The sequence below is a fragment of the Stenotrophomonas sp. STEN056 genome (assembly GCF_056759635.1).
In genome coordinates this window covers 1-56615 of sequence record NZ_JBRRDL010000003.1, presented here as the reverse complement: position 1 = coordinate 56615, position 56615 = coordinate 1, and the positions used below count along the sequence as shown (strand labels likewise).

Below are 56615 nucleotides of genomic sequence, written 5' to 3'. Positions count from 1 at the left end.
GCTGGATTCCTGGCCGGCCTTGTTCGGCGAGCCAAAACCAATGGTGGTCTTGCAGCAGATCAGGGTCGGCTTGTCGAACTGCGACAGCGCCTGCTCGATGCCGGCCTTGATGCTTTCCGGATCGTGGCCGTCGACGCCGCGCACCACGTTCCAGCCGTAGGACTCAAAGCGTGCCGGCGTGTCGTCGGTGAACCAGCCTTCCACTTCACCGTCGATGGAGATGTTGTTGTCGTCCCAGAAGCAGACCAGCTTGCCCAGGCCCCAGGTGCCGGCCAGCGACGCGGCTTCGTGCGAGATGCCTTCCATCAGGCAGCCATCGCCCATGAACACCCAGGTGCGGTGATCGACGACTTCAAATTCCGGGCGGTTGTAGCGCTGTGCCAGCAGCTTCTCGGCCAGCGCGAAGCCCACGGCATTGGCAAAACCCTGACCCAACGGGCCGGTGGTGGTTTCCACGCCCGGGGTTTCGTGACGCTCCGGGTGGCCGGCGGTGTGGCTGCCCAGCTGACGGAAGGCCTTGAGCTGCTCCATCGGCAGGTCGTAGCCACTCAGGTGCAGCAGCGCGTAGTGCAACATCGAGCCGTGGCCGTTGGACAGCACGAAACGGTCGCGGTTGAACCAGTTCGGGTTGTTCGGGTTGTGGCGGTAGTAGTCGTTCCAGAGCACTTCGGCAATGTCGGCCATGCCCATCGGCATGCCGGGATGACCGGATTTGGCGGCTTCGACCGCATCAGCGGCAAGAAAACGGATGGCGTTCGCCAACTGGCGGCGGGTGGGCTGCGTCATGGTTTCGTCGGAATCAGGAGGCTCCCGCGGAACTGCGGGCGGCCTATTGTCCCACAAGCCACCGCGCGGTTCAGGCCGGAAAAACCTGACGATAGCTGGCATTGGTTTCCGTCGGCAGCAAGGTCCGGCGCCGGAATTTGCTTCCTGCACTTCCCCCTCTCCCCACCCCCTCTCCCGCAAGGGGAGAGGGGCTTTGAAGCTGCAATTGCGGGAAATGCATCAACTCGACGTAGACCGAGCCCCTCTCCCCATGCCGGGTGAAGCGGGCCAGCTTGCGAACCACTGGTTCGCGGCCCCTTTAGCGCCCATGCGTAAACGCAAGGGCCGGGGCGCGGGGCGGGGGTTGGGGAGAGGGGGCGCTCTCACGCGCAACACCAAGCCCCAATCGCCCCGCCGGCAACCCGCACCCCGCCCACGGAAACAAAACGGCCACCCTGTTCAGGATGGCCGTCGAAAGGGCGCCGGGGTCGTACGGCAACTCATCCTTGCGGGAGCTTGTGCCCGGCTTCCTCATCGCTTTCGCCACGCGCCACCAGGGTGGTCAAGGCCAGATCGCCGGTGACATTGAGCGCGGTACGGCACATGTCCAGGAAGTGGTTCACGCCCAAAATCAGGCCGATACCGACCGGATTCACCCCGACCATCGCGCAGATCAGGGCCACCACCGGCAACGAACCGGACGGCACACCCGCCGTGCCAATGCCGCCGAGGATGCAGACCACCATCACCATGAACTGCTGGCCGATGCTCAGGTCCACGCCAAAGAACTGCGCCAGAAAGATCACCGTCACGCCCTCGAACAGCGCCGTGCCGTTCTGGTTGGCAGTGGCGCCCACGGTCAATACGAAGCGCGACACCTTGTGCGGGAAGCCCATCTGGTCGGCCACGCGCAGCGCGGTCGGCAAGGTGGCGTTGGACGAGGCGGTGGAGAACGCCATCAACGTGGCCTCCTGCGTCTGCCGGAAAAACGCCAGCGGCGAACGCCCCGCCAGCTTCACCGCGATGCCGTAGCTGACAAACATGTGCAGCGCCAGCGCCAATACCACCACGCCCACGTAGGCGCCCAGCTTCATCAACAGGCTGAAACCGAAAATGGCCGCCAGGTTGAACATGAAGCAGGCCACCGCATACGGCGCCAGGCGGATGACCAGGTTGATCAGGGTCATCGAAATCTCGAACAGGCCCTCGATGGCCTTGCGCAGCGTGGCCACCTTGTCGGCCGGCGACAGCACCATGCCAATGCCCAGCATCAGCGCGAAGAACATCAGCGACAGGATCTTGCCGTTGTCAGACGCCGCTTCAAGCACGTTGTTGGGCACGATGGACAGCAGCATCTCCATGCCCTTGGGCTGGGAGCCAACACCGGCCACGATCTCCTTGCTGCGCTCGGCGTTCTCGGCAAGCAGTTGCGCGGCCACGGCCGGGTCCACACCCGCGCCCGGCTTGAACAGGTTGACCAGCACCAGACCGATCAGCACGGCCACGCCGGACAGCACAATGGTGTAAGCCAGCGACTTCCAGCCAATGCGACCCAATGCGCGGATGTCGCCCATTTCCGATACGCCCATCACCAGCGCCGAGAAGATCAACGGCACGATGAGCATGAAGATCAGGCTCAGGAACAGCCCCGACACCGGAGTCGTCAGGTAGGTGGTAACCGCATGCACCCAGGCCGCGCCCGGGCTGAACATGTGCACGATCAGGCCAAGCAGCAGGCCAATGCCGAAGCCAATCGCGATCTTCCAGTGGAACGGCATTTTGGCCGTGGACGGTGCGGCATTGGCCATCATTGGTTTCCCTCCGGAGAATCGTTCAGCTTAACAGACGATATACAGCGGCCCTTTTGCCGTGTTCAACCGGGGTAGAGAGGGTCAAGCACGGGCTTTTCCGCCACCACCTGGCCTCGCCAGCGCGGCCCCTGGCGGAAAACCTCACGCAGGCGCGCCCTGGCCGCAGCCACATCGCCCTCGCCCGCCCAGCGGGCACGCTGCATGCGCTCCAGTGCCTGCCGCTGTGATTCGTCGTCCAGCCTGGCCATCACCGCATCCAGGTCATCAACGCCAGCCATCGCCGCGAGGATATGCACAACCTCGTCCAGCCCCCCCGCATCCAAGGCCCGGCGCAGGTCAGCCTGGCTGTAGCGCGAGCGGTGCGGTTGGCTGTTGCCTGGTGCGTCGTGCTTGCCGGCGGCAGGCGCGCTTCGCCGTGACAAGCCCCAGATCAGCGTGACCAGCCACAACAGGGCGAAACCCGCCGCCAGCGCCGGCCACAACCACGGACGCGCCGTTGCACCCGCCACCGCCAGTGCTTCGCTCGGCACTCCCGCAGCGGCCTGCGTCGGCTGTATCAGCGGTGGTGCTGCGACACCGCCTGCGCCCTGCTCCACGTTCAACTGCAGATCCGGCAGGGTTGCGGTGCGTGCCTGCCCTGCCTGCACATCCCACCAGGCCATGCCAATGCCCGGCACGGTAAGCGTACCGGCCTGCTGCGGCACGATGGAATAGCGCCGGGTCAGCTTCAACTGCGGGCTGCCGCCGTTGAAGGTCTCGTCATACTGCGGCGGCTCGGCAAACACCTGCGCACTGTCACCCAGCGACGGCACCGGCAATTCCGGGAACTGTGCCTTGGTCACGCCATTGGCGGTGGCTTCAACCACGATGGTCGTCGCCTCGCCGGTGCGGCCCTGCGTTGGTGCGGCGGTGTAACGCAGTTGCAGGCCCTTGAGCGGCAACCACGGCTGCGGCGCGTCGGCGGGCGTGGCCCGTACCTGCAATGTCTGGTCCGGCCCGCGTGCGCTGAGCTGGCCGTTGTCGCGGCCAAAGAAATCATCGAAGAAACCGCCCACGCCCTGGCCGCTGAAACGCGCCCCCTTCACCTGCAACGCACCACTGCGCTCAGGCACCAGCAGGAAACGGCGTTCCACCACGTTGTACCGCCGGCCACCGATCTCGCGCGATGAAGTGCGGTCATCACCCACACGCTGCAACGAAGCACCGGCCGGCGTATCCAGCACCAATTCCCCGGAGGCGAGCTGCGTGGCGAAGAACAAGCGCACCACCACGCCCACGCTCTGCTGCACATAGGGCTGGCTGTCGTCCACCTCGGTTTCGATGAAGGCCAGCGCGTTGCTGTCACGGCCAGCGACAACGGCCTCCCCAACTACCAACGACAATGGCGTGGTCTGTGCATTGCCCACACGCAAGGCAGGAATCACCAGCGTGCCAGTCCGTTGCGGGGACAACGCAACGGCAAACAGTGCGCTGTTGCTGACCGAGCCATTGCGCAGTTGCACCTGTCGGCTGCTGCTCTGGTTGCTCAAGGTGAAATCGGCACGCAAGGGCGTGTAGTCCGGTGCAGCGCCCTGGTCGGTCTCGATGTTGAGGGTGACGGTTTCGCCCTGGCTGACACTGTCGCGGTCCAGCCAGGCGCGGGTCTGCGCCTGCGCTGCGCCCACACCGAGGCCCGCGAGCAGGAACAGCAGCGCCCACGCCTTGAACTGACTGAATCTGTTGCCTGCCTTCATCGCCGTTCCCGCAACCGTCGCTCGTATTCGAGCAGGAATTTCGCCTTCAACAGATCACCCGGTTCATCGGGTACCCGCTGCATCCAGGCGTCAATCGCCTGCTGCTGTTCGCGCTGCTGTGGTGTCATCGCCGCGCGTGCTGTGGCGGCGGCATCCGTCTGGTCATTGGACTGCCCCTGGCGCTGCTGCATGGCCTGCTCCATGCGCTGACGCTGGGCCTGATCCGCCTGCTGCTGCTTGCCTGCATCCTCGCCTTGCGGATCGTTCGGTTCCTGGGGCGGCCCACCTTGATCGCCGGGGCGCGATTGTTGCCCCTGCTGGCCTTCTTGATCCTTGCTGCTGGACGATGGTGGCTGGCCCTGCTGCGATGGTTGCTGTTGCTGCTGGCCCTGCTGCTGGCCTTGCTGCGGATCCTGCTTCTGCGGATTGCTGGAATCCTGACCCTGCTGCGGCTTCTGCTTGCCGCTGCCGCCCTGCTGTCCCTGTTGCGACTTTCGCTTGCGTGCCGCATCCACCGCGGCGCGGTTGGCCACGGCATCTTCCATGCCCGGATGCAGCTGCAGCGCACGGTCGTAGGCCTTGACCGCATCATCCAGCCGCCCCTGCCGCGCCAGCGCATTGCCGAGGTTGTACCAGCCCTGATCAGAATCGATGCCCTCGAAGCGCTTCTGCGCGGTGGCGAAATCACCCTGCCGGTAGGCGTCCACGCCTTCGCTGAGTTGTTGGTGCTGGCGCTGGTCCGCACGCTGCCACCAGCCGCCCTGCTCGGCGGCAACAGCCGGCTGCATCATCGGCAGCAACGCACACAGCGCCAGCAACGGCAACACGCGGCGCGGGCGACGGAATGCAAACAACGCCAGCAGCAGCAAGGGCAGCAGCAACCAATACCCTTCGTCCTGCCAGGACTTACCTTGCTCGCCCTGCTGGCGGCCAGCGGACTGCAGTTCCGGCTGCAACACGTCCAGCGCCTGAAGGTCGGCATCGGTGCTGGCGAGGCGCTGATAGCGTCCACCACCGGCAAGCGCCAACGCACGCAGCGATGCTTCATCCAGATGCGCATGCTCAATGCCGCCACGCGAATCGCGATATGAGGCGCCCTGCACGGTACCCAGGCCCAGCACCGACACGGCGTGCCCGGCCGCGCGCAACCGTGCAGCAGCGGCGACAGCGGCAGCGTCGGCATGGTCGGTCAGCAACAGCACATCGCCATGGCGTGCACCCGACTGCTTCAGCAGATCCGCCGCCCAGGCCAGCGCATGGTCGGTCTTCTGCCCGTCCAACGGCATTACCGCCGGAGACAACGCGTCCAGAAACAGCGCGACATTGGCCGCGTCATCGGTCAGCGGCGCGACGGTGAAAGGTTCCCAGGCGTAGGCAATCAATGCGACTTCGCCGCCTTTGCGCTCACGCAGCAACGTCGCCAGTTTTGCCCGTGCCTGCAGCAGCCGCGAAGGTGGAAGATCCGTAGCGCGGATGCTGCTTGAGAGGTCCAGCACCACTACCAACGGTGTCCTGGATTCCCACAGCGGTTGTTCCACCTGCCGCCAGCTCGGCCCGGCCAATGCCAGCACCGCCAACAGCAGCCCCAACGCCAGGCCCGCGCGCCCCCACCAGCGCTGCCGGCCTGCGCCAGTCAGCAGATGCGGCAACAGGTGCGCATCCACCGCGTCCTGCCAACGCGTACGCCGCCGCTGCAGGTAATGGCTGCCCAGCAGCGCTGCAGGCACCAGCAGCAGCGCCCACAACCATTCCGGGCGCAGAAAGTGCAGTTGCTGCCAAAGATTCATGCGCGCAGCCCCCGCCAGGCCAACGCGAGCACGCCCAGCATCAACGCCACCGCCAGCGGCCATTCATAGCGCTCGATGCGCGGACGTACCGCCGGGCCAGTGCTCTTTATCGGCTCCAGCCGGTCCAGCTCGGCGTAGATTCCAGCCAGCTCGTCGGTGTCGCGCGCGCGGAAGAAACGACCGCCGGTTTCGTTGGCGATCCTGGTCAGGGTTTCTTCGTCCACCGGATCTTCATTGCTGGGCAACTGCACACCGAACAACGACGCCTGGCCGCTGCCCCCGAATGCAATCGTGTACACGCGCACGCCCTCGGCCTTTGCCAGCTCCGCCGCTTTCAGCGGTTCCAGCGCACCGGCCGTGTTGACGCCATCGGTCAACATGATGACCACGCGCTGCCCCTGCGGCTGCTCACGCAGACGTTTGACCGACAGCGCGATGGCATCGCCCAGCGCTGTTTCACGCCCGGCCAGCCCGACCACGCTGTCGCGCAATTGTTCACGCACGGTGGCGCGGTCGGCGGTGAGCGGCGTCAGGGCATAGGCGCGTTGGCCAAACACCACCAGACCAATGCGATCCCCCTCACGGCGGTCCAGGAAGTCAGCCAGCACCGCCTTTGCTGCGGTCAGGCGGTCCACGACCCGGCCACCGAGTCGCATGTCCGGCTCCTCCATGCTGCCGGACAAATCCACAGCCAGCATCATCTGCCGGCCTTCGCGCGGCGGTTCAACCGGCTCACCCAGTTGTTGCGGCCGTGCCGCCGCCGCGCACAGGAACCCCCATGCCAGCCACAGCAACAATGCCGGCAGCCAGCCTGCAGCGCGCCCGCGTACCGCCTGCAGCTGCAACTGGGCCGGGTTGTAAGGCACGCGCAATGCTGGCGCGCTGTCATCACGCAGCGGCCACCACCGCATCACCACCGGCACCGGCAACAACACCCACAACCAGGGCCATGCAAATACTGGCCACCATGCGGGCACCATATCGAGCAAGGCCTGCATCAGCGCTTCCCTGCCATCAACTCAAGAAACCGCGTGCGCGCCAATCGACAGGCACGCTCAACCGCCTCGGTATCCACCTGCGGGCGGAAGCCGCCTTCCAGCAGCACGCGTCCTTCGCCATTGCTGAAGGCATCGCCTTTGCGCCCGTCGAGAAAGCGCAGCCACGGCTCGCCGTGCAACAACGCCGCCTGCGCATCCACCCGACGCGACGCACGGCGCAACAACTCCGACGCGGCAGCCAAGCGGCGCGGCCCGCTTTCGCTCGCAGCCAATTGCTGGTCAAACAGCTGCTTCCAACGCTGAAGTCGTCGTTGCCGGCGCAGATACAACGCGGCAGCAACCGCCGCCGTCAGCACGATTACGGCAATCACCAGCCACCACCCCGGCGCCAGCGGCCACCAGCCCGGGGCCGAGGGCAGGTGCACGTCCCGCAGTGGCAATTGCGCCGCGATCATGCCGGGCTCCGAAGGCCGGCGGTACTCAACCAGGCATCGCTGGCATCGTCGCTGGACAAGGTGCTGACCCGGATACGGCGGCCAGGCAGCTGCCGCAACAGCGCTTCCACCGGCCCAACCAAGGCTTCATGCCAGGCGCTGCGCACCGGCTCGGAAGCCAGGTCAAACCGCATCCGCCCTGCTGCCGTCGCCACCGGCAGCACGCATTCCGGCGGTGATACTTCCAAAGGATCCACCAGCAGCAGCAACTGCACCTCCACATGCATGGACAGCGCCGACCACACGGCAGCCGGCACCGCACTGGCGCTGGCCGGATCAGCCAACACCACCGCCCGCGCGCCCGGATGCAGCACGCGTGCGGCACGCTCCAAAGCGAACTGCAGGCCCGCATCGTCGGAGGGCGGTTCGGCATACCAACGCGTCAGCGCATCCAGCACACGCAAGGCACCGCGCGTTCCGCCAGCAGGTGGCACCAATGATTGCTGGTGACATCCACGCAAGGCGGCCAGGCGATCACCGTCACGCAATGCCGTCCATGCCGCTACCGCGCCAGCGCGGGCGGCCTGCACCGATTTGAATCGCACGCGCGTGCCGAAGTACAGCGCAGCGGCGGTATCGACCACCAGCAAGGTCACCCGCTCGCGCTCGGTCTGGAATGTCTTGGTATGCGTGGCGTCGGTACGCGCGGTGAGCTTCCAGTCAATGTGACGTGCATCGTCACCGGCCACGTATTCCCGTGATTCGGCGTATTCCATGCCACGCCCACGCATCGTCGAGGCCGCACGCCCGCTCACCGCATAGTGGCCGCGTCGCGCCGGCCGGCCCTGCATTGCAACCTGACGCAGGGCAATCAACTCGGCCAGCTGCGGCCGCAAGCCCACCTGCACCGCATCACCTCGCGCGTGTTCGCCGGAGGCGCGTACATTCATCGCAGCCACCGCAGCCGGCACTCAGGAAAAAACAAAGGAAGAACGCCGCGCATCGGCCATGCCTCAGGGCAGCGGCACGCAATCGAGCAAGGTCGCAACCAGACGTTCGCCGTCCCAGCCTTCCGCCGCTGCTTCATAGCTGGGCAACACACGGTGGCGCAGTACGTCCGGCGCCACCGCACGGATGTCGTCCGGGGTTACATAGTCGCGGCCAGCCAGCCAGGCACGCGCACGCGCGCAGCGCTCCAGTGCGATGGAACCACGCGGGCTTGCGCCCCAGGCAATGCGCCTGGCGAGGCTGGCGTCATAGCCACTGGCATCGCGCGACGCCAGCACCAGGGCCACCAGGTAGCGCTCCAACTGCGGCGCCATGTGCAGCTCCAGCACGGCACGGCGGGCCTGCTCGATCTTCTCCAGCGACAACTTCTGCAGTGTTGCCGGTTTGTGCTGCATGGCCTGCAAGGCCCGCTCGCGGGCCAGGCGCAGGATTTCCGTCTCGGCATCGGCATCGGGGTAACCGATGCGGACATGCATCAGGAACCTGTCCAACTGCGCTTCCGGCAAGGGGAAGGTACCTTCCTGCTCGATCGGGTTCTGCGTGGCCATCACCAGGAAGACCTCCGGCAACGGATAGGTGCTGCGGCCCACGGTCACCTGCCGCTCGCCCATCGCCTCCAGCAGTGCCGACTGCACCTTGGCCGGCGCACGGTTGATTTCGTCAGCCAACAGGATGGGGTGGAAGATCGGACCGGCCTGGAACTCGAAGCGGCCTTCCTGCGCGCGCCAGATATCGGTGCCGGTCAGGTCGGCCGGCAGCAGGTCGGGGGTGAACTGGATGCGCGCGAAGCTTGCTTCCACCCGCGAGGCCAGCGCACGGATCGCCGTGGTCTTGGCCAGCCCGGGCGCGCCCTCCACCAACAGGTGGCCATCGGCCAGCAGGGCGATCAGCAGGCGCTCGACCAGCAGCGACTGGCCGACGATTTCGCTGGACAGCGCATCGCGCAACGCAATGAAATCCTGATGCAGGCCCAGGTTCTGGGCGGGCATCTCGGTCTGGTTCGGGATCTGGGGAGGCAGGTTCATAGGCGCAGTTTGACCGATCCACCGTGAAATGGTTCAAACGGCGGCTGACAACGAAAAAGGGCCGCATCAAGCGGCCCTTCCCCGAACACTCTGAAGATGAATTACTCGGCGGCCTTCGCCACGCGCAGGATCTTCGGCGTCACGAACACCAGCAGTTCGGCCTTGTCCTTCTGACGACCACGCTTCTTGAACAGGTTGCCAAGGAACGGGATATCGCCCAGGAACGGCACCTTGGCCACGCTGCTGCGGTCGGTGAACTCATACACGCCACCAATGACCACGGTCTGGCCGTCTTCCACCAGCACGGCCGTATTCACTTCGCGGCGGTTGATGATCGGCACGTTGCCGAAGTTCTCAACGTCCATGAAGCGGTCAACCTCATCCTTCTTGACGTTCATGTTCAGGAAGACGCGATTGTCCTGGGTGATGGTCGGGGTGACCTTCAACTCCAGCAACACTTCCTTGAACTGCACGTTCGGCGTGGCGACACCACTGGCACCGCTGGCTGTGATGGTGACGTAACCGATTTCCTTACCCTGCTTGATCACGCCTTCGCGCTGGTTGGCAGTGACGATGCGCGGGTTGGACACCACCTCACCCCGGCCCTCTTCCTGCATCGCCGACAGTTCGACGTCCAGCGAGAAGTTGCGACCCAGCAAGGTATAGGCAATGGCACCGGCCGGGCTTTCGGTGAAGGTCTTGGCGGGCAGATTGACGTTCAAACCCTTGTTGGTCACCAGACCATTGTTGATGATGTCGGTGTTGGCGCCCAGCGATCCGCTGATGGCCTGCGTACGGTCACCAATCCGCCGGCCCTGGATACCAAACCGCGCGCCCAGATCGCGTGCGAAGGTATCCGAAGCGATGACGATGCGGCCTTCGATCAGCACCTGGTCCACCGGGCGGTCGATTACCTTGATCAGCTCGCGCATCTGCGCGACCTTCTTCGGGATATCGCTGATCATCAGCGTATTGGTGCGCTCGTCGGCCACCAGCATGCCGCGCGGCGACAGGAAGCCATTCTCCTGCTGGCCATTACCGCTACCGCCGCTACCGCCGCTGCCACCGCTGTTGTTGTTGCCGATGCCCTTGGCTTCGGTCAGCGCTTTGAAGATCACGCTGGCGTTGTGGTAGTTGATCTGCACGTAATCGGTGATCAGATCCTGGCGGTTCTCGATCGCGATGCGCGCGTCTTCCTTGTCCTGCTCGAACTTGGCCAGCTCCGGCTGCGGTGCGACCCAGATCACGCCGCCTTCGCGGCGCTTGTCCAGGCCCTTGGCGCGCAGCACGATGTCCATGGCCTGGTCCCACGGCACGTTGACCAAGCGCAGCGTCACGTTGCCCTGAACCGTATCGGAAGCCACCACGTTGAGGTTGGACTCTTCGGCGATCAGCTGCAGGACGGTACGCACCGGCACATCCTGGAAGTTGAAGGTCACCGGACGCCCGCTGTAACCGCGTGCAGCCACCGTTGCCGCCGCCTGCGCCACGGTCTTCGCGGTCACCGCACCTGTGGCGACTTCCGCCTGACGCGGCGAGATCTCAACGACGTATTCGTTGCCGGTCTGGTAGGCCAGCGAGTCGAACAGGCCAGCCGTACTCAGCACCAGCTGCGCGCCGTGACCCGACGGTTTGGCATCGATGCGCTGCACCGGCGTGGCGAAATCCACCACGTTGAGCGGGCGCTGCAGCTCGGCCGGCAACGTGGCGTTACCCACGTCCACCACCACGCTGTTGCCCTGGTTGCGCAGATCCGGGCTTGCGCCCTGACCATCAAACTGCAGGATCAGACGGCCACTGCCGTCCTCGCCCCGCTTGAAGTCGATCTTGGTTACTGAAATCGCAGAAGCCGCCTGCTGGGTGCCCGCGGCAGGCGCGCCACCAGCAGCCAACGGCTGTGCCGCGTACGAAGAGCCGCACGCCACTGCCAACGCCACTCCCAAGGCGCAGACGCGGACCAGTGCGTGGCGCCGGATGGGGCGCTGGCTCAGGGCTTTGGTAAAAGTCATCGTGCTATCCCCTAATCAATCAACGATCGTCCAGCGCCAACGACGCAGGACGTTCCAGCCAGCCGCCAGCGCCATCGGGCACCAGTTCGATCAGTTCAATGCCGTCTTCACGGACGCCGGTGACACGGCCATCGCTCTGGCCCATGTACACCCCGGGGCGCACGCGATAGGTGACCTTGTCCGGCCCCATCACCAGCGCAACGGCGCCCGCGCCACGGCCAATCGTGCCCACCATGTCCAGGCTGTCCAGCGGGAAGGCTTCCAGCGGCTCCTTGCGACGGTCCGGGTCCGGACGCAGCTGGTTGCCGCCATCAGCCGATACCCAGGCATCACTGAACGGATCGCGCATGCCCTGCGCGGCGTATTCGAACGTCTCGAACTGCTGCATCACCGGCAATGCCGGCAGTGCCTCGGCCGGGCGCGCACGCACATCGGCGACGTACTTTTCGAGATTGGGCGCGTCACCCGGGGCACTGGTGACCCCTCGCGTGCAACCGGCAAGTGCTGCCAAGCACACCGCGCCCAGTACCAGAGAAGAAGTTCTGCTCATCACTTGCCCCCCTTCTTCTCGGCCTTCTTCGCCTCTTCAGCCAGCTTTTCCTGCTCCTCCAGCTCGGTGTCATCCAGGTAGCGGTAAGTCTTGACCGTACCGGAAAGCTCCAGCGCACCACCACGGGCGATGACGCCCTTGGGGTCCTTCGGCTTGAGGTTGATGTCGTGCATGGTGAGGATCACCACGCGCGGCAGCGAGGCCACGCCACTGACGAACGCACCAAACTGGTGGTAGCTGCCCACCAGGCGCAATGCGATCGGCTTCTCGGCATAGAACTCCTTGAGCGACTCGGCGCCTGGCTGGAACAACTCGTTGTTCAGGCCACTGGACAGCGCGGTCTGCGACACGTCGATGATCAGGTCAGGCATTTCGGTCTTGCTGGGCAGCTGGCGCAGCATCTGCTGCAGCACCTGCTCCATCTGCGCGAGCTGCTGCTTCAGCGGTTCCAGGTTGGCAGCGCGCTGCTGCTCCCGATCGAAGTCCGAGCGCAGGCTGGTCTCCTTGCTTTCCAGCGACTCCAGGTCATTCATCTGACCGCGAACCACCAGCAGGAACGACAGCACCACGATCAACACAGTCAGGAACGCGCAGAACACCATCTTGGCCTTCTGCGGCCAACTGCCGATATTGTTGAAATCCAGTTCTTTGGCGTTGAATTTCTTGCTCACGAACGAGCCTCCTTCGGCGCGGCTGCCGCTGTTTCCGTTGCGGCCTTTGGCGCTTCAGGCGTTGCCGGAGCACCGACAGCCGGTGCGGTGTCGGCAGCCGGTTCATCAACAACCGCCTGCTGGGCAGCGTTTTCACCCGGTGCCGGCAGCTTCACCCGCAGCGTGAACACGTACGGCAGCGACTTGATGTCCATCGCCGCGCCGCCCGGCTCCTGCGCCTTGGCTTCGATGATGGAAAGCTCCGGGTTGCTCATCCAGCCCGACCCTTCCAGGTTGCGCATGTAGGTACTGACGCGCGCGTTGGACTGGGTGCGCCCTTCCAGTGTCAGGATTTCGCCTTCCTGCTTGAGTGCGGTGAGCACCACGCCATCGGGGATGGTCCGCACCAGCGAATCGAACAGATGCACCATCTGCGAACGCTTGCCCTGGAGTTCCTCGATCACCGCCTTGCGGGCGAGCAGACGTGCCTTCTGCTTGTCCAGGCGCTCGATTTCCTTGTTCTGCTCCTTGACCTTGGCGATTTCCGCCTCAAGGAACGCATTGCGGTCGTTCTGGCCGCTGATCTGCTGGCTGTAGTAGAACCACAGCAGGCCCGACAGGATCACGCCCGCCAGTGCCGCAAACCCCAACATGCCGTAGAACTCGCGCTGCCGTTGTTTGCGGCGTTCTTCGCGCCACGGCAGAAGATTGATCCGTGCCATCAGTCAAACCCCCTCATGGCCAGACCCGTTGCGATCATCAGTGCCGGGGCATCCTGGGCAAGCGCGTGCGCCTGCACCTTCGGGCCCAGCGTCATCTGCGCCAACGGATTGGCCACCGATGTCGCCACACCCAGTTGCTCTTCGACCATCGTCGGCAGCCCTGCCAAAGCGGCACAACCGCCGGCCAGGACAATGTGATCAACGCGGTTGAACTCGCTGCCGGCATAGAAGAACTGCAACAGGCGGCTGATCTGCTGCACTGTCGCCTCCTTGAACGGCTCCAGCACCTCGACCTCGTAGCTCTCCGGCAGGCCACCCTGGCGCTTGGCCAGGCCGGCTTCCTCGTAGCTCAGCCCGTAACGGCGCATCACCTCATCGGTGAGCTGCTTGCCGCCGAACACCTGCTCGCGGCTGTAGAGGCTGCGCCCGCTGCGCAGGACGTTGAGCGTGGTCATGGTCGCGCCGATATCCACCAGCGCCACCACCGAATCACTGGCCACCGGCAACTCGCTGGCCACCAGCGCGAAGGCGTTCTCGACTGCGAACGCTTCCACATCCATGACCTTGGCGGTCAGGCCGCCCAGTTCCAGCGCCGATTGGCGCAGCTCCACGTTCTCAGAACGTGAGGCAGCCAACAGCACCTGCACCATTTCCGGGTTGTTGGGCACCAGGCCGAGGACTTCAAAATCGAGGTTCACTTCCTCGATCGGATACGGAATGTAGTTCACCGCCTCCAGCTCGACCTGTGCCTCCATGTCGTTCTCATCCAGGTCCGCCGGCATCGGGATCACCTTGGTGATCACCGCCGAACCGGCCACGGCAGCCGCAGCGTTCTTGGCCTTGGTACCCGAACGGGCCACGGCGCGGCGGATGGCCTCGCCCACGGCTTCAACCTCAACGATGTTCTTTTCCACTACCGCATTGGGCGGAAGCGGTTCCACAGCGTAATGTTCCACGCGGAACCGATTCCCCGTGCGGGAAAGCTGAAGCAGCTTGACCGCAGTCGAGCTGATGTCGACGCCGATGATTGGCGTCTGACTTTTTGGGATAAGCCCCACGGTTTCTCCCCTGCCGACGGGCACTTGGACGCACTTTTTGCGCCCGCGCATTAATAACTGAATTTCAGCAGTTGGCAACCGTTCAGAGCACGAGACGCGATACGCATCACGCCCTTTGGCGGTCCCCATCCACTCTCCCCAGGACACGGCCCCAGCCGTTCCCCTGCGTAATCTATACTCTGCGGCCACAAAATCCGCAATTGGGAACTTCTGGATGCCACGTTTCCGCCGCTGGCTTCGCTGGCTGTTGGCCATCTTCATCGCCCTGTCCCTGGTGGGCGCGATTGCCGCAGGCTCTCTCTATTACGTTGTCTCCTCCAAGCTTCCTGACGTACAGGCCCTGCGCGATGTCGAGCTGCAGGAGCCCATGTATGTCTATGACAGCGAAGGGAAATTGATGGCGGTGTTCGGCGAGACCCGGCGCTACCCCATCCAGATGAAGGACGTCCCCGAGCGCCTGAAGCAGGCGTTCCTGGCCACCGAGGATGCCCGCTTCTATCAACACGACGGCGTCGACTACAAGGGCGTGGGCCGCGCGATCTGGCTGCTGGCCACCACCGATGCCAAACGCGTGCCGGGCGGCTCGACCATCACCCAGCAGGTCGCGCGCCAGTTCTTCCTCAGCTCGGAGTACAGCTATACCCGCAAGCTGGCCGAGATCCTGCTCGCCCGCAAGATCGAAAAGGAACTGAGCAAGGACGAAATCTTCGAGCTCTACCTGAACAAGAGCTTCTTCGGCAACCGCGCCTATGGCGTGGGCGCTGCCGCCGAGTACTACTACGGCAAGAAGCTGGACGAGTTGGATCTGGACGAAATGGCGTCGCTGGCCGGTATTCCCAAGTTCCCCTCCAGCGGCAACCCGATCAGCAACCCCGAGCGTGCGCGCCAGCGCCGTGACAACTACGTCCTGCAACGCATGGCGGAGCTGAATTTCATCACCCAGGCCGAGGCCGATGCCGCCAAGGCCGTGCCCATGCATGCCGCACCGCATGAGCCGCCGGTGGAAATCTACGCGCCGTATGTGGCCGAAATGGTGCGCCAGGAGATGATCGCCAAGTACGGCGGCGACGTGCTCAACAAGGGTTATCACGTCACCACCACCATCAACGGCACCCTGCAGGACGCGGCCAACACCGCAATCCGTGACGGCTTGATCCTGTATGACCATCGCCATGGCTGGCACGGCGTGGAGCAGCACTTCGACGTGGCTGCCGACGCCGACGCCACCGCACTGGCGCGGCATATCGCAGGCATCCCGGCGCAGGCCGGGCTGCAGCCGGCCGTGGTCTCGGCCACGCATGCCGACGGCAGCATCACCGTGGTGCTGGCCGACCGCAGCGAACGGGTGCTGCCGGTGGCCGCCAGCCGCTGGACCAACCGTTCGCCTGCCAAGCTGGTCACCCGTGGCGACATGATCCGCATCCGTGCGGGCGCCAAGGAAGGGGAATGGTTGATTGACCAGATCCCGCGCGGCCAAGGTGCGCTGGTATCGATGGACGCTGAAACCGGCGCGCTGCGCGCCCTGGTGGGCGGCTTCAGCTTTGCCGGCAACAAGTTCAACCGCGCCACCCAAGCCCGTCGCCAGCCCGGTTCCAGCTTCAAGCCGTTCGTGTATGCCGCCGCGTTCGACAAGGGATTCAATCCGGCCTCGATCGTGCTCGACGCGCCGGTGGTGTTCCGCGACCGCCGTGGCAAGACCTGGCAGCCGCAGAACGATGGCGGCGGGTTCCGCGGCCCGATGCGCCTGCGCGAAGCACTGGTGCAGTCGCGCAACCTGGTCTCGGTACGCCTGCTCGACAGCATCGGCGTGGACTACGCGCGCAAATACATCAGCGAATTCGGCTTCCAGGAAGCCGAATTGCCGCCGAACCTGTCGATGTCACTGGGCACCGCCTCGCTGACCCCGCTGTCGGTGGCGCGCGGCTACGCCGTGTTCGCCAATGGCGGTTCGCGCGTGGAGACCTGGGTGGTGGACGAGGTCAAGGACCGTGACGGCAACGTCATCTTCAAGGAAAACCCCGCCCTGGCCTGCCGCGGCTGCGGTGGCGCAACCGGCGTCGGTACAGCGCCCGTCAACCAGGTGGTGGACGGCTTCAACTTTGGCGCCGAAGTAAAACCCGCGCCAGCCAAGCCCGAAGCGGCGCCCGAAGCCGTCGAACCGGCCAAGCCGGCAAACCCGGATGCCCGCATCGCGCCCCGCGCCATCGATGAACGCACCGCCTACCAGCTGGTGTCGATGATGCGCGACGTGGTCCAGCGTGGCACCGGCGCGCAGGCCAAGGTGCTGGGGCGTGAGGATGTCGGCGGCAAGACTGGCTCCACCAACGACCACCGCGACGCCTGGTTCTCCGGCTTTGGCGGCCCACTGGCAACCACCGTATGGGTGGGCCGCGATGACTTCCGCTCGCTTGGCTATCGCGAGTATGGCGGCAAGGCCGCGCTGCCGATCTGGATCGACTACATGCGCGCCGCGCTGAAGGATGCACCGATCGCCAAGAACGACCCGCCCTCGGGCATGGTCGAAGCCACCCTCAACGGCGCGACCGAGTGGGTCAAGACCGAAGACCTGGAGCGCGTGCAGGAATTCGATTTCGACCAACAGCACCAGCAGGCCGACGACGCCGCATTCGACATCTTCTAAAGCGACACGGCAAGACGGCGGGACGCATGCCCCGCCGTCTGCCTACAATCGGCCAGCCTCCTTCGGAAAGCCGGCCGATGCCATCCACACCGCAGAATCTCCAACGCAACGCACGCGGCCGCCAGCGCATCGCCCAGGACGCGGCACGGCTGATCGCCGAGAGCGGTATCCAGGATTTCGACCATGCCCGCCGCAAGGCCGCCGCACGCCTGGGCATCCATGAAGAAGCACTGTGGCCGCGCTTGGCCGATATCGAACAGGCGCTGCGCGAACATCAGCGCCTGTTCGCTTCCAACACACAACCGGGCGCATTGCAGCGACGGCGCGAATCCGCGCTGCAGGCCATGCAGTTCCTGCAGGCATTCCAGCCCCGCCTCAGCGGGCCGGTACTGACGGGTGTCGCGGGAGACAGCAGCCCGGTCGTGTTGCACCTGCACTGCGACGATGCCGAGGCCGTGCATCACTTCCTGCATGACCAGCGTATTCCGGCCGAAGCACGCGCCTGGTCACTGCAGCTTGCCGGCCATGCAACCCGGCAGCACTTCCCCGGTTGGGAATTTGCCGCCGACGGCATCGCCTTTGAACTGGTGATCCTGCCCGAAGATGCACTGCGGCAACCGCCGGTTTCCAGCGACGACGGCAAGCCTTTGCCGCGTGCGACGCTGGCGCAGCTGCGGCAGTTGTTGCTGGAGCGGTGATTGGTGATTGGTGATTGGTGATTGGTGATTCGGGATTCGGGATTCGGGATTCGGGATTCGGGATTCGGGATTCGCAAGAGCAGGTTGCCGCAGAACTTGCGCAACCTGCGCTACCTGCCTATCCGTAAGAGCGGCTTGAGCCGCGAAACCTGTGCGCGGCTCGATGCAGCTGCGGATCGTATTGTCGCGCTCTGCAATGGCCGATGTTCAACACATCGGCTGGAAGGCCGGCTTCGCGACTGAAGTCGCTCCTACCGCTGGGCGAGCTCACTCCTTGCTTCATGTCGTAGCTCGGGGAAGCACTGCGAAGCGCGTCTCTGCACAGCGTGCAGCCGCGCTCCTGCACTGGACAAAAATTCACCACCCTTCGCAGAGCGACGCAGCTCAAGGCCTGCGCCCGCTTATCCACAACTTGTGTAACCCGCTTCGCACAGCCGGTGTGGATAGCGCGCAAACAAAAAGCCCCGCCGAAGCGGGGCTCTGCAGCAATGATTTCAGCGTATCGCTACGCTGGCGCCATTACTTGTAATCACGCACGTCGTGGCCGGTGTAGACCTGGCGCGGACGGCCGATCTTCATTTCCGGATCAACCTGCTGTTCCAGCCAATGCGACACCCAACCAGCGGTGCGGCCCAGGGCGAACATCACGGTGAACATTTCCGTCGGAATGTTCAGCGCCTTGTAGATGATGCCGCTGTAGAAATCGACGTTCGGGTAGAGCTTGCGGGCAACGAAGTAGTCGTCCTGCAGCGCGGCCTGTTCCAGCTTGATGGCCACATCCAGCAGCGGATCCTGCACGCCCAGCTGGCCCAGCACCTGCTTGGTCATCTCACCGATGACCTTGGCACGCGGGTCGAAGTTCTTGTAGACGCGGTGGCCGAAGCCCATCAGGCGGAAGCCGGAGGTCTTGTCCTTGGCCTTGAGCACAGCGGACTCGACGTTGTCGGCCGAACCGATTTCTTCCAGCATCTTCAGCACGGCTTCGTTGGCGCCGCCGTGTGCCGGGCCCCACAGCGCGGTCACGCCAGCGGCGACCGAAGCGTACGGGTTGGCGCCGGTGGAACCGACCAGACGCACGGTCGAGGTCGAAGCATTCTGTTCGTGGTCAGCGTGCAGGATGAACAGCAGATCCAGCGCCTTGACCACGTCCTTGTTCAAGTCGTACTTGCCGTCAGCCGACTCGAAGGTCTGCTTCAGGAAGCGGCTGACGTAATCCAGCGAGGTGTCCGGCGCATTGGCCGGCAGGCCCTTGCCGTGGCGGTAGATCAGCGCCGACAGGGTCGGCACCTTGGCGATCAGGCGAACGGCAGCCTTGCGGCGCTGCTCGGCATCGGCCAGGTCCAGCGAGTCGTGGTAGGTGGCCGAGAGCTGCGCGATCGAGGCAGCCAGGATCGCCATCGGATGCGCGTCCTTGGCGAAGCTGCCGATCAGCGTGTTGATCGACGCATCAACGCCGGCTTCCGCGCTCAGCTCGGCTTCAAAAGCCTTCAGCTGCTCGGCGCTCGGGCGCTCGCCATTGATCAGCATGTAAGCCACTTCGACGAAGCTGGACTTCTCGGCCAGCTGTTCGATCGGGTAGCCGCGATACAGCAGCACGCCGTTGTCGCCATCGATGTAGGTGATGGCCGACTTGCAACTGGCGGTGGCGGTGTAGCCCGAGTCGTAGGTGAAGAGACCCGTTTCCTTGGTCAGCTTCGAGATATCGACGCAGTTATTGCCCAGAACGGGTTTGACGACAGGCAGAACGACCGACGCATCGCCGGCGTTGAGCGTGACCTGATCAAGATCGGACACAGTGTGCGCTCCTCAAGTGGAAGGCGCCTGTCCAGACAGAGAGGTGGTGGGCAGGCGCGTGAATGAAATCTGCGGTTTTCTACCGCAGTACGCGCCATTATCGCACAGCAACATTTCCAGATTGCGAAGACGAAAGTCTTATAAGACACGCGCCGCTGTGACACAGCGTCGCAACCGTGACCGGCCGGCGTTGGAAATGATTCAGATTAATTGCAGATGGCACAAAGCAACGGCCGCGAAGATCGCGGCCGTTGCTGTTGCGATCAACAACAGTTCGATCAGCGCGCGTAGCGCTTCTGGAACTTGTCGATACGACCGCTGGTGTCGATGACCTTGTGCTTGCCCGTGTAGAACGGGTGCGAAGCCGAGGAGATTTCCACCTTGATCAGCGGATACTCTTCGCCGTCTTCCCACTTGACCGTTTCCTTGGAGGACATGGTCGAACGGGTCAGGAACTTGAAATCGGAGGTGACGTCGTGAAACACGACGTTGCGGTAATCGGGATGGATATCGGCCTTCATGGGCTCGCACCGTATGGGCTGGTGGTCAAGAGCGGCATTATAGTCCCGGCTCGCCCAGGAAGGCAAGCCAGGTTTGAAGCGGGGCTTCAGAGCCCCAGCGCGCCGCGCACCTGGGCCTCGAAGCGGCCCTGGTCGTAGCCGATCAACAAGGTGGTGTTGTCCGCCGCCCCGGTCTGGCGGTTCCAGTCCACCACGGTGGCGCCCCGGCTGCGGTTGCCGGTCAGCTCGATGGCCAGCGGCCGCTGCTCCACATGGATGGCGCCTTCCGGCTGCAGCGCCCAGGCCATGGCCAGCGCGTCGGCGGCGTACCAATACTCGCCACGGCTGTCTTCGGACCACAAACGGGTCTTGCGCGAAATCAGCTCGTAGAAGCGGGCCTTGTCGGTGTCGGCGGCCAGCCATTGCTCCACGTCGCGGTGCTTCAGGCCGTGGGCGATGGTGGCTTCCCAATCAGCCACTTCCGCATGCGGGAAAGCGGTGAACACGATATGGGCCGCTTCCGGGTCGAAGGCGATGTTGAATTCCGCCACCGGGGTGATGTTGCCGTGGCCATTGATGGCACCGCCCATCACCAGGAAGCGCTTCACACGCTGCGGCAAGGTGGGGTCCAGCTTCAGTGCGAGGGCAATGTTGGTCAGCGGGCCGAGAGCCACCAGCGTCAACTCGCCAACATGGGTATGCGACAAGCGCAGGATGGCCAATGCCGCGTGTTCGGCTTCCACCTTGCGCGCGGCCGGCGCCAGATCCACATCACCGAAACCGTCGCGACCGTGCACATGGGCGGCGTCTTCGGCCGGATAGACCAGCGGATCGGCCGTACCGGCGAACACTGGCACGTCGTCGCGGCCTGCAACTTCGCACAGCTTCAGCGCGTTGCGCACGGTGTAATCCAGCCCGACGTTGCCCGCCGCCACCGTCAACCCGACCACGTCATGACGCGCGTCGGCAAAAGCCATCAACAGCGCCAATGCATCATCAACGCCCGGGTCGGTATCAATCAGCAACGGAATCTTCTTGCTCATCTTCTGCTTCACTCTGTTCGGCAAGGGAGTCTGTCATCTCAACCATGACAGTGGAAGCACACGATCAGGCCGATGCGTAGCGCACTGCGCCGCCAATCCAGCGCCGGACGATGCGGTCGGCAAGTTCCGGGGCCTCATTCAGCAATCGCTCGGACAAGCCATGCACGGTCGGCAGCAGGCCGGCATCGCGTGCCAGATCCGCCACGCGGAACTCGGCCAAACCCGTCTGGCGCGTGCCCAGCAGTTCACCGGGGCCACGCAGTTCCAGATCCTTTTCAGCAATCAGGAAGCCATCGGCGGTATGCCGCATGGTTTCCAGCCGCTCGCGAGCCATGTTGGACAGCGGCGCTTGATACATCAGCACGCAGCTGGACGCCGTAGCGCCGCGCCCTACCCGCCCGCGCAGCTGGTGCAACTGGGCCAGGCCGAGGCGCTCGGTGTTCTCGATGATCATCAACGACGCATTGGGCACATCGACCCCCACTTCGATGACGGTGGTTGCGACCAGTAGATCGGTTTGCGCGGACTTGAACGACTGCATCGCCGCCTGTTTTTCAGCGGCCTTCATGCGCCCGTGCACCAGGCCGATGCGCAGCTCCGGCAGCTGTGCGGACAGGGCTTCAAAGGTGTTCTGTGCGGCGGTGGCGACCACTTCGTCGCTTTCGTCGATCAAGGTGCACACCCAGTACACCTGCCGGCCCTGCTGGCAGGCCACGCGGATGCGCTCGACCAGTTCGGGGCGGCGCTCGGCGCTGATGACGATGGTCTGCACCGGCGTGCGCCCGGGTGGCAGTTCATCGATGGCCGACACGTCCAGGTCGGAATACGCAGCCATGGCCAGCGTGCGTGGAATGGGCGTGGCCGTCATCACCAGTTGATGCGGCACGATGCCGGCACTGGCTCCCTTGTCACGCAGCGCCAGCCGCTGGTGCACGCCGAAGCGGTGCTGTTCATCGACGATGGCCAGTGCCAGGTCATTGAACACCACTGCCTCCTGCATCAGCGCATGCGTACCAACTACCACCTGCGCATGACCGGACGCGACATCCTCCAGCACCTTGCTGCGCGCCTTGCCGGTGACCTTGCCGGCCAGCCAGGTCACCCGCACGCCGAGTGGTTCCAACCATGCACGCAGGTTGAGCAGGTGCTGCTCGGCCAGCAACTCGGTGGGCGCAGCCAGGGCCACCTGCTTGCCGCGTTCCACGGCCAGCATGGCCGCCAGGGCGGCAACCACGGTTTTGCCGGAGCCCACATCGCCCTGCACCAACCGCAGCATCGGGTGCGCGCGCGCCAGATCCTTGCGGATTTCATCGAACACGCGCTGCTGCGCGCCGGTGAGTTTGAAGGGCAGCGAGTCGAGCAGGGCTTTCACCAAACCCTCGCGCCCGCGCAGCGACGGCGCACGGTGCCGCTGCAGGGCGATGCGCTGGCGACGCAGGCTCAAGTGGTGGGCAAGCAGTTCTTCCATCGCCAGGCGCTGCTGCGCAGGGTGCGTCCCCGTGGACAGTGCGGCGATGTCGGCATCGGCCGGCGGCCGGTGCATGGTCAGCATCGCCTCGCGCAATGAAGGCAGATGGAGGTCCGCCAGCAATGCGGGCGGCAGCAGTTCCAGAGTGGCGGCGTCCGGCAGCCGATCCAGCGCCTGGCTGATCAGTTTGCGCAGGCTGGCCGGGCCAATGCCTTCCACGGCCGGATAGACCGGATCGAGTGCTTCGCCCAGCCCGGCATCCTCGCCCTCGCCCAGCACGCGGTAGCTGGGATGAACGATTTCCAGCCCATGCTGACCCGGGCGTGGCGTGCCGTAGCAACGCAGGCGCGTGCCGACGGCAAACTGCGCGACCTGCGCAGCGCGAAAATGGAAGAAACGCAGCACCAGCGTGGCACCGGAATCGTCACTCACGGCAACACGCAGCATCGGGCGATAGCGGAAACCCCGCTCCACTGCTTCGACGCGGCCTTCCACCTGCGCGGCCATGCCCGCCTTCAGGGCACGGATCGGCAGCAGCGTGGTGCGGTCTTCATAACGCAGCGGCAGATGCAGCCACAGATCCTGCAAGGTGGTCAGCCCGCGCGCTTCCAGCTTGGCAGCCACCCGCAGCCCTACCCCGGCCAGATGACTCAGCGGTTCGGCGGACAGATCAAGGGAAACAGCATCACGACGGGCAGACATGCGACAAGGATGCCGTCACCGGCGCAAAACAGAAACCCCGACGCCCGAAGGCGACGGGGTTTCCTTTCCCCAACACGGTTCAAAACCTTGCGATCAACAGCGCTGCCCTCACCCCAACCCCTCTCCCGTTGACGGGAGAGGGGCTCAAACAAAAGCATGCCCCTCGCTGGCCTTACCCCAACCCCTCTCCCGTTGACGGGAGAGGGGCTTAAGCAAAAGCATGCCCCTCGCTGGCCTCACCCCAACCCCTCTCCCGTTGTCGGGAGAGGGGCTTAAGCGAAAGCATGCCCCTCTCTGGTGTGCGGAAGCGGGCTTCAGCGTTGCTGCATCAGAACTTCACGGTCATTTCCAGGCCGTAGGTACGCGGATCGGTGATGGTGGCGCCCACGACGCCCAGCGGGCCGCGGCCATAGGTGTTGAGCCCGCGCACGTACTGTTTGTCGAACACGTTGTTGGCATATACCGCCCAGCTCCAATGGCCCAGTGGCGACGTCCAGGCCACGCGCGCGTCCGTGCGTTGCTGCGATTGGCCGACGTTGAGCAGGCGGCTGATGCCACAGTCGCCCTGCAGGTCGGAGGCAGCATTGCAGCGCTGCGCGCCCCGGTAGGCATGTCGGGCCGACAGCCGCAGCTTGCCGTTGCCGCCCAGGTCCGCCTGGTACACCGCACCCGCCGAGGCACTGAAACGCGGCTCGCCGGTCGGTGCGCCGTCCAGGTCCACCCCTTCGGGCGTCACATAGTTCTTGTACTTGGAATCAATCCACTCGGCCTGCGCATCCAGGGTGAAGGCGTCGGTGACTTTCCAGCGCATGTCGAAATCGATGCCGGTGGCCTCCAGATCGCCGGTGTCGAAGACATAGCGCGGGATGTCCACCGGGTTGTTCGGGTCCGGGTCGATCAGGCGGATGGCCTGGCGGTTGTCATAGCGGTAATGGAAGACCGAGGCGTTGTACGAGAAGCGATCAACGGCCTGCTTGATCCCCATTTCCAGGTTCCAGACATCTTCGTTTTCGAACGCCGGGCCGATCTGCAATGCATTGAAACCGCCGGCCTTGTAGCCTTTGGCCAGCGAGGCGAACACCATGGTGTCGTCATTGAGGTGGTAGTCGATGACGAAGCGCGGGCTCCAGTCGCTCCAGCTCTTCTTGTCGCGCACCAGTTTGCCCTTGTTGACCATGGCCGGCGGGTCGATGAAGGCCATGTCGAAGGTCAGCAGCTCGCGGGTGATCGGGATGCCCATGCCGGCCAGCGCCTGGAAGAAGCCCAACGCTTCAAGCGTCCCCAGCTTGGCTTCAAGCCCCGGCGCGTTGCGTGGTGTGTTGAGCCAGGTGAAGTCTTTTTCATCACGCGTGTAGCGCAGGCCGAAGGTCAGGTTGAGGCGATCGGTGGCCTTCCAGATCACGTCACCGAATACCGCATACGACGTGGTATCCAGCGTGTTGCTGAAGCGTTCGTTCCACTTTTCGCCAACCAGGGAAACCGGGATGCCGTTCATCTGCGCCAGCATCGAAGTGAAGTTGAACAGGCTGCCATCGGGAATGCCCAGCTGATAGGCCACGCCCATGTTGCGGATGATGTTGTCCACCGCCTCGGTATTGGTGTTGACCTCGCTGGTCTGGCGCGCGTCCTCGTTGAAGTAGCTGGCGCCGGCCACCCAATCGAAGCGTTCATTGCTGCCGGAGAACTTGAACTCCTGGTAGAAGGTCTCGTTGTTCTCGGTGTTCTTCGAGTCCACGTACAAATCGAAACGATTGGTGCCGTCTTCTTCGGTGTGGTTGGTGGAGTCGTATTTGCGCCAGGAGCTGGTGGAGGTGAAATTGCCCCAGGTCAGCGCGTGATCAATGATCAGGCTGACGCCGTCGAAAGTGCGCCATTCGGCGTTGTCGGCATCGCTGTAGGTCTTGATCCTGCGCGGATCGAGGAAGTCATCCGGGTTCACCGGAACCACCGGCCGCTGCGGATAGGGCGGCAGTTCGACGATGCCTGTGGTGACGCGGCCATTCTGGTCCAGGCTTTCGTGGTCCCAGCTGAGGTAGGCGGTGGTGTTGTCGCCGAACCGGCTCTGCCAGGCCGCGCGCGTGGCCCAGACGTTCTCCCCGCCCAGGTCCTTGCCGGTGGCTCCGTCCTGGAACCAGCCATCGCTGGTGTTGATCAGCGCGTTGAAGCGCAGCGCCGAGTTGTCGCCGGTGGGGATGTTTGCCATCGCGTCGGCGTACTTCTTGCCGTAGTTGCCCACCCGCACCGTGGCGCGCGCTTCGGTTTGCGCCTGCGGGCGGCGCGTCACCAGCGAGATCGCACCGGCGGCGGTGTTGCGGCCGAACAGGGTGCCCTGCGGCCCCTTCAGTACTTCGATGCGCTCGACATCGACAAACGGCAGCAGCACGCCACCGCCGCGCCCGCCATAAACACCATCCACAAAGATGCCCACTGCCGGGTCGGTACCGATGCCGAAGTCATCAGTTTCCACGCCACGCAGCTTGAACGAGGGCTGCGTGGGCTGCACCGCGTTGATCACCAGGCCGGGCACGAATGCATCGATGTCGCCCAGGTTCTCCGCGGCCACGTCGTTGAGCAGGTTCTGGTCCACCACCTGCAGCGCGATGGGTACGTCCTGTATTTCCTGTTGCCGGCTCTGCGCGGTGACGGTGATCCGGTCAAGGTTGGTGGCCGCATCCTCCGTGGCCGATTGCGCCATCGCCGCACCGCTGGCCCCCAATACCACCAGGCCGGCAATGGCCCGCTGCAGCCCTGTTACCAGACTCCGTTGTTTCACTCGCATCGCCTCTCTCCCAAAGCAGTGGGTGAAACCGGCTCAGATCGCCGGCGGCCCCGTCGTGTTGACCGGCAGCGCGCCGGCCGTCGTGTCGCAACTTCCTTCCAGTGCGTTGATCCAGTCGCGGATCAATGCCACGCCCTCCTTGTGCACCACCGCCCGGCCCACCTCCGGCATCATCACTGCCGGGTCGTGGCTGTCCATGCGGTAGGCAATGATCGAGGCATCGGCGTCTCCCGGCAGCACGTCATACAGGCGGTTGCCGGTGCCCTTGCCGGCAGCGATGGGCTGCTTGCACAGGCCCAGCTTGAGGTGGTCGTCGGTTGGCGCATCCAGCCACAAGCCCGAGGTGATGGCCGGGCCGGTGCGGCTGTGGCAATGCCCGCAGTTCACATCCAGATAGGCGCGTGCCCGCGCGGCCAGCGGTGCGCCCAGGTCGCTGGCATCTGCCATGTGCGGCACTTGCGCCGCCGCGGGCACGCCGGCCAGATAGCCCACGCGCACCAGGTGCGCCAGTTGGTTTTCGCGGCCATCGGCATAGTCGAAGTCACGATTGAGATGCCGCGCTTTTGGCCCGATCGGCAGCAGCTTGCGCGAACGGTTGTCGGTGATGTGGCAACCTCCGCATTGGTTCTGGTCCGGCACCTGATACGAAAACGCCTCGCGCGCACCGGCGGCATCAACCAGCTCCAGCTCCACCGTTTCACCGGCGCGCTTGAGTGTGGCGGCGGTCTGCTCGCGGTTCCACACATACGGCAGCGCCACCCAGCCGTCCTTGCGATGGACCAGCAGCCGGGTTTCGATCAGATGCACCTTGGACAGCTCCAGGCTTTCGCCCTGCAGCACCGACTGCGAAGGCGGCGTGCGCGCCACCGACTTGCCGTCCGCCGCACCACCGGCAGGCAGCGGGTAATAGAACGTCTTGCTGAGAATGGTGCCGACCGGGAAATCGAAGGCATGCTCGGGTTGATACCCGGCCGCCTGGCCCTTCGGCATCCACACAGTGCGCAGCTTGTGTGCGTAATCACTGAACAGCGGCGTGTTCAGGTCATACGGCACCACGCCTTCATTGAGCTGGAGTTTCCCATCCTCAATGCGCAGCACCTGCCATTCGTCCAGCGTCGGCGGTTGCCCGTCGGCGAAGAAATGCACCTGCGGTTTACCGCAACCGGCCAGCACCAGCATCAAGCCAGCCCATGCCCCCATCCGCACCATCAGCTTCTGCATGCCCGGCCTCAACCCCGCTTCAGATCGACGGCCGGCAAACGCGGCAACTCGCATTCGAACGGCTTCGCATCCTTGCTCGGGTTCTTGTAGCCGCCGGGGCCATCGGCGTTGATCACGCCACTGACATCACGCAGGCAGATCTGCGGGCCGACCTTGACCCCATCGACCATGCGCTCCTTGTTGAAGTAGCCATCCCACAGCACATCCGGGAAATTGCCGGTCAAGCCATACATCGCAACCTTCAGCGCCTTCAGGTCCAGACCGTCAGGCGAATCACCGCCGCCGGACAGCGTGTTGTTGTGGACGTAGATGCGCTCCGGATAAGGATCGAAATTGGGTGATGCGCTGCTGTCCTTGTAGCCGGTGGAATACACACTGGAAACGATGATGTTGGTGGTCGCGTTGTCACGCACCTCGTTGTCGAAGATCTCGATGTCATCGTTGGAGTTGATGACGATGCCCGACCCGGCCGGCACGCTGGCCACCGGCGTGCCCTTGGCGCCGAAGTTCTCGTGGTTGTTGGCGATGACCTTGTTGTTGAACACGCGGATGTTGGCGCCCTGCTGCGACAGCCCCGGCATGTTGAACACCAGGATGCCGCCGGTATTGCCGGTGGCCACGTTGTTGTAGACATCGGCATTGCGGGTGTTTTCCACCTCGATGCCAGCCACGTTCTGCTCAGCGCGGCTGTTGCGCACGATCACCCCGTCGGACTGGCCCACGTAGATGCCTGCGTCCGATGCACCGATGGAAACGGTGTCTTCGATCAGCACGTTTTTTGTCAGTACCGGGTAGATGCCATAGGCACCGTTCTTGGTGCTGGGGCCGCCGGTCCACTGCACTTTGATGCCGCGGATGGTGATGTGCTCGGACTCGCTGATCTTCAGCCCGTCGCCCTTGGAGTCCTCGATGGTGAGGTTCTCGATGGTGAAGTTGTCCCCGTTGACCAGCAGCCCCTCGGCGCCGGCCTTCTGCCCCTTGAAGCTGAGCACGGTCTTGTCCATGCCGGCGCCGCGGATGGTCACGCCATCGGCGCGCAGACTCAGGCTGCGCTCGAACTGGTGCCGGCCTTCGGGAATCTCGATCACGTCGCCCGGCTTGGCGTCGAGCAGGCGCTCCTGCAGCGTGGCCGCAAATGCCCCGTCCGCCGCGGCGACCTGCGGGGCCTGTGCGGCCTGCTTCTGGCAACCGGCCGCCAACACACTCAATGTGGCGACAACCGCCAAGCTGATGCTGCGCTGCATGAATCCTCTCCCCATACGCTTGCAGATGGTGGAATGCAGTCTGGGCTTCAGGCAGTGTTCATGCGAAGGGCAGGAACGGCATACTTGGGGGGGAAAGCGGACAAGCTGGAGGGAGCTTCGATGCATCGCAGACCAGGCACTGGCGACAGGCTGTCCATCGCCAACGTCCCCACCAACATGCTGTGCGGGCTGTTGCTGCTCGCCGCCCAGTTCGAGATCAGCAGCGAAGGCTGGCTTGCGGGCCAGCGCTTGAGTGCGGAGCAACTCAACGATCCGTTGACCCGCATTTCCTACCGGCAAGCCATCGAAGTGATCCGCCGCGCCCTGCCGGCGCTGCCCATCGATGGTGTCGGCCTGGCCATGGGCAGCAACCAGAACGGCGGCAATTTCGGCCTGCTCGGGCTGGCGATGAAAACCGCCCGCACCTTTGGCGACGCGGTACGGATCGGGCTGGATTACCAGCGCAATCTCGGCCCGTTGATGGCGCTGTACCTGGAGGAGCAGGACGAACAAACCCTAGCGGTCATCGCCACCGCCCCGGAGGAAGCGCACGACCTGCTGCCGTTCCTGTGCGAGGAAATGTTCTCCAGCATCCTGATGCTCGGCCGCGAGCTGGCTGGCGATGTCTTCAGTCCGTTGCGCCTGGAACTGGGCTACCCGGCACCGGCGCATGTAGCCAAGTACCGCACCTTGTTCCGCTGCGACATCCAGTTCGAGCAGCCCCGTCACGCGATGGTGCTGGAGCGCCGCTGGATGGACCTCCCCTTTGCCAGCTACAACCCGGTGACCTCGCAACAGGCGCTGTCACTGTGCCGCGCGCAGTTGGCGACGCTGTCCTCGCGTGGCGAAACCACTGCCGCGGTGGAGCGCCTGCTGCGTCCGCAGCTGCGTGACAACCCGCAGATGAGTGAGGTGGCACTGGCGCTGCACCTGAGCGAACGCACCCTGCGCCGGCAGTTGGCCGAGGAGGAAACCAGCTTCAGCGAGGTGCATGACCGCGTGCGCAGCGAACGTGCGCTGGAGTTGCTGCAGGACCCCGAGCTGGCCATTGCGGCCATCGGCACGCAACTGGGCTTCAACGACGCGCGCGAGTTCCGGCGCGCGTACAAACGCTGGACCGGACAGACGCCGAGCGAGACCCGGCGTCATCTGGCCTGACGCCGGATCAGTCGAGGATCATCACCGCGTCAACCTCGAACGCCGCAGCCTTCGGCAGGCCCGACACTTCGATGGTGGAACGGGCCGGGAACGGCGCCTGGAAGTATTCCTGCATCACTGCGTTGACCTTGGCGAACTCACCCAGGTCGGTCAGGTACAGGCCCAGGCGCACGATCTTGTCCAGCGAACCACCGGCTTCTTCGGCCACGGCCTTGAGGTTGTCGAACGCACGACGGGCCTGGTCGGCCACATCGCCGGCGACGATTTCGCCGGTGGCCGGGTCCAGCGGAATCTGGCCGGAGAAATACACGGTGTTGCCGGCGCGCACGGCCTGCGAGTACGGGCCGATGGCGGCCGGGGCGTTGGCGGTGTTGATGATCTGGCGGGACATGGACAAGCTCCACTGGGGGAAAAGGTCGGCCATTGTAACGCCCGCCCAAGGCACCGACTGTCCCCGGATTGCGCCATTCACACACATGGACAAATTTTCACCAGCCCTTCAAAAGCCGTGCCCCGCATGGGCCGGCAGGGCTTATCCACAGCTTCTTCGCGTGGTACCGCACATGCCTTGTGGAAAACCCGTCCAGCGCTTCAGCCCGCGGCTGTAGGAGCGGCTTCAGCCGCGAAGCCTGCGGTGTAGCCGCCATCAATCAGTCTGCAATTGCCGTGGTCCCTGAGCCTGGTCGTTCAACCAGCTTCGCGGCTGAAGCCGTTCCTACAACACCCACATTGCTGCTCACCGTGGCAACCCCGGGACTGCCCCTGCCGAGTAGCCGAGTAGGCTGGGATTTCATCCCAGCCTACGCACGGCAGCGCATTTACTGCCGGCGTACGGACTGCACCACCTGCAACCGGCGCAGGCGACGCATCACTTCGGCCAGATGGTTACGGTCGCGGACCTGGATGTTGAAACACAGCACCGCCGCGTTGAAATCGCGGTCCAGGTAATCCACCCGCTCGATGTTGGAATGGCTCTGCGCGATGGCTGCGGCCAACTGCGCCAGCACGCCGGTGCCGTTCTCCACTTCCACCACCAGGGCGGTGTCGTAGTCGCCGACCACGCTGGTGTCCCAGCCAATCGGCACCCAGCGGTCGGGCGTCTTGCGCAGCTCGGCCAGGTTCGGGCAATCCATGCGGTGCACGACGATGCCCTTGCCGGCGGTGTGGTAGCCCATGATGTCGTCGCCGGGGATCGGTTGGCAGCAGTTGGCGAAGCTGACCACGCCACGCTCACTGCCATTGATCAGGATCTTCTCCTGCAGGCGGCTGGACATGTTGCCGCCACGCAGTTCGGCATGTGCCATCAGCGCCTGTGCGGCCTGGGTCGGCATCCAGTTGCCCAGCGCGACATCGGCCAGGAAGGCCTCCAGGCGCGGATAACGGTGTTCGTTGAGGAAGGCATCCAGGCGCCCCTTGGGCAGGCGCTCGATGGAGCTGTCCATGGCTTCCAGCGCGCGGTCGAGCATGCTGTGGCCCAGCTGCACGGCATCTTCGTGTTCCAGCTGCTTGAGCTGGTGGCGGATGGCGGTGCGGGCCTTGCTGCTGACCACGAATTCCAGCCACTGCGGCTTGGGCGAGGCCGAGCGCGCGGTGATGATCTCCACGCTCTGCCCGCTCACCAGGCGCGTGCGCAGCGGCACCAGCTTCTTGTCCACGCGCGAAGCCACCGCGCGGTTGCCCACGTCGGTATGCACGGCATAGGCAAAATCCAGCGCGGTGGAATTGCGCGGCAATGCCAGGATCTTGCCCTTCGGCGTGAACAGGTACACCTCGTCCGGGAACAGATCGACCTTGACGTTGTCCAGGAATTCCAGCGACGAACCGGCAGTGCGCTGCGAATCAATCAGGTCGACGATCCACGCATGCGCGCGGCTCTGTGCGCTGTTGGGCGTGTCACCGCCGAACTTGTAGGTCCAGTGCGCGGCCACGCCGCGCTCGGCGATCAGGTCCATTTCCTCGGTGCGGATCTGCACTTCGATCGGCGAGCCGTATGGCCCGAACAACACCGTGTGCAGCGACTGGTAACCGTTGGCCTTGGGAATGGCGATGAAGTCACGGAAGCGGCCATCCAGCGGCTTGAACGTGGCATGCACCGCGCCCAGCGCGTGGTAACAGTTGGGCACATTGCGCACGACCAGGCGGAAGCCGAAGACATCCATCACCTGGTCGAAGCTTTTGTTCTCCTCGTGCATCTTGGTGTAGATGCTCCAGGGCGTCTTGATGCGGCTGATCAGGCGGTGCTCCAGCCCCTCGCGCGCCAGGCGCTGCGACAGCTGCACTTCCACCTGCGCCATCGACTCGCGGCGCACCACCGGCTGGCTGCGGATGTGTTTTTCGAGAATGGCGTGGCGCCACGGGTACAGCGCGCGGAAGCCCAGGTTCTGCAGCTCGGACTTGATCAGGTTCATGCCCAGGCGCTGGGCGATGGGCGCGTAGATGTCCAGCGTTTCCAGGGCGATGCGGCGCCGCGCCTCGGCACTTTGCGCGCCCAGCGTGCGCATGTTGTGCAGGCGGTCGGCCAGCTTGATCATGATCACGCGCAGGTCGCGCGACATGGCCAGCAGCATCTTGCGGAAGCTCTCGGCCGCCGCTTCCTGGCGGTCACGGAACTTGAGCTTGTCCAGCTTGGTGACGCCGTCCACCAGCTCGGCCACGGTCTGGCCGAACTCACCGGCCAGTTCCTCGCCGGTCAGCGGTGTGTCTTCGATGGTGTCGTGCAGGATCGCGGCAATCAGCGCTTCCACGTCCAGGCCGAGCTCGGCCAGGATGCGCGCCACGGCGACCGGATGGGTGATGTAGGGCTCGCCGGACTTGCGGGTCTGGCCCGCGTGCGCGGACGCGCCGACTTCCCACGCACGACGCAGCAACGGCAGCTGCTCGGCGGGCAGGTAGCTGGCTGCGCGTTCGAGTTGAAGGACATAGTCAGGTACCGCCCCGCCCGCTGGCGTGGCTACCTGGGCGGAAGGGCCTGGGTTCATGCCGGAAGACTATGCCAGCAGGCGTACTTCGGCAAACCCCACAATGCAGAACAGCCCGCACGGGGCGGGCTGTTCCAATGTTGCAGCGATGCGTTTGATCGAGCCGATCAATCGTCGTTCTTGGACATGTCTTCGTCGGCGACCACTTCGGCGGCGGCCCATTCCAGTGCTTCGCGCTCGATGCGCTCGCGCTCGGCCTTCTCGACTTCCTCGATCAGCTCGTTGTCGATCTTGCGGGCGGCGATTTCACGCAGCGCCAGCACGGTCGGCTTGTCCTCGGTCTCGCTGTTGTCGATCGTCGCCTGGACACCATTGGCCAGCTGACGGGCGCGCTTGGACGCCATCATGACCAGCTCGAAACGGTTGTTAACGACTTCCAGGCAATCTTCTACGGTAATGCGGGCCATGCGGGCTCCCGGCGACCTGCGCGGCCGCTCGAACGAATGAGGGAAAGGGGACGGATTGTAAGGGCCGGACCGGCTCAAGTTCAAGCCGGCACCTGAACAGCCCCTTGTGAATCAATCGCTTGCTTGGCTTTCGGCCTGCAGCAGGGACTCGATCAACTGGGCATGGCGCTGCTGCTGGGGCTCCCGGCGCAGGCGGCTGGCCGCGAAGATCGCGCACATCTCGCCCACGGCGGTGTCGAAATCCTCGTTGACGATGACGTAGTCGAACTCGTCGTAATGCAGCATTTCCTCGCGGGCGGCGGCCAGGCGCTGGGCCATGACCGCCTCGCTGTCCTGCCCACGCTTGCGCATGCGCTCGTCCAGCGCCTGGCGCGAGGGCGGCAGGATGAAGACGCTGACCGCGCCGGCCACCTTCTCCCGCACCTGGCGGGCGCCCTGCCAGTCGATCTCCAGCAGCACGTCCTTGCCCGAGGCCAGTTGCGGCTCGACCGACTGCCGGGCCGTGCCCTTCCAGTCGCCATGCACCAGGGCATGCTCGAAGAAATCGCCGGCGTCGATCATCCGCTCGAACTCGGCGGCGCTGACGAAGTGATAGTGCTTGCCGTTCTCCTCGCCCGGCCGCATGGCCCGCGAGGTGAAGGAAATGGACAGTGAAATATGCGGATCGCGCGCCAGCGTGGCGTTGACGATGCTGCTTTTGCCAGCCCCGGACGGGGCGGCGACGATGTAGAGAGTTCCGCGCATGGAACCGCTGAGCCACTTGAAATGGCAGCGAAGGATATCACGCGACTGGCCCTGGCCTGTTCGTACAGGCATTTGCCGCCTGATTGGGAATGGAGCGGTCAGCAGCACGGCCGGGAGCGGGGCTGGATCTGCAGAATGCAGGTGCCCGAAGGACGGGTGGAGCTGCCTTGCGCTTTGGGAGCTGGAAGCCTCCCCTCACCCCAACCCGTCTCCCACAGGCGGGAGAGGGGCTTGTCACTGCACGCGGCGCGGCGTCTGTATCCGGGCCAGGTACGCGCTTACTCGATGTTCTGCACCTGCTCGCGGATCTGGTCTATCAGCACCTTCAGCTCCACCGAGGCGTTTGAGGTACGGCTGTCCACCGATTTGGAGCCCAGGGTGTTGGACTCGCGGTTGAACTCCTGCAGCAGGAAGTCCAGGCGGCGGCCCACCGGCTCGCGTTGCTTGAGCACCCGGCGGATCTCACCGATGTGGCTGCTCAGGCGATCCAGCTCCTCGTCCACATCCAGCTTCTGCAGCCACATCACCAGCTCCTGCTCGGCCCGGCCCGGATCAACCGGGTGCGGCAGGTCGGCCAGGCGGGCAGCCAGCTTGGCGCGCTGGCCTTCACGGATCAGCGGGATCAGTACACGCACCTCCGCGGCAATGCGCTCGATGCTGTCCACGCGCTCGCTGATGGCGCTGGCCAGCTTGTCGCCTTCACGCTCGCGGGCCTGGACGAAACCGTCGATCACCTCGTCCAGCAGTGCCATGGCTTCGGCCTGCAGCGCAGCCGCGTCGGTGGCTTCGGTGCGCAGCACGCCCGGATACTGCAGCAGCTCGGTGAACTCCACGCGCATGTCCGGGAACCGCGAGTGCAGGCGCTGGGCCAGGGTGCCCAACTGCTCGACCAGCGCCTCGTTGACGTGCAGCGTCGCCGCCGCCTCCGGCACGCGCAGGCGCATCACCAGATCCAGCTTGCCGCGGCTGATGCGCCCGGCCACGCGTTCACGCAGCTGCGGTTCCAGCGCGCGCAGTTCTTCCGGCAACCGTACCCCTACTTCAAGGAAACGGTGGTTGACCGAGCGCATCTCGCAGCCGAGGGTGCCCCAGGGCGTGACACGTTCACCGCCGGCATAGGCAGTCATGCTTCGAATCATGTGGAATTCCGGTGCGTTGCAAAGGGCGAATGGTACCCTAGGCGCCCCCGGACGCTGGCCAATCGACCGCCCGGGCGCCCCCTGCACACCTTCGCAATCCGGACTATCCATGACCTTTTCCCGTCCCAGCGGCCGCCCGGCCGATCAGCTGCGTACCGTCACCATCGAACGCGCCTTCACCCGCCATGCCGAAGGCTCGGTGCTGGTGAGCTTCGGTGACACCCGCGTGCTGTGCACCGCCAGCATCGAGAACCGCGTGCCGGGTTTCCTGCGCGGCAAGGGCGAAGGCTGGGTGACCGCCGAATACGGCATGCTGCCGCGCTCCACCCACACCCGCTCGGACCGTGAAGCAGCGCGTGGCAAGCAGGGCGGCCGCACCCTGGAAATCCAGCGCCTGATTGGCCGCACCCTGCGCGCCTGCATCGACCGCAACGCACTGGGCGAGCGCACCATCACCCTGGACTGCGACGTGCTGCAGGCCGACGGCGGCACCCGCACCGCCGCCATCACCGGCGCTTACGTGGCGCTGGTGGACGCGGTGAACGTGCTGCTCAAGCGGGGTGAGATCAAGCGCAACCCGATCTTCGGCGCGGTCGCGGCGGTGTCGGTGGGTGTGTACAAGGGCGTGCCGGTGCTGGACCTGGATTACGCCGAAGACAGCGATTGCGATACCGACATGAATGTCGTGATGAATGACGGCGGCGGTTTCATCGAGCTGCAGGGCACCGCCGAAGGCCACGCCTTCCGTCGCGATGAACTGGACGCGCTGCTGGTGCTGGCCGAGAAGGGCATCCGTGAACTGTTCGACGCGCAGCAGGCGGCACTGGCCAAGGCATGAGCCGGCACATCGCCCTGGTCACACTGGTGGTGGCTGACTACGACCAAGCCATTGCCTGGTACACGGGCATGCTGGGTTTCCAGCTGCTGGAAGACGTTGACCAGGGCCACAAACGCTGGGTGGTGGTCGGCCCGGCCGACGGCAGCGCCGCCGCCCTGCTGCTGGCACGCGCCAGTGACGAAGAACAACGCAGCCGCATCGGCAACCAGACCGGCGGCCGTGTTGGCTTCTTTCTGCACACCGATGACTTCTGGCGCGACCACGCCGCCATGACCGCACGCGGTGTTGAATTTCTGGAAACCCCACGCGACGAGCCCTACGCCACCGTCGCGGTGTTCCGCGACCTGTACGGCAACACCTGGGATCTGCTGGAGCCCAAACAATGAAACTGGTACTGGCCAGCGGCAACGCCGGCAAACTGAAAGAGCTGCAGGCCATGTTGGCCGACCTGCCCCTGCAGATCGTGCCGCAGGCCGAACTGGGTGTTGGCGATGTGCCCGAAACCGGCCTGACCTTCGTCGAGAACGCGCTGATCAAGGCGCGCCACGCCTGTGAAGTCACCGGCCTGCCGGCACTGGCCGATGACTCCGGCCTGATCGTCGATGCGCTGGACGGCGCACCCGGCCTGTACAGCGCGCGCTACGCCGGCAGCCCCACCAACGATGCCGCCAACAACGCCAAGCTGCTTGATGCGTTGCGTGACGTGCCGGCCGAACGCCGCAGCGCGCGCTTCTACGCGGTGATCGTGCTGCTGCGCCATGCCAACGACCCGCAACCGTTGATCTGCGAAGGCAGCTGGGAAGGCCGCATCATCGACGAACTGCGTGGCAGCAATGGCTTCGGCTACAACCCGGTGTTCCTGGACGAAGAACTGGGCCTGACCGCCGCGCAGATGGAACCGCAGCAGAAGAACGGCCGCAGCCATCGCGCCATCGCCCTGCAGCAGCTGAAGCAGCGCTTGCTCCGGCTCAGGTTCGACTGAGCCGGAAGCTTCGCCCATGCGCGCACGCCACTACCGGACCCAGCCTGGAGTCCTGCGGCTGATGGCCCTGCTGGGCGGCATCGGCGGTGCCATCGCCGGTGCCATGTTCGCCCATGATGGCGACCAGTCCTGGCTGGCCGTGCCGCTGTGGGCACTGGGCAGCGCGCTGGCCTTTTCGCTGGTCTGCGCGCCCATCGCCTGGCAGCGCATGGTGCTGGACGAGCGCGCAGGGTTGCTGCGCTATCACAACATCGGCTCCCTGCACCGCTGGCGGCAGGTGCCGCTCACCGATGTGCTCGAAGTCCGTTACGACAATTTCGCCGACAAGCGAAAGGCCATGGTTTCCGGGCTGTACCTGCACATGCGCAACGGCGTGCAGCCACGGCGCCACCGTTTGATGGACAACGAAGTGGGGCGCTACGCGGGCCCTTCCACGATGTTCGGCGACGTTGCTGCGGCCGTGCGCCGTGCGCAGCCGCGCGCAATGATCGACCCCATCCTGCTGCTGGCCGGGCGCCGCCCGGCCGGCCAGGACTCCACCCCGCTTTCCTGACGCCCATGCCCCACACCCACAGCCACTGCAACCACCTTCCCGGCGAAACCTGTTCGGGCGAGCACGGCCACGACACCGGCCTGCAGCTGGTGCCGCCGCCGCTGTCGCTGTACGTCCACCTGCCCTGGTGCGTGCGCAAATGCCCGTATTGCGATTTCAACTCGCATGCCGGCAAGGGCGAGCTGCCGTTCGATGCCTATATCGACGCGTTGATCCGCGACCTGGACCAGGACCTGCCACTGGTCTGGGGCCGCGTGGTCAGCAGCGTGTTCTTCGGTGGCGGCACGCCCAGCCTGTTCCCGCCCGAGGCAATCGACCGTTTCCTGCAGGAAGCCAGCGCCCGGCTGCGTTTCGCGCCGAACCTGGAAGTGACGCTGGAGACCAACCCCGGCACCGCCGAACACGGCCGCTTCGACCGCTACCGCGCAGCCGGGGTGAACCGCATCAGCTTCGGTATCCAGACCTTCAACGACGACGCGCTCAAGCGGCTGGGCCGCATCCACGACAGTGGCGAGGCCGAGCGCGCGGTGAAGCTGGCACAGGACGCCGGCTACAACAACTTCAACATTGACCTGATGTACGCGCTGCCCGAGCAGACCCTGGCACAGGCCGAGTACGACCTGGAACGCGCCTTCGCGCTCAATCCCACGCACATCTCGCATTACCAGCTGACCCTGGAACCCAACACCGTGTTCTTCGCCCGCCCGCCACGGGGCATCCCCGACGAAGACCACGCCTGGGACATGCAGGAGCATTGCCAGGCGTTGCTTGCACAGGCCGGTTACGGTCACTACGAGGTCAGCGCCTACGCCCGTGACGGCTACCAGTGCGCACACAACCTCAACTACTGGCGCTTTGGCGACTACCTGGGCGTCGGTGCCGGTGCGCACGGCAAGATCAGCTCCGGTGCCGAGCAGCATGTGCTGCGCCGCTGGAAGCACAAACACCCGCAGACGTTCATGGATACCGCCGGCACTGCCGCTTCCATTGGCGGTGATGATGTCATCAGCGCCGAGCGGTTGCCGTTCGAGTACATGCTCAACCTGCTGCGCCTGCACGAAGGTTTCAGCCTGCGCGATTTTGAATCCCGCACCGGCCTGCAGCGCAGCGTGCTGCAAGCGGCGCTGGACACCGCCATCGCCCGCGGCTGGCTTGCCCGCCAGGGCGACCACCTGGTTCCCACCGACCTTGGCCGTCGTTTCACCAATGACGTCGTGGAATTATTCTTGGCGTAAGAGCGCCACCGAAGTGGTGATCGCATCACAAAAATGATAGAACTCGCCCATTAAGGGGGAAGGAATCCAGCATGTCAGGCACCGCACCACGCTCATCCAGCCAGGCACTGGCTCGGGTCGCGGCTACGCCAGCGCCTGCCCGCGTACGCCAACTGCTGGAAAGCACGTTTCTTGTCGCCGACGAAGTGCTGCGCACGCCACTGCAGCTCACTGCCGTCGACTTCGAGCGCGCCCTGTTCAAGCGCGCGGAAATGGCACCCAACAGCCAGACCCAGTCCGACGTCTACGCCCAGTTGCGGCTGCTGCGCGCGTGCGCCGAGCAACTGCCCGACCTCTATCTGGATGCGCTGGCCGGGCAACTGGCAGCCTTCAAGGAGCCGCCCAAGCCCAGCGCCGAAACGCATGCGGCCACGTTCAAGTCGATGACGCTGGTGGAAGACACCGACATCGATCGCGACATCGTGCTGCACGAGATGGCACGGCGCGAATCCTTCCGTGTCACCAATCCCCTGCTGCTGCTGGGGCAACGCTTTGCCGTGCTGGCCGCGCAGCCGGCGTTTGACCCCGAGCGCCTGCCGCTGGGTCCGTACGCGCTGTGCCGCGCCCTGCGCGACTGCGGTGAAGCCATGCAACTGAGCCTGGATGCCCAGTTGGTGCTGTACCAGGTGTTTGACCGCATGGTCATGCCACGGCATGCCGAACTGCTGGATCGGCTGAACATCCTGCTGGACCGCGAAGGTGTCTTGCCCGGGCTGGTATATCGGCCGCATCTGCCCCGCCCCTCCGCGCCACGCGGCGCAGGTGTCGGCGCCTCCGGCGCCCAGCCCGGCGGTGGCGCACCCGCACCTGCCGGTCCCCCGGCACCGCTGACCAGTTGGCAGGGCCAGGCACCCGCCGCCTCCTGGGCCAGCATTTCCAATGAACTGCAGGGGGCTGTCCAACCCGGAACCGCCGCGCACGGCGTTGCGCAGCCCGCGCCGCCAACGGCCAGCGCCGCGGGCCATGCCGCTCCCGCAAACATGGACAGCCTGCATACCTTGCTGGATGCCGCACGGCACGCCCTGGCCCGGAACAACGGGGCGGCAGCAGGCGATGTGATGGGCGCAGCCGCAGGCGCATACACCGCCGCCAGCGCGCCTGCCGCCCAGGGCGCATTGGGCGCGGGCATGGCCACGCCACAGCTGCCCAACCCACCCGCGCATGCAGGCGCCCAGGCGGCCCCTGCCGGCCCCCCGCCAATGCCGGTTTCCAGCCAGGCAGCGATGCATGTGCTGGGCAAACTTCAGGCACCGGCATCCTCGTCCGGCAGCCGCCACAGCATTGCCGACATCCGCGACGCCCTGCTGTCACAGCTCAAGGCCGAACACGGCCCGGCAGCAACCTTGTCGGCGCAGGATGCCGACACGATGGACCTGCTCGGCATGCTGTATTCCCAGCTGCAACGCGAAGTCCGCAGCGAAGGCCCGGCCGCCGACCTGCTGCAGCGCCTGCAGGTGCCATTGGCACGCGCGGCCATCAGCGATCAGGAATTCTTCCTGCGCGACCAGCACCCGGCGCGCGAACTGCTGAACGCGGTGGCCGAATCGGGCGCGGTCTGGCTCAGCGACGACGACAGTGACCCGCTGTTGCTGCTCAAGCTCAAGGACGCCGTCAACAAGGTGGTCACCGACTACCAGGGCGACGAAGCCGTCTTTGTCGAAGCCAACGATCACATCCAGGGCCACCTGCGCGCTGCGGCGCGGCGCGCTGAGATGGCCGAACGCCGGCAGGTGGAAGCCGCGCGCGGCAAGGAACGTCTGGAAGCGGCCAAGCAGCTGGCCAACCACACCATCGACAACCTGTGCCAGAGCACCGAGCCACCCAAGTTCGTGCAGACCCTGCTGCGCAACGCGTGGGCCGACGTACTCACCCTCACCCTGCTGCGCCAGGGCGAAGGTTCCAGCGAATGGCAACAGCGCGAACAAGCCACCCGACGCATCAGCGAAATCACCACCCAGGCCCCGGGTGGCGCGGCCGATACCGCTTTCGGTGAGGAAATCGAGCAGGCGCTGCTGCAGGTGGGCTACCACCAGGACGAAGCCGCCGCCATCTCGCGGCGGCTTTCCACGCCCGGCGGCGACGACGCAATCACCTCGCGTACCGAACTGGCCGCCAAGCTCAAGGCGCGCGCGCGCCTGGGCCAGGCCGGTGAACCGGACGAGCAGGAGGAGCGGCGCAGGAAAGCCCCGTCCCCGCGCAGCGAGGCCGAAGAAGCCTTCCACCGCCAGTTGCGCACGCTGCCGTTCGGCACGTGGTTTGAATTCACCGTCAACCAGCAGGGCGACAACCGGCGCCAGCGCCTGTCCTGGTACAGCCTGATCACCGACAACGCTCTGTTCGTGAACCAGCGCGGCCAGAAGGTCTCCGAGCATTCACTGGACGCCCTGTCGCGGCTGATGGCCAAGGGCCAGCTGCGCATCGTCACCGAGGACCGTGGACGGCTGATCGACCGTGCCTGGCAGGCAACCGTGCGTGCGCTGCGCTCGATCGCCGGCCAATCCTCCAGCACCGGGGAGTCCGCATGATCACCAATACGCGCCGCGCACCACGCATGCAGGTACCGGAAATGGTGCCGGTACGTGACCAGATGACCGGCACCCAGATCGGCCGGCTCGGCAACATTTCCGAAACCGGCATGTTGCTGATCGCCTCCGTGGCCCTGCAGGAAGACGCGCTGTACCAACTCCAGTTCCCCATCGCCGACGGCCGTGGCGGGCAACTGTTGATTGATGTCGGCGCCCACCTGCTATGGAGCGAACCCACCCACGCGCAGGACCAGTCATGGGCCGGGTTCCGCTTTCTCACCCTGGAAAAGAGCCAGCGCGATCAGCTGCAGCGCTGGATCGAGGACCGCCTTCCGCCAGCCTGAGTGCCGAAAACGGCACAGCGGCAACACCGCGATTGCGGCAAAATCAACGGCTCCGCATCACGCACCTGCAAGCGAGCCATGGCGATGAACCAGCAAGATCCCGGCACCCTGTATTCCCAGCACCTGGGCGTGCTTACCCAGCGCGCCGATACGGCGCTGGCACGCGCCGGTTTCGACCACCTAGTCATTCCCAGCGGCACCCAGCACTACCAGGTGTTCGACGACCGCGACTACCCGTACGCGGTCAACCCGCAGTTCAAGGCCTGGCTGCCGCTGACCAAACTGCCTTACAGCTGGCTGATCCACACCCCCGGCAAACGCCCGACGCTGGTGTTCTACCAGCCGTTCGACTACTGGCATGTCGTGCCCGATGCTCCCAGCGGCTGGTGGGTGGAGCATTTCGACATCCACATCATCCGCAAGCCGGAAGACGCCCTGCCGCTGCTGCCCAGGGACCCGAGCCGCTGCGCCATCCTGGGCGAAGCGCAGAGCGCGCTGGGCGGCTTCGTGCCGAACAATCCTGATGCGGTCATCCATTACCTGGATTGGCACCGCGGCTACAAGACGCCGTATGAAATCGCCTTGATGCGCCAGGCGCAGGTACACGCCGTGCGCGGCCACCGCGCCGCCGAAGCCGCGTTCCGCGCCGGCGCCAGCGAGTTCGACATCCACATGGCGTACTGCAGCGCCGTGGGCCAGGACGCCAATGAACTGCCATACGGCAACATCATCGGCCTCAACGAACACGCTGCCGTGCTGCATTACACCGACCTGGGCAAGCAGGCGCCGCAGCCGCTGCGCAGCTTCCTGATTGACGCCGGCGCCTCGGCATACGGCTACGCCAGCGACATCACCCGCACCTACGCCAGCACTGGCCACGAGGAGTTCCAGGCGCTGATTGACGCGGTGGACACCGCGCAGCTCACGATGTGCCAGGCCGTGCGCGCGGGCTTTGATTACAAGCAACTGCATGTCGATGCGCATCTGTCGCTGATGGGCATCCTCAAGGACTTCGGGGTGATCAACGTCTCACCGGAAGCAGCCTTGGCCACCGGCGTCAGCGCGGCGTTCTTCCCGCACGGCATCGGCCACCTGATCGGCGCGCAGGTGCACGATGTGGCGGGCTTTGCCGCAGGCGAGCACGGCGGCCGCATCGAGCGCCCGGCCGGCCACCCCTACCTGCGCATGACCCGCGTACTGGAGCCGGGCATGGTGGTAACCATCGAACCGGGCGTGTACTTCATCGACATGCTGCTGGACGAAGTGAAGAAGGCCGGCAACGCCGCCAGCGTGAACTGGGACCGCGTGGATTTCTTCCGCCCTTACGGCGGCGTCCGCATCGAGGACGAGGTGCTGTGCACCGACGGCGAGGCCGACAACCTGACCCGCCCGGTGTTCGCCGCGCAGGCCTGATGCAGGGGCGACCTCAGTTGCCCTGTGATTGAACCCCGGGCGCGCAACGCGCCCGGGATGAGCGTTACGGCAGATGTATCAGCGGCCGTTTTCGCTATCGCACAAACCCTTCACCCCGTCCTCCCCAAAAGAAGCAGAACCAATCGAGCTTTGGTTTTAGTTTTAGCTTTGGCTTTGGCTTTGGCTTTGGCTGTAGCTGTAGCTTTGGCCGTTTCCCTCCCTTACGCGCAGCGTAGGGGAGGGCCAGGGAGGGGTGCCGTTGCTTTGCACTTGCACTTGCCGTTGCTCCGATCTTTTGACGTACAGGCCCCTTACGCAGCGGAGTGAACCTGTAGCGCGCAGCGCGGAAGGGGCCCGGTAGATCAAGAGCTTTGGAGCAACGGCAACTGCAACTGCGGAAGCAACGGCCGGAGCAGCTGCACCCCTCCCATACCCTCCCCTACGCTTTGCGTAAGGGAGGGCAAGTACGAAGGCAAGTGCAAAGGCAACTGCAAAGGCAACTGCTACAGCCGGGCCGCCTGCACCTCAGCGCCGGGCCATGAACGCCTCGATCTCGTCAGCACTGCGCTCCAGCGCGCCGGTCAGTACGCGATGCCCGCTTTCGGTGATCAGCACATCGTCTTCGATGCGGATGCCGATGCCGCGCCAGCGCACATCCACGCTGCGATCCTCCGGCGAGATGTACAGCCCCGGCTCGATGGTGAACACCATGCCCGGTTCCAGCAGCCGTGATTCACCGGCCACGCGGTAATCACCAACGTCATGCACGTCCAGGCCCAGCCAGTGCCCGGTCTTGTGCCGGTAGAAGCGCTGGTAATGACGCTCGATGATGTTTTCTTCCAGGTCGCCCTTCAGCAGACCCAGCTTCAACAGACCTTCGGTCAGCACTTCCACCGCGGCCAGGTGCCCTTCTTCGTAAGCAATGCCCGGCTGGGCCTGTTCCAGCGCGGCTTCCTGCGCGGCCAGTACCAGGTCATGCAGCGCGCGCTGCTCCGGCGTGAAGCGGCCATTGACCGGGAACGTGCGGGTGATGTCGCTGGCATAGCCCAGGTATTCGGCGCCGGCATCGATCAACACCAGCTCACCGTCGCGGCTGACGCTGCGGTTGTCGCGGTAATGCAGCACACAGCCGTTGGCGCCGGCACCGACAATGCTATTGTAGGCCGGGCAGGCGTTGTGCAGGCGGAACTCGCGCTCAAGCTCGGCCTGCAGCTCGTACTCGTGGATACCCGCGCGGGCAGCGCGCATCGCTGCGCGGTGCGCACGCACGCTGATGTCGGCAGCGGCCTGCATCAGCGCGATTTCATCGTCCGACTTGTACAGCCGCTGCTCGTGCAGCAGGTGCCCCAGCTCCAGGAATTCATGCGGCGGCTGCGCGCCATGGCGCACCTGTGAGCGCACACGGTTCACCCAGCCAATCAGCTTGAGGTCGAAATCCGCATCGCGCCCGAAGTGGTAATAGACGCGCGAACGCCCTTCCAGCAGCCCGGGCAGGATTTCATCCAGATCCTCGATGGGATAGGCATCGTCCATGCCGTAACGCGACACCGCCCCGTCCTGGCCTTCGCGCGGGCCGTCCCAGGCTTCGCGGTCGGGGTCGCGCTCGCGGCAGAACAGGATCGCCTCGCCGTGACGCCGGCCCGGAATCAGCACCAGCACCGCTTCCGGTTCCTGGAAGCCACTCAAGTACCAGAAATCGGAATCCTGCCGGTAAGGATGGAAGGTGTCGTGGCTGCGCACGCGCTCCGGCGCGGCCGGCAATACCAGGATGGCGTCATCGCCGGCCGCTTCCATCAGCTGCCGGCGGCGGCGCGCGTATTCGGCGGGGGTGATCCCGGAAAGGCGCTTCATGCGGTTCCTCAGTTGAGGCTCTGGCGGTGGCGCGAGCCCATCACGCAGTCGCCATGCAGCAGCAGGGCCGCGACACGGACGAACTCTTCGATCTCGGCCAGTGCATCTTCATCTTCATCGGCGCTGTCGAACTGATCGCTGGACGCCTGGGCCAAGCGCGCCAGGTCCTGCAGCGCCTCTTCACCCTCTTCACTCAAGGTCGGGCGTTTGCCCGAAGCCAGGCCAAAGCCACCGAGGAAGGCACGGCACCACTCGAACAAGGCGTCGGTACGCGCCTGCAGCGGTGCCGACGCATCGGCCAACACCAGTTCAAAGGCGAAATCGCGGTCTTCCAGCTGCGCCACGGTGGCCACGCGCAGCCGGTCCAATGCACTGCCCGGTTCCGGGGCCTGCATGCTGTCGTCGGCCAGCACCTTGGCCGGCCAGGCCTGCAGGTCGGCACCACCGCCGGCCAGCCAACCAGTCAGGCCACCGTGGAGTTCGGCCGGAGAAGCACCCAATCCCAGCGACTGGCTGGCCTGGGCAATGTCGTTGATGACAGGAAGTTCGCTCATGTGACGGTTCTGTAAAACGGGAAAGGTCGCAGCCGCGGGCGGCCTGGCGACGGCCCCACAGTGTAGCAATCGGACTGTGTCATCCACCTTGACCACCCCTCCCCGCCATGCCTATCGTGCCGACCATGGATGCCTTCGACCCTGCCGGCCAGCTGCTCGCCCTCGTTTCCCGTCTTGAGCTGCTGCTCGAGCGCAACCAGCGGCTGGTCGAGGAGAACCGGAGCCTGCGCCAGCAGCAGGAACACCTGATGAATGAACGCTCGCAACTGCTGGCCAAGAACGAACAGGCCCGGTCGCGGGTGGAAGCGATGATCACCCGCCTCAAATCGTTGGAGCAGCACACGTGAGCAACAACGAACCTGTCAGCGTCCGCATCCTGGACCGCGAATACACGGTCGGCGTCGAGTCCACCGAGCGCGACAGCCTCAACGCGGCCGCGCGCATGCTCGATGCCAAGATGCGCGAGATCCGCGGCAGCAACCGCATGGCCGCGGTGGATCGCGTGGCGGTGCTGGCCGCGCTCAACCTGGCCCATGAACTGCAGCAGGTGCGGGACGAACAGGCCGCGCAGCAACGGCGCTTTCAGTCGGCGTTGAACGAACTCAACCAACGCCTGGATATCGCCATCGACAACGCGCGTTGATCCAGCTGAGCGGCTCAGGCAAGTGAATTGGACGCGCGCCTGAAAAAGCTGCCCACGCCGGCACAACCGGCTATACTTGGCCCGCGTTCTCTGCTGTGAACGACGGCGTGTGCAAACATTCGCCTTGTCCCTTAATGACGACCACGGGGGCGCGACGGAGCCGGGTGTGCAAGTCCGCCTTGTAGCGGGAAGCCCGATGGCCCCCCAGCGTTCCCACTTGAACCCCGGGTTCAAGGTCGTTTCGCACGCATCGTCACCGCGGAGAATGCAATATTCCAGAACGGCGCCCAACGGGCGCCGTTCTTTTTTGTCTTCGTCCTGCTGGAAACGCCGCGGAATGGGGATCCTGAGTAGTGCCGACCCATGGTCGGCAGAAGCAATACAGGTAAAGCCAATGCCTACCATGGGTCGGCACTACAGAGGCGCGCTCTTCGCTCACACGGCTTGGCTCCGCGAGTGCTTCGCACTTACCCTCACCTCATACCCTCACCTCAACCCCTCTCCCGCGTGCGGGACAGGGGCTTCCAGTCTCGACCTCTGCTGATGACCGACCACCGCCAACACCTTCGCCAGCAACTGCGCCAACGCCGCCGCGACATTCCCGCCGCCGATCGCATCGCTGCCGCCGAAACCCTGGCTGCGCATCTGCTTGCCCTGCCCTTCGCCGACATCAGCGGCCATGTGGCCGGTTACTGGGCGATGGACGGGGAGATCGCCCTGCACCGCTGGCAGATGCAGTTGCCATCGCAGCAGGTCTATTGCCTGCCGGTATTGCACGGCAAGCTGCTGCGCTTCGCGCCGTGGCGGCCGGGCCAATCGCTGGTCAGCAATCGCTACGGCATTCCCGAGCCGGATGTGGACCCGGCGCAGGCCCTGCGGCCGGAAGAAATGGCACTGGTGGTGGCCCCGCTGGTCGGCTTTGACCCGATGGGGCGGCGGCTGGGCATGGGGGGCGGCTGGTATGATCGCAGCTTCGCATTCCGGCAGCGCCAGGCCGCGCCGCCGTGGCTGGTAGGGGTAGGTTTCTCCGCCCAGCAGGTGCCGTCATTGCCGGTCGAGGACTGGGATGTGGCGGTGGATGCCATCTGTACCGAGCAGGCCACTCTCTACCCGGAACCGTTGAACGCATGACCGCCCGCAAGCGCTATTGGCTGATGAAGTCCGAACCGGACGCCTTTTCCATCGACGACCTGCAGCGCGTAGGCACCGAACCGTGGAACGGCGTGCGCAACTACCAGGCGCGCAATTTCATGCGCGACGGCATGAAGGTCGGCGACGGCATCCTGTTCTACCACTCAAATACCAAGGTGCCGGGCATCGTCGGCGTGGCCACGGTGGCCAGCGAAGCCTATCCCGATGACACCCAGTTCGACCCGACGTCAGATTACTTCGACCCCAAGAGCACGCGCGAGCAGCCGCGCTGGATGCTGGTGGACGTGGGTTTCGAGCGCAAACTGGCGCAGGTGATCGCGCTGGATGAAATCAAGCAGCATGCCGAAGCACTGGGCGAAGGGTTTCCGCTGACCGCCAAGGGCAACCGGCTGTCGGTGTTCCCAGTCACCGCCGCGCAGTGGAAGTTGTTGCTGGCGCTGGAAAAGCGGTGATTGGGGAGTCGGGATTGGGGATTCGATAAGAGCGCTGCACAGCAGCCCATGCGAATCTCGAATCTGCCCTCCCGACCCCAGCAACCCGAATGCGCGCCGCAATCCGCCTTTGCGAATCACCAATCCCGAATCCCCAATCACCAAGCCAAAAAAACCATGTCTGAAGCCAAGCGCCTGGCCGCCGAAAAAGCCATCGAATACGTCGAAAAGGGAATGATTGTCGGTGTCGGCACCGGCTCCACCGTTGCCTATTTCATCGAGGCTCTGGCCCGCATCAAGGACCAGATTGAAGGTGCGGTCTCCAGCTCGGACCAGAGCACCGCGCTGCTCAAGGGCCATGGCATCGAGGTGATGGACCTGAACCACGCCGGCACGCTGTCGCTGTACGTGGATGGCGCCGATGAGTGCGACGGCAACAAGAACCTGATCAAGGGCGGCGGTGCCGCGCTGACCCGCGAGAAGATCATCGCCGAGGCCAGCAAGAAGTTCGTGTGCATCGTCGACCCCAGCAAGCAGGTCAAGGTGCTGGGCAAGTTCCCGCTGCCGGTGGAAGTGATCCCGATGGCGCGCAGCCTGGTCGCCCGGGAAATCCTGGCGCTGACCGGCGGCCAGCCGGTGTGGCGCGACGGTGTGGTCACCGACAACGGCAACGTCATCCTGGACATCCACAACCTGGCCATCACCGACCCGGTGAAGCTGGAGCAACAGCTCAACCAGATTCCCGGCGTGGTCTGCGTGGGCCTGTTCGCGCGCCGCCCGGCGGATGTGGTGATTGTCGGCGGCGAACCGCTGCAGGTGCTGTAACCGCAGCGGCTCGTTGCTTCTTGCTTTCTGCTTCTTGCTTCTTGCTTCTTGCTTTTCCCTTCTCCCGCTCGCGGGAGAAGGTGCCCAACGGGCGGATGAGGGGGAGCTTTTGACTTCTGCCCGTTCTGCCTGAGGGCCTCCCCTTGAAACCAGGTCCCCGCCATGTCCAAGACTTTTCTGCGCGCACTCCTTGCCCTGTCCCTGCTCGCCCTGGCCGGTTGCGCCAGCGCTGATGGCAGGCATTGGGTGGAACTGGCCGGTAGCCGCTATCAGGTGGAACTGGCCCAGGACGACGAAACCCGCGCCCGCGGTCTGATGTTCCGCGAGCAGATGGACGCCGACCACGGCATGTTGTTCATCCACGACCGCCAGGAGCCGCAGGCGTACTGGATGAAGAACACCAAGCTGGCGCTGGACATCCTGTACTTCGATACCGAGCGCCGCCTGGTCAGCCAACAACGCGACGTGCCGCCGTGCTCGGCCGGCGACAGGTGCCCGCCCTACCCCAGCTTCAAGCCGGCGCGTTATGTGCTGGAGCTCAATGCCGGCCAGGCAGCCAAACTCAACCTGCAGGATGGCACCGAGCTGGTTTTCGGCCCGGGCATTCCCACGGCTGATTGAACCGGCCGTGCATGCGTTGTTGCGCCGGCCTTGAACCGGCGCTGCTTTGCCCGCAGTCTTGAACCCATGTCCGATACACGCCTCACCCTGCCGCTTTGGGATGAACTGGCCAGCCTGTCCGACGACGCGCTGCCCCTGCTGCCGACCGCGCTGCTGATTGCCCGCGATGAATACCCCGAGCTGGACCCGGCCGCCTACGACCGCACGCTGCAGGCCCATGCCGACCACCTGCGCGTGGAAGTGGAAGCCACCGGCGAATGGCCGCTGAAGATCGCCGCAATCAACCATCACCTGTTCAACGAGCTTGGCTACAGCGGCAACAACGACGAGTACTACGACCCGCGCAACAGCTACCTCAACGAGGTATTCGAGCGCCGCCTGGGCAACCCCATCTCACTGGCGCTGGTGCAGATTGAAGTGGCGCGCCGGCTCGGCCTGCCGCTGGAAGGTATTTCCTTCCCCGGCCATTTCCTGGTGCGGCTGCCGGTGGAAGACGGCGTGCTGATCATGGATCCATTCAACGGCGGCCGGCCGCTGAGCGTGGATGAACTGCGCGAGCGCGCCCGCAGCAACCTGGGCGGCGAAACGCCCGATGACAGCGTGCTGGCGCAGATTCTCGACCCGGCCCCGCATCGCGCGATCCTGATGCGCATGCTGCGCAACCTGTATGGCGTCTACGTCGAACGCGACGAGTGGGACCGCGCCGCGCGCAGTGCCGACCGCATTCTCAAGCTGGCTCCCGACCAGGCCGATGCGGTCCGTGACCGTGGCCTGGCCTACCTGCAGCTTGAACACCTGGCCGGTGCCCGCGCCGATCTGGCCCGCTACCTGAAGATGGATCCCCAGGCCGACGACGCCGGCAGCATCCGCGAGCGCCTGATCGAACTGGGCGGCGAGCGGCCAAGGCTGCATTGAGGTGATTCAGCTTGTGTAGGAGCGGCCTTGGCCGCGAAGCCGTTCCTGCACCCGGAGCCGGTAGAAAACGCAATCCCTACGACGAGATTGCCCGCCATGCCGACGGCTTCATTACGACATCGGATACGAACGGTTGTTCGCCGACTGCGGAGGCAGGGTCGATTTCGCGGCCGAGGCCGCTCCTACGCATGCAGCAACATGCCCTGTGCTTGGCCTCATTCCAGCTCGATCATCTCGAAATCGTCCTTGGTCACGCCGCAGTCCGGGCAGGTCCAGGTGTCGGGCACCTCTTCCCAGCGCGTGCCTGGCGGGATGCCTTCTTCCGGCAAGCCGTCGGCCTCGCGGTAGATGAAACCGCAGACCACGCACATCCAGTTGCGGAAGGTGGAAGCCGAGGCGTCGGACATCGGGGATAATTGCCGGACAAAGAAGTGGCGTTGATTGTCACACTCCCGCCGCCGTACAGGTAGTCATTCATGCCCCATACCCCCAGCGCCCCGCGCGGCGTTTACCTGATCACCCCCGACGAAACCGACAGCGCGCGCCTGCTGAAACGGGTAGAACCGCTGCTGGCCGGCACCACCTGGCTGCAATACCGCAACAAGGCGGTGGACGCAGCAACCCGACTCGCCCAGGCCACGGCATTGCAGGCGCTGTGCGCCAACGCCGGTGTGCCACTGATCGTCAATGACGATGCCGAACTGGCCCATGCCGTGGGCGCTGCCGGCGTACACCTGGGCGAGAACGATGGCGACATCGCCGCCGCCCGCGCGCTGCTCGGCCCACAGGCGATCATCGGTGCCTCCTGCTACGACGAGCTCGCCCTTGCACAGCGCGCGGTTGCCGCTGGCGCCAGCTACGTGGCGTTTGGCGCGTTCCATCCGACCCGCAGCAAGGTCACCACCCGCCGCGCCAGCCCGGAGTTGCTGCGACAAAGCGCCGCACTTGGGGTGCCACGTGTGGCGATTGGTGGATTGACCCCGGACAATAGCCAGCCTGTGGTGGAAGCCGGTGCGGACCTGATCGCGGTGATCAGTGGTGTGTTCAGCGAAGCGGACCCGGTGGCGGCGCTGGCGGCTTATAGCAGTTGCTTCGAGTCTGTCTGACTAGCCAAGCCCGCACCATCTCTGCCATTCCCTTCTCCCGCCTGCGGGAGAAGGTGCCCCGAAAGGGGCGGATGAGGGGGCTTTTGACGTTCGCTTGTTAAAAGCTGCCCCTCACCCCAACCCCTCTCCCGCACGCGGGAGAGGGGCTAATGCAAAGCTAAGCTCTTCGTTGTTGTTGATACCTCAAAGGACTCACGCATGAACCACGCCCAATCCCACGCCCTGTTCACCCGCGCGCAGACGCTGCTGCCCGGCGGCGTCAATTCGCCGGTGCGTGCGTTCAAATCGGTCGGCGGCGAGCCCTTCTTCGTGCAGCGCGCCGACGGTGCCTACCTGCATGACGTGGACGGCAATGCCTACATCGACTACGTCGGCTCTTGGGGCCCGATGATCGTCGGCCACAACCATCCGGCGGTACGCGAAGCGGTGCAGCAGGCCATCGGCAATGGCCTGTCGTTCGGCGCGCCCTGCCCGGCCGAAGTGACCATGGCCGAAACCATCACCCGCCTGGTGCCGTCCTGCGAAATGGTGCGCATGGTCAACTCCGGCACCGAGGCCACGCTGTCGGCCATCCGCCTGGCCCGCGGCGCCACCGGACGCAACAAGATCATCAAGTTTGAAGGCTGCTACCACGGCCACGGCGATTCGTTCCTGGTGAAAGCCGGCAGCGGCATGCTGACCCTGGGCGTGCCGACTTCGCCGGGCGTTCCCGCCGGTTTGAGCGAACTCACCCTTACCCTGCCCTACAACGATTTCGAGGCCGCCACCGAGCTGTTCGAGCAGCAGGGTGCGGACATCGCCGGGCTGATCATCGAGCCGGTGGTGGGCAACGCCAACTGCATCCCGCCGCGCGAGGGCTATCTGCAGCATCTGCGTGCGCTGTGCACGCAGCATGGCGCGCTGTTGATCTTCGACGAAGTGATGACCGGCTTCCGTGTCGCGCTCGGCGGCGCACAGGCGTATTACGGCATCACCCCGGACCTGAGCACCTTCGGCAAGATCATCGGCGGCGGCATGCCGGTGGGCGCCTATGGCGGCCGTCGCGAACTGATGTCGCAGATCGCCCCGGCCGGCCCGATTTACCAGGCCGGTACGCTCAGCGGCAACCCGGTGGCGATGGCCGCCGGCCTGGCGATGCTGGAGCTGATCCAGGAACCCGGTTTCCACGACCGCCTCAACGCTGCCAGCGCGCGCCTGTGCGCCGGCCTGGAAGCTGCCGCCGCCGAAGCCGGCGTGGCCGTGACCACAAACCAGGTCGGCGCGATGTTCGGCCTGTTCTTCACTGATGAAAAGGTGGAAACCTACGCACAGGCCACGGCGTGCGACATCCCCGCGTTCAATCGCTTCTTCCATGCGATGCTGGAGCGCGGCGTGTTCCTGGCGCCCTCGGCGTATGAAGCCGGCTTCCTGTCCAGCGCGCATGACGATGCGGTGATTGATGCCACGCTGGCGGCGGCGCGTGAGGCGTTCAAGGTAGTGGCCGCAGGCTGATCTGCCTGCAGCCATTGCATGGAAAAGGCCGGCTTATGCCGGCCTTTTTTTCGCAAAGAGCTTCCCCTCATCCGCCCCCCGCCTTCGCGGGGGCAGGCTCTTCGGGCACCTTCTCCCGTACACGGGAGAAGGCAGGCAGCTCATGCAGATTGCACTACTGCTTTAGCCCCTCTCCTGCATGCGGGAGAGGGGTTGGGGTGAGGGCAGCTTCCAGCGCAGAGAACTAAATCCGTTCGCTACAGCCCTCAACCAAAGACCAGCTTGCCCTTCATCATTCCCCAGTGGCCCGGGAACGAGCAGAAGAACGTGTAATCACCGCCGCGCGTGAGCTTGCTGGTGGCAAAGCGCACCTGCGTGGTCTGGCCACCGCCGATCATCGGCGTGAAGGCGATCACCCGTGCGTCGTTCTTCGGCAGGTAACTGTCGGCCAACGTGGAGCGCATGCCCGCAGTGGCCACCGGCTGGAAATCCGGGGTGCGCGTCAGCACCCAGTTGTGGCCCATCGCCGTGGCCGGCATGCGGCCGGTGTGCTTGAGTGTGACCTCCACCTGCGTGCAGCTGGCCGCCACATTGATCTGCGGCACTGAAAACTGCATGCGGTCGTTGCCCTCGATGGTCACCGCGCAGGTACGGGCCATGGCCGGGGCCGCGGGCAACAGGACGACAAGGGCCAACAACAGGCTGGAACGCTTCACTTGGAACTCCGCAGATCAGTGGATTGTGCTGATTCTAGGCAATGGCCCGCAGCGGCGTCTGCGACGTGATGTCGCAGGGATGCAGCCATGTCTACCAACACCGATACTTTCTTCCCCTCCGTCGCCCGCCAACCGATGCCCGCACCACACGCCCTGCTGCTCGATTTCGACGGCCTGCTCGCCGACTACGACCATCGCCGCTTTCTGCAGCAGCTGGCCGACGCCGCCGTGTGCACCCCGGCGCAAGTCGATACCGCGCTGCGTAGTGAAGGCCTGGAGCTGGCGCATGCGCGCGGCGAACTGGATGGCCAGCAACTGCTGCACACGCTGAATGACCGGCTGGGCTGCAGCCTGCAGGCCAGCGACTGGCAACGTGCGCGCGCGACGGCAACGGTGCCACGGCGCGATTGTGTGGCGCTGCTGGAGCGCGTCCACCGTGATGTTTCCATCGCCATCCTCACCAACAACGGCGCGCTCACGCTGCCGGTGATCGAGCAGTTGTTGCCCGGGAAAACCGTGCTGGGCAGTGCATCGCTGGGCGTCCGCAAACCCGATCCCGATGCCTATCTCGCCGCCTGCAAGGCATTGGGATGTGAACCGGCGCAGGCGCTGTTCGTCGATCATTTGTTCCGCAACGTGCAGGGCGCACGTACCGCCGGCCTGCAGGCTGACACCGCGTATCACGCGCAGTCATTGCGGCGGCTGTTGCGGCGGTTTCATTTGCTGGCCTGACTGCGTTGCCCCATGCAGAACGGCAATGCCCTCGATGTAGTCCGCTGATTGGGATTACTTCGAGGGCATTGTTGTTTTTGAGTTTGTTTGGGTTGAGCAGTGAAATTGCTGCCCCCTCTCCCCAACCCCTCTCCCGCAAGGGGAGAGGGGCTTTGAAGCTGCAGTTGCAGACGTCGCATCAACTTGCGGTGCATCGAGCCCCTCTCCCCTTGTGGGGTGAAAACGGGGTGATTACGAACCACTGGTTCGTACCCCTTTTGAACGCCCTTGCGCCAGCGCAAGGGCCGGGGCGCGGAGCGGGGGTTGGGGAGAGGGGGAGCTTTGTAGCTCTACCACTTAGCCCCGCGACGCAACGTAAGCGGCAATCGCCTCACGCACGCGCTTCAGACCTTCAGCCAACTCTTCATCGGTAATGTTCAGCGCCGGTACGAAACGCAGCACGCTGGTGCCAGCCTGCAGGATCAGCACCTGCTTCTCGGCAGCCAGGTCCAGCAGCGTACCGATATCGGCCACATAGTCCCGCTTGAGCACCGCACCGATCATCAAGCCCATGCCGCGCACCTGCTCGAACACCCCGAACTCTTCGCCAATGGCTTCCAGCCCGGCTTTCAATGCCACCGACTGGCGCTGCACGTTGGCCTTGATTTCGTCGGAAGCCAGCTTGCGCAGCGCCACGCGTGCCACCGCAGCGGCCAGCGGGTTGCCGCCAAAGGTGCTGCCGTGCGCACCGACATTCATGATGTCGGCCACCTTCGGGCCAGCCAGCATCGCGCCGATCGGGAAGCCGCCGCCCAATGCCTTGGCCAGGGTGACGATGTCCGGCGTGACCCCCCAGTTCCAGTGCGAGAACAGTTCGCCCGTGCGGCCCATGCCGACCTGGATTTCATCCAGCACCATCAATGCGTCGTGCTGGTCGCACAGCTCGCGGACGCGGCGCATGAACTCGGCGCTGGCCGGCATCACGCCGCCCTCGCCCTGCACCGGCTCGAACATCACCGCAGCCACGTCGCCGCCGGCCATCGCTTCCTCAAGCTGGGCCACGTCGTTGAAATCGACATAGCGGAAGCCGCCGGGCAGCGGCTCGTAGCCTTCCTGGTACTTGGGCTGGGCGGTGGCGGTCACCGTGGCCAGAGTGCGGCCGTGGAAGCTGCCGCGGAAGGTGACGATGACGCGCTTCTCCGCGCCACGGCCCTGCGCGCTGGCCCACTTGCGCACCAGCTTGATGGCCACTTCGTTGGCCTCGGCACCGGAGTTGCACAGGAACACGCGCTTGGCGAAGCGCGAGGCGTCCACCAGCTCCTGCGCCAGGTGCAACGGCGGCTCGCTGTAGAACATGTTGCTGGTGTGCCACAGCTTGTCGGCCTGCTCGAACAGCGCGGCCTTCAGGTCCGGGTTGTTGTGGCCCAGGCTGCACACCGCGATGCCAGCGGCCAGGTCGATGAACTCACGCCCCTGCGTATCCCACAACCGGGCCCCCTGGCCGCGCTCCAGCACCAGCTGGCGCGGGCGGTACACCGGCAGGTAGTAGTTGGAAAGGGACAGCAACGGTTCGGCGACAGCGGTCATGGCATTCCGTGAGGGTGGGTGTGAATGGCGCATTGTCCTCCATTCCATCGGCTGCGGCACAATGCCGCCCATGCGACTTTTCTCTGCCCCCCAATTGAACCCGGCCAGCGAAACCGGCTGGCGCCGCCGTTGGTTCGACATCATCCACCGCACCGACACCCCGCCCTCGCGCCGTTTCGACCTGCTGCTGGTCTGGGCCATCCTCGCCAGCGTGCTGGTGGTGATGGTGGACAGCGTGCAGCACATCCATGCGTCCTGGGCGACCGGCTTCTACATCGTGGAGTGGGGTTTCACCCTGCTGTTCACCGCCGAATACCTGCTGCGCCTGCTGGTGGTGCGGCGCCCCCTGCGCTATGCGTTCAGCATCTGGGGCATCATCGACCTGCTGGCCATCCTGCCGTCCTACATTTCCTTCTTCATCCCCGGCACGCAGAGCCTGCTGGTGGTGCGGGTGCTGCGCCTGCTGCGGGTGTTCCGCATCCTCAAGCTGACCCGCTACATCGAGGAAAGCGGCGTATTGATGCAGGCGCTCTGGCGCAGCCGCCGCAAGATCCTGCTGTTCCTGTCGATGGTGATCACCATCGCCATCATCGCCGGCGCCCTGATGTACGTCATCGAAGGCCCGGAGTACGGCTTCAGCAACATTCCCACCAGCATGTACTGGGCCGTGGTGACAATGGCCACGGTGGGCTTTGGTGACATCGTGCCGCACACCACGCTGGGCCGCTTCATCACCTCGGCGCTTATTTTGATCGGCTACAGCATCCTGGCCGTACCCACCGGCATCTATACCGCCGAGCTGGCCGGCAACATGCTGCGCGAAAGCCGCCATGACAACCGCGGCTGCACGGTCTGCGGCCATGAGGGCCACGAAGCCAAGGCGCACTACTGCAACCGTTGCGGGCATGAGCTGCCCGAACACATCGAGCATTGAGGCGTGTTGAGGGAGGGGGCGTAGTGGGGGGGGGCGGGGGGGGCGGGGGGGGGGGGGGAGGGGCCGGGGGGCGGGCGGCGGGGGGGACGCCGCCGCCGCCGGCG

52 protein-coding genes and 1 other RNA gene (1 of these 53 running past the window's edge) are annotated in these 56615 nt (G+C 65.0%); 23 read left to right on the top strand and 30 right to left on the bottom strand.

Annotated elements, in window-relative coordinates:
* From tkt to ACVOLO_RS02580, 13 genes are all read right to left on the bottom strand, one after another.
* On the bottom strand, positions 1-786 hold the 5' end (the start) of the coding sequence (gene tkt, locus ACVOLO_RS02640; RefSeq protein WP_481568725.1) for a transketolase. The gene continues 1221 nt to the left of window position 1, outside the view; the window shows 786 of its 2007 coding nt (coding positions 1-786); its start codon is at positions 784-786; its stop codon lies off the left edge, out of view.
* A 479-nt stretch (positions 787-1265) separates the two neighbouring features.
* Positions 1266-2573 carry a dicarboxylate/amino acid:cation symporter gene (locus ACVOLO_RS02635; RefSeq protein ID WP_481568840.1) on the bottom strand — a complete coding sequence of 436 codons (1308 nt, stop codon included), beginning with the start codon at positions 2571-2573 and terminating at the stop codon, positions 1266-1268.
* Between the two features lie 65 nt (positions 2574-2638).
* Positions 2639-4309: a BatD family protein gene (locus ACVOLO_RS02630; RefSeq protein ID WP_481568724.1), complete on the bottom strand. Its 1671-nt coding sequence runs from the start codon at positions 4307-4309 to the stop codon at positions 2639-2641.
* Complete coding sequence (locus ACVOLO_RS02625) at positions 4306-6096, bottom strand: vWA domain-containing protein (protein WP_481568723.1); 1791 nt, start codon at positions 6094-6096, stop codon at positions 4306-4308. Before ACVOLO_RS02625 ends, ACVOLO_RS02630 begins: the two co-directional genes overlap by 4 nt.
* Positions 6093-7094 (bottom strand): vWA domain-containing protein, encoded by a 1002-nt coding sequence (locus ACVOLO_RS02620; protein ID WP_481568722.1) that lies wholly within the window; start codon positions 7092-7094, stop codon positions 6093-6095. The genes ACVOLO_RS02625 and ACVOLO_RS02620 overlap by 4 nt, the downstream gene beginning before the upstream one ends.
* Positions 7094-7549, bottom strand: coding sequence for a DUF4381 domain-containing protein (locus tag ACVOLO_RS02615; protein WP_481568721.1), 456 nt, complete (start codon positions 7547-7549; stop codon positions 7094-7096). Before ACVOLO_RS02615 ends, ACVOLO_RS02620 begins: the two co-directional genes overlap by 1 nt.
* Positions 7546-8478 (bottom strand): DUF58 domain-containing protein, encoded by a 933-nt coding sequence (locus tag ACVOLO_RS02610; RefSeq protein ID WP_481568720.1) that lies wholly within the window; start codon positions 8476-8478, stop codon positions 7546-7548. The genes ACVOLO_RS02615 and ACVOLO_RS02610 overlap by 4 nt, the downstream gene beginning before the upstream one ends.
* Before the next feature lie 63 nt (positions 8479-8541).
* Entirely contained in the window at positions 8542-9561 is a 1020-nt protein-coding gene (locus ACVOLO_RS02605) for an AAA family ATPase (RefSeq protein WP_481568719.1), read from the bottom strand.
* Between the two features lie 101 nt (positions 9562-9662).
* A complete protein-coding gene (locus ACVOLO_RS02600; RefSeq protein WP_481568718.1) occupies positions 9663-11570 on the bottom strand; it encodes a type IV pilus secretin PilQ in 1908 nt (635 codons plus the stop codon).
* 19 nt (positions 11571-11589) lie between these two features.
* The gene (locus ACVOLO_RS02595) at positions 11590-12120 is read right to left on the bottom strand and encodes a pilus assembly protein PilP (protein WP_481568717.1); all 531 of its coding nucleotides are present in this window, start codon (positions 12118-12120) and stop codon (positions 11590-11592) included.
* Complete coding sequence (locus ACVOLO_RS02590) at positions 12120-12791, bottom strand: type IV pilus inner membrane component PilO (protein ID WP_481568716.1); 672 nt, start codon at positions 12789-12791, stop codon at positions 12120-12122. The genes ACVOLO_RS02595 and ACVOLO_RS02590 overlap by 1 nt, the downstream gene beginning before the upstream one ends.
* Positions 12788-13492 (bottom strand): PilN domain-containing protein, encoded by a 705-nt coding sequence (locus tag ACVOLO_RS02585; RefSeq protein WP_481568715.1) that lies wholly within the window; start codon positions 13490-13492, stop codon positions 12788-12790. The genes ACVOLO_RS02590 and ACVOLO_RS02585 overlap by 4 nt, the downstream gene beginning before the upstream one ends.
* On the bottom strand, positions 13492-14550 hold the full coding sequence (locus ACVOLO_RS02580) for a pilus assembly protein PilM (protein WP_481568714.1): 1059 nt from the start codon (positions 14548-14550) through the stop codon (positions 13492-13494). The genes ACVOLO_RS02585 and ACVOLO_RS02580 overlap by 1 nt, the downstream gene beginning before the upstream one ends.
* A 214-nt stretch (positions 14551-14764) precedes the next feature.
* Between ACVOLO_RS02580 and ACVOLO_RS02575 the strand changes: the two genes are divergently transcribed.
* Positions 14765-17191, top strand: a complete 2427-nt coding sequence (locus ACVOLO_RS02575) for a penicillin-binding protein 1A (protein ID WP_481568713.1) — start codon at positions 14765-14767, stop codon at positions 17189-17191.
* A 77-nt stretch (positions 17192-17268) separates the two neighbouring features.
* Positions 17269-17889, top strand: a complete 621-nt coding sequence (locus ACVOLO_RS02570) for a hypothetical protein (protein WP_481568712.1) — start codon at positions 17269-17271, stop codon at positions 17887-17889.
* A gap of 519 nt (positions 17890-18408) precedes the next feature.
* On the opposite strand, the gene ACVOLO_RS02565 is transcribed toward ACVOLO_RS02570, so the two are convergent.
* From ACVOLO_RS02565 to ACVOLO_RS02535, 7 genes are all read right to left on the bottom strand, one after another.
* Positions 18409-19683, bottom strand: a complete 1275-nt coding sequence (locus ACVOLO_RS02565; protein WP_481568711.1) for a citrate synthase — start codon at positions 19681-19683, stop codon at positions 18409-18411.
* 278 nt (positions 19684-19961) lie between these two features.
* The gene (locus tag ACVOLO_RS02560; protein WP_265126832.1) at positions 19962-20204 is read right to left on the bottom strand and encodes a type B 50S ribosomal protein L31; all 243 of its coding nucleotides are present in this window, start codon (positions 20202-20204) and stop codon (positions 19962-19964) included.
* 86 nt (positions 20205-20290) lie between these two features.
* Positions 20291-21226 (bottom strand): nucleoside hydrolase, encoded by a 936-nt coding sequence (locus ACVOLO_RS02555; RefSeq protein ID WP_481568710.1) that lies wholly within the window; start codon positions 21224-21226, stop codon positions 20291-20293.
* Between the two features lie 64 nt (positions 21227-21290).
* On the bottom strand, positions 21291-23396 hold the full coding sequence (gene recG / locus ACVOLO_RS02550) for an ATP-dependent DNA helicase RecG (protein WP_481568709.1): 2106 nt from the start codon (positions 23394-23396) through the stop codon (positions 21291-21293).
* Positions 23397-23724: 328 nt separating this feature from the next.
* Positions 23725-26169, bottom strand: coding sequence for a TonB-dependent receptor (locus tag ACVOLO_RS02545; RefSeq protein WP_481568708.1), 2445 nt, complete (start codon positions 26167-26169; stop codon positions 23725-23727).
* Positions 26170-26208: 39 nt separating this feature from the next.
* Complete coding sequence (locus ACVOLO_RS02540; protein ID WP_481568707.1) at positions 26209-27396, bottom strand: SO2930 family diheme c-type cytochrome; 1188 nt, start codon at positions 27394-27396, stop codon at positions 26209-26211.
* 8 nt (positions 27397-27404) lie between these two features.
* Complete coding sequence (locus ACVOLO_RS02535) at positions 27405-28640, bottom strand: parallel beta-helix domain-containing protein (protein ID WP_481568706.1); 1236 nt, start codon at positions 28638-28640, stop codon at positions 27405-27407.
* 120 nt (positions 28641-28760) lie between these two features.
* Between ACVOLO_RS02535 and ACVOLO_RS02530 the strand changes: the two genes are divergently transcribed.
* Entirely contained in the window at positions 28761-29798 is a 1038-nt protein-coding gene (locus tag ACVOLO_RS02530) for an AraC family transcriptional regulator (RefSeq protein WP_481568705.1), read from the top strand.
* Positions 29799-29805: 7 nt separating this feature from the next.
* On the opposite strand, the gene ACVOLO_RS02525 is transcribed toward ACVOLO_RS02530, so the two are convergent.
* The 5 genes from ACVOLO_RS02525 to ACVOLO_RS02505 form a co-directional block, all read right to left on the bottom strand.
* On the bottom strand, positions 29806-30189 hold the full coding sequence (locus tag ACVOLO_RS02525; RefSeq protein ID WP_481568704.1) for a RidA family protein: 384 nt from the start codon (positions 30187-30189) through the stop codon (positions 29806-29808).
* A gap of 427 nt (positions 30190-30616) precedes the next feature.
* A complete protein-coding gene (locus ACVOLO_RS02520; RefSeq protein ID WP_481568703.1) occupies positions 30617-32776 on the bottom strand; it encodes a RelA/SpoT family protein in 2160 nt (719 codons plus the stop codon).
* A gap of 107 nt (positions 32777-32883) precedes the next feature.
* Positions 32884-33183 carry a DNA-directed RNA polymerase subunit omega gene (gene rpoZ / locus ACVOLO_RS02515; protein ID WP_481568702.1) on the bottom strand — a complete coding sequence of 100 codons (300 nt, stop codon included), beginning with the start codon at positions 33181-33183 and terminating at the stop codon, positions 32884-32886.
* Between the two features lie 111 nt (positions 33184-33294).
* The gene (gmk, locus tag ACVOLO_RS02510; protein WP_481568701.1) at positions 33295-33927 is read right to left on the bottom strand and encodes a guanylate kinase; all 633 of its coding nucleotides are present in this window, start codon (positions 33925-33927) and stop codon (positions 33295-33297) included.
* Between the two features lie 278 nt (positions 33928-34205).
* Positions 34206-35066, bottom strand: a complete 861-nt coding sequence (locus tag ACVOLO_RS02505) for a YicC/YloC family endoribonuclease (protein ID WP_481568700.1) — start codon at positions 35064-35066, stop codon at positions 34206-34208.
* 109 nt (positions 35067-35175) lie between these two features.
* Between ACVOLO_RS02505 and rph the strand changes: the two genes are divergently transcribed.
* From rph to pepQ, 8 genes are all read left to right on the top strand, one after another.
* A complete protein-coding gene (rph, locus tag ACVOLO_RS02500; protein WP_481568699.1) occupies positions 35176-35904 on the top strand; it encodes a ribonuclease PH in 729 nt (242 codons plus the stop codon).
* Positions 35901-36290 carry a VOC family protein gene (locus ACVOLO_RS02495; protein WP_481568698.1) on the top strand — a complete coding sequence of 130 codons (390 nt, stop codon included), beginning with the start codon at positions 35901-35903 and terminating at the stop codon, positions 36288-36290. The genes rph and ACVOLO_RS02495 overlap by 4 nt, the downstream gene beginning before the upstream one ends.
* Entirely contained in the window at positions 36287-36886 is a 600-nt protein-coding gene (gene rdgB / locus ACVOLO_RS02490; RefSeq protein ID WP_481568697.1) for an RdgB/HAM1 family non-canonical purine NTP pyrophosphatase, read from the top strand. Before ACVOLO_RS02495 ends, rdgB begins: the two co-directional genes overlap by 4 nt.
* Before the next feature lie 16 nt (positions 36887-36902).
* Complete coding sequence (locus tag ACVOLO_RS02485) at positions 36903-37439, top strand: hypothetical protein (RefSeq protein WP_481568696.1); 537 nt, start codon at positions 36903-36905, stop codon at positions 37437-37439.
* 5 nt (positions 37440-37444) lie between these two features.
* On the top strand, positions 37445-38674 hold the full coding sequence (gene hemW / locus ACVOLO_RS02480; RefSeq protein ID WP_481568695.1) for a radical SAM family heme chaperone HemW: 1230 nt from the start codon (positions 37445-37447) through the stop codon (positions 38672-38674).
* A 71-nt stretch (positions 38675-38745) separates the two neighbouring features.
* The gene (locus ACVOLO_RS02475; RefSeq protein ID WP_481568694.1) at positions 38746-41238 is read left to right on the top strand and encodes a DUF1631 family protein; all 2493 of its coding nucleotides are present in this window, start codon (positions 38746-38748) and stop codon (positions 41236-41238) included.
* Positions 41235-41582, top strand: a complete 348-nt coding sequence (locus tag ACVOLO_RS02470) for a PilZ domain-containing protein (protein ID WP_481568693.1) — start codon at positions 41235-41237, stop codon at positions 41580-41582. Before ACVOLO_RS02475 ends, ACVOLO_RS02470 begins: the two co-directional genes overlap by 4 nt.
* 84 nt (positions 41583-41666) lie before the next feature.
* Positions 41667-42995, top strand: coding sequence for a Xaa-Pro dipeptidase (gene pepQ, locus ACVOLO_RS02465; protein ID WP_481568692.1), 1329 nt, complete (start codon positions 41667-41669; stop codon positions 42993-42995).
* 525 nt (positions 42996-43520) lie between these two features.
* On the opposite strand, the gene pepP is transcribed toward pepQ, so the two are convergent.
* Both pepP and ACVOLO_RS02455 read right to left on the bottom strand, forming a co-directional pair.
* Positions 43521-44846 (bottom strand): Xaa-Pro aminopeptidase, encoded by a 1326-nt coding sequence (gene pepP / locus ACVOLO_RS02460; protein ID WP_481568691.1) that lies wholly within the window; start codon positions 44844-44846, stop codon positions 43521-43523.
* An 8-nt stretch (positions 44847-44854) separates the two neighbouring features.
* Entirely contained in the window at positions 44855-45400 is a 546-nt protein-coding gene (locus ACVOLO_RS02455; RefSeq protein ID WP_481568690.1) for a YecA/YgfB family protein, read from the bottom strand.
* Between the two features lie 125 nt (positions 45401-45525).
* On the opposite strand from ACVOLO_RS02455, the gene ACVOLO_RS02450 reads away from it, so the two are divergent.
* The 8 genes from ACVOLO_RS02450 (at position 45526) to ACVOLO_RS02415 (ending at position 49987) form a co-directional block, all read left to right on the top strand.
* Entirely contained in the window at positions 45526-45747 is a 222-nt protein-coding gene (locus ACVOLO_RS02450; protein ID WP_481568689.1) for a TIGR02449 family protein, read from the top strand.
* Positions 45744-46043, top strand: a complete 300-nt coding sequence (locus tag ACVOLO_RS02445) for a cell division protein ZapA (protein ID WP_481568688.1) — start codon at positions 45744-45746, stop codon at positions 46041-46043. Before ACVOLO_RS02450 ends, ACVOLO_RS02445 begins: the two co-directional genes overlap by 4 nt.
* Positions 46044-46127: 84 nt before the next feature.
* Positions 46128-46312: non-coding RNA, 6S RNA (gene ssrS / locus ACVOLO_RS02440), on the top strand.
* Positions 46313-46586: 274 nt separating this feature from the next.
* Positions 46587-47174, top strand: a complete 588-nt coding sequence (locus ACVOLO_RS02435) for a 5-formyltetrahydrofolate cyclo-ligase (RefSeq protein WP_481568687.1) — start codon at positions 46587-46589, stop codon at positions 47172-47174.
* A complete protein-coding gene (locus ACVOLO_RS02430) occupies positions 47171-47647 on the top strand; it encodes an EVE domain-containing protein (RefSeq protein WP_481568686.1) in 477 nt (158 codons plus the stop codon). The genes ACVOLO_RS02435 and ACVOLO_RS02430 overlap by 4 nt, the downstream gene beginning before the upstream one ends.
* Before the next feature lie 156 nt (positions 47648-47803).
* Positions 47804-48451 carry a ribose-5-phosphate isomerase RpiA gene (rpiA, locus tag ACVOLO_RS02425; protein WP_481568685.1) on the top strand — a complete coding sequence of 216 codons (648 nt, stop codon included), beginning with the start codon at positions 47804-47806 and terminating at the stop codon, positions 48449-48451.
* Positions 48452-48613: 162 nt separating this feature from the next.
* Positions 48614-49072, top strand: a complete 459-nt coding sequence (locus tag ACVOLO_RS02420) for a DUF192 domain-containing protein (protein ID WP_481568684.1) — start codon at positions 48614-48616, stop codon at positions 49070-49072.
* 66 nt (positions 49073-49138) lie between these two features.
* Entirely contained in the window at positions 49139-49987 is an 849-nt protein-coding gene (locus ACVOLO_RS02415; RefSeq protein ID WP_481568683.1) for a SirB1 family protein, read from the top strand.
* 215 nt (positions 49988-50202) lie between these two features.
* On the opposite strand, the gene ACVOLO_RS02410 is transcribed toward ACVOLO_RS02415, so the two are convergent.
* Positions 50203-50394 (bottom strand): rubredoxin, encoded by a 192-nt coding sequence (locus ACVOLO_RS02410; protein WP_481568682.1) that lies wholly within the window; start codon positions 50392-50394, stop codon positions 50203-50205.
* A gap of 69 nt (positions 50395-50463) precedes the next feature.
* On the opposite strand from ACVOLO_RS02410, the gene thiE reads away from it, so the two are divergent.
* Together thiE and hemL are read left to right on the top strand one after the other, a co-directional pair.
* Positions 50464-51093 carry a thiamine phosphate synthase gene (gene thiE, locus ACVOLO_RS02405; RefSeq protein WP_481568681.1) on the top strand — a complete coding sequence of 210 codons (630 nt, stop codon included), beginning with the start codon at positions 50464-50466 and terminating at the stop codon, positions 51091-51093.
* A 198-nt stretch (positions 51094-51291) separates the two neighbouring features.
* On the top strand, positions 51292-52584 hold the full coding sequence (gene hemL, locus ACVOLO_RS02400; protein ID WP_481568680.1) for a glutamate-1-semialdehyde 2,1-aminomutase: 1293 nt from the start codon (positions 51292-51294) through the stop codon (positions 52582-52584).
* Positions 52585-52829: 245 nt separating this feature from the next.
* On the opposite strand, the gene azu is transcribed toward hemL, so the two are convergent.
* Positions 52830-53222 carry an azurin gene (azu, locus tag ACVOLO_RS02395; RefSeq protein ID WP_481568839.1) on the bottom strand — a complete coding sequence of 131 codons (393 nt, stop codon included), beginning with the start codon at positions 53220-53222 and terminating at the stop codon, positions 52830-52832.
* Positions 53223-53366: 144 nt separating this feature from the next.
* Here azu and ACVOLO_RS02390 point away from each other — a divergent pair, with 144 nt between their 5' ends.
* Complete coding sequence (locus ACVOLO_RS02390; protein ID WP_481568679.1) at positions 53367-54011, top strand: HAD-IA family hydrolase; 645 nt, start codon at positions 53367-53369, stop codon at positions 54009-54011.
* A 336-nt stretch (positions 54012-54347) separates the two neighbouring features.
* On the opposite strand, the gene ACVOLO_RS02385 is transcribed toward ACVOLO_RS02390, so the two are convergent.
* Complete coding sequence (locus ACVOLO_RS02385) at positions 54348-55577, bottom strand: acetylornithine transaminase (protein WP_481568678.1); 1230 nt, start codon at positions 55575-55577, stop codon at positions 54348-54350.
* A 70-nt stretch (positions 55578-55647) separates the two neighbouring features.
* On the opposite strand from ACVOLO_RS02385, the gene ACVOLO_RS02380 reads away from it, so the two are divergent.
* On the top strand, positions 55648-56511 hold the full coding sequence (locus ACVOLO_RS02380; protein WP_481568677.1) for an ion transporter: 864 nt from the start codon (positions 55648-55650) through the stop codon (positions 56509-56511).
* Positions 56512-56615 lie beyond the last annotated feature (104 nt).

Excerpts from the sequence above, each read along its gene's own strand:
- rdgB (WP_481568697.1), top strand. The coding sequence starts at position 36,287 with ATGAAACTGGTACTGGCCAGCGGCAACGCCGGCAAACTGAAAGAGCTG.
- ACVOLO_RS02420 (WP_481568684.1), top strand. The coding sequence starts at position 48,614 with ATGTCCAAGACTTTTCTGCGCGCACTCCTTGCCCTGTCCCTGCTCGCC.
- rpiA (WP_481568685.1), top strand. The coding sequence starts at position 47,804 with ATGTCTGAAGCCAAGCGCCTGGCCGCCGAAAAAGCCATCGAATACGTC.
- ACVOLO_RS02595 (WP_481568717.1), bottom strand. The coding sequence starts at position 12,120 with ATGAGCAGAACTTCTTCTCTGGTACTGGGCGCGGTGTGCTTGGCAGCA.
- recG (WP_481568709.1), bottom strand. The coding sequence starts at position 23,396 with ATGTCTGCCCGTCGTGATGCTGTTTCCCTTGATCTGTCCGCCGAACCG.
- ACVOLO_RS02385 (WP_481568678.1), bottom strand. The coding sequence starts at position 55,577 with ATGACCGCTGTCGCCGAACCGTTGCTGTCCCTTTCCAACTACTACCTG.
- ACVOLO_RS02415 (WP_481568683.1), top strand. The coding sequence starts at position 49,139 with ATGTCCGATACACGCCTCACCCTGCCGCTTTGGGATGAACTGGCCAGC.
- hemL (WP_481568680.1), top strand. The coding sequence starts at position 51,292 with ATGAACCACGCCCAATCCCACGCCCTGTTCACCCGCGCGCAGACGCTG.
- ACVOLO_RS02535 (WP_481568706.1), bottom strand. The coding sequence starts at position 28,640 with ATGCAGCGCAGCATCAGCTTGGCGGTTGTCGCCACATTGAGTGTGTTG.
- ACVOLO_RS02625 (WP_481568723.1), bottom strand. The coding sequence starts at position 6,096 with ATGAATCTTTGGCAGCAACTGCACTTTCTGCGCCCGGAATGGTTGTGG.
- ACVOLO_RS02620 (WP_481568722.1), bottom strand. The coding sequence starts at position 7,094 with ATGCAGGCCTTGCTCGATATGGTGCCCGCATGGTGGCCAGTATTTGCA.
- ACVOLO_RS02585 (WP_481568715.1), bottom strand. The coding sequence starts at position 13,492 with ATGGCACGGATCAATCTTCTGCCGTGGCGCGAAGAACGCCGCAAACAA.
- ACVOLO_RS02390 (WP_481568679.1), top strand. The coding sequence starts at position 53,367 with ATGTCTACCAACACCGATACTTTCTTCCCCTCCGTCGCCCGCCAACCG.
- ACVOLO_RS02530 (WP_481568705.1), top strand. The coding sequence starts at position 28,761 with ATGCATCGCAGACCAGGCACTGGCGACAGGCTGTCCATCGCCAACGTC.
- ACVOLO_RS02615 (WP_481568721.1), bottom strand. The coding sequence starts at position 7,549 with ATGATCGCGGCGCAATTGCCACTGCGGGACGTGCACCTGCCCTCGGCC.
- ACVOLO_RS02470 (WP_481568693.1), top strand. The coding sequence starts at position 41,235 with ATGATCACCAATACGCGCCGCGCACCACGCATGCAGGTACCGGAAATG.
- ACVOLO_RS02600 (WP_481568718.1), bottom strand. The coding sequence starts at position 11,570 with ATGACTTTTACCAAAGCCCTGAGCCAGCGCCCCATCCGGCGCCACGCA.
- azu (WP_481568839.1), bottom strand. The coding sequence starts at position 53,222 with ATGGCCCGTACCTGCGCGGTGACCATCGAGGGCAACGACCGCATGCAG.
- ACVOLO_RS02555 (WP_481568710.1), bottom strand. The coding sequence starts at position 21,226 with ATGAGCAAGAAGATTCCGTTGCTGATTGATACCGACCCGGGCGTTGAT.
- ACVOLO_RS02575 (WP_481568713.1), top strand. The coding sequence starts at position 14,765 with ATGCCACGTTTCCGCCGCTGGCTTCGCTGGCTGTTGGCCATCTTCATC.
- rph (WP_481568699.1), top strand. The coding sequence starts at position 35,176 with ATGACCTTTTCCCGTCCCAGCGGCCGCCCGGCCGATCAGCTGCGTACC.
- ACVOLO_RS02610 (WP_481568720.1), bottom strand. The coding sequence starts at position 8,478 with ATGAATGTACGCGCCTCCGGCGAACACGCGCGAGGTGATGCGGTGCAG.
- hemW (WP_481568695.1), top strand. The coding sequence starts at position 37,445 with ATGCCCCACACCCACAGCCACTGCAACCACCTTCCCGGCGAAACCTGT.
- ACVOLO_RS02485 (WP_481568696.1), top strand. The coding sequence starts at position 36,903 with ATGCGCGCACGCCACTACCGGACCCAGCCTGGAGTCCTGCGGCTGATG.
- thiE (WP_481568681.1), top strand. The coding sequence starts at position 50,464 with ATGCCCCATACCCCCAGCGCCCCGCGCGGCGTTTACCTGATCACCCCC.
- pepP (WP_481568691.1), bottom strand. The coding sequence starts at position 44,846 with ATGAAGCGCCTTTCCGGGATCACCCCCGCCGAATACGCGCGCCGCCGC.
- ACVOLO_RS02380 (WP_481568677.1), top strand. The coding sequence starts at position 55,648 with ATGCGACTTTTCTCTGCCCCCCAATTGAACCCGGCCAGCGAAACCGGC.
- ACVOLO_RS02525 (WP_481568704.1), bottom strand. The coding sequence starts at position 30,189 with ATGTCCCGCCAGATCATCAACACCGCCAACGCCCCGGCCGCCATCGGC.
- ACVOLO_RS02540 (WP_481568707.1), bottom strand. The coding sequence starts at position 27,396 with ATGCAGAAGCTGATGGTGCGGATGGGGGCATGGGCTGGCTTGATGCTG.
- rpoZ (WP_481568702.1), bottom strand. The coding sequence starts at position 33,183 with ATGGCCCGCATTACCGTAGAAGATTGCCTGGAAGTCGTTAACAACCGT.
- ACVOLO_RS02430 (WP_481568686.1), top strand. The coding sequence starts at position 47,171 with ATGACCGCCCGCAAGCGCTATTGGCTGATGAAGTCCGAACCGGACGCC.
- ACVOLO_RS02560 (WP_265126832.1), bottom strand. The coding sequence starts at position 20,204 with ATGAAGGCCGATATCCATCCCGATTACCGCAACGTCGTGTTTCACGAC.
- ACVOLO_RS02605 (WP_481568719.1), bottom strand. The coding sequence starts at position 9,561 with ATGAACCTGCCTCCCCAGATCCCGAACCAGACCGAGATGCCCGCCCAG.
- ACVOLO_RS02455 (WP_481568690.1), bottom strand. The coding sequence starts at position 45,400 with ATGAGCGAACTTCCTGTCATCAACGACATTGCCCAGGCCAGCCAGTCG.
- ACVOLO_RS02570 (WP_481568712.1), top strand. The coding sequence starts at position 17,269 with ATGCCATCCACACCGCAGAATCTCCAACGCAACGCACGCGGCCGCCAG.
- ACVOLO_RS02630 (WP_481568724.1), bottom strand. The coding sequence starts at position 4,309 with ATGAAGGCAGGCAACAGATTCAGTCAGTTCAAGGCGTGGGCGCTGCTG.
- ACVOLO_RS02520 (WP_481568703.1), bottom strand. The coding sequence starts at position 32,776 with ATGAACCCAGGCCCTTCCGCCCAGGTAGCCACGCCAGCGGGCGGGGCG.
- ACVOLO_RS02475 (WP_481568694.1), top strand. The coding sequence starts at position 38,746 with ATGTCAGGCACCGCACCACGCTCATCCAGCCAGGCACTGGCTCGGGTC.
- ACVOLO_RS02495 (WP_481568698.1), top strand. The coding sequence starts at position 35,901 with ATGAGCCGGCACATCGCCCTGGTCACACTGGTGGTGGCTGACTACGAC.
- ACVOLO_RS02410 (WP_481568682.1), bottom strand. The coding sequence starts at position 50,394 with ATGTCCGACGCCTCGGCTTCCACCTTCCGCAACTGGATGTGCGTGGTC.
- ACVOLO_RS02450 (WP_481568689.1), top strand. The coding sequence starts at position 45,526 with ATGGATGCCTTCGACCCTGCCGGCCAGCTGCTCGCCCTCGTTTCCCGT.
- gmk (WP_481568701.1), bottom strand. The coding sequence starts at position 33,927 with ATGCGCGGAACTCTCTACATCGTCGCCGCCCCGTCCGGGGCTGGCAAA.
- ACVOLO_RS02505 (WP_481568700.1), bottom strand. The coding sequence starts at position 35,066 with ATGATTCGAAGCATGACTGCCTATGCCGGCGGTGAACGTGTCACGCCC.
- ACVOLO_RS02635 (WP_481568840.1), bottom strand. The coding sequence starts at position 2,573 with ATGGCCAATGCCGCACCGTCCACGGCCAAAATGCCGTTCCACTGGAAG.
- pepQ (WP_481568692.1), top strand. The coding sequence starts at position 41,667 with ATGAACCAGCAAGATCCCGGCACCCTGTATTCCCAGCACCTGGGCGTG.
- ACVOLO_RS02435 (WP_481568687.1), top strand. The coding sequence starts at position 46,587 with ATGACCGACCACCGCCAACACCTTCGCCAGCAACTGCGCCAACGCCGC.